This is a genomic window from Phytopseudomonas flavescens (assembly GCF_900100535.1).
Lineage (GTDB): Bacteria > Pseudomonadota > Gammaproteobacteria > Pseudomonadales > Pseudomonadaceae > Aquipseudomonas > Aquipseudomonas flavescens.
In genome coordinates this window covers 1-56169 of the sequence record NZ_FNDG01000022.1, presented here as the reverse complement: position 1 = coordinate 56169, position 56169 = coordinate 1, and the positions used below count along the sequence as shown (strand labels likewise).

General features: G+C 62.4%; 56 protein-coding genes (1 of these 56 only partly in view). 27 read left to right on the top strand and 29 right to left on the bottom strand.

Annotated elements, in window-relative coordinates:
• The 4 genes from BLR94_RS27605 to tsaA form a co-directional block, all read left to right on the top strand.
• Positions 1-124 carry the 3' portion of a small membrane protein YohP gene (locus tag BLR94_RS27605; protein WP_167359798.1) on the top strand. It extends 47 nt beyond the left edge of the window, so the window shows 124 of its 171 coding nt (coding positions 48-171); its start codon lies off the left edge, out of view; it ends in the stop codon at positions 122-124.
• 107 nt (positions 125-231) lie between these two features.
• Positions 232-942 carry an rRNA pseudouridine synthase gene (locus tag BLR94_RS22560; protein WP_084308158.1) on the top strand — a complete coding sequence of 237 codons (711 nt, stop codon included), beginning with the start codon at positions 232-234 and terminating at the stop codon, positions 940-942.
• Between the two features lie 57 nt (positions 943-999).
• A complete protein-coding gene (locus tag BLR94_RS22555; RefSeq protein ID WP_084308157.1) occupies positions 1000-1461 on the top strand; it encodes a YehS family protein in 462 nt (153 codons plus the stop codon).
• A 6-nt stretch (positions 1462-1467) separates the two neighbouring features.
• A complete protein-coding gene (gene tsaA, locus BLR94_RS22550) occupies positions 1468-2160 on the top strand; it encodes a tRNA (N6-threonylcarbamoyladenosine(37)-N6)-methyltransferase TrmO (protein WP_084308156.1) in 693 nt (230 codons plus the stop codon).
• 189 nt (positions 2161-2349) lie between these two features.
• Here the strand turns inward: tsaA and grxD are convergent, their stop codons facing one another.
• Both grxD and BLR94_RS22540 read right to left on the bottom strand, forming a co-directional pair.
• A complete protein-coding gene (gene grxD, locus BLR94_RS22545) occupies positions 2350-2676 on the bottom strand; it encodes a Grx4 family monothiol glutaredoxin (RefSeq protein WP_042555014.1) in 327 nt (108 codons plus the stop codon).
• 112 nt (positions 2677-2788) lie between these two features.
• Positions 2789-4897 (bottom strand): molybdopterin-dependent oxidoreductase, encoded by a 2109-nt coding sequence (locus BLR94_RS22540; protein WP_084308187.1) that lies wholly within the window; start codon positions 4895-4897, stop codon positions 2789-2791.
• Positions 4898-5184: 287 nt separating this feature from the next.
• Here BLR94_RS22540 and argF point away from each other — a divergent pair, with 287 nt between their 5' ends.
• Both argF and BLR94_RS22530 read left to right on the top strand, forming a co-directional pair.
• On the top strand, positions 5185-6105 hold the full coding sequence (argF, locus tag BLR94_RS22535) for an ornithine carbamoyltransferase (protein WP_084308155.1): 921 nt from the start codon (positions 5185-5187) through the stop codon (positions 6103-6105).
• Positions 6102-7178: an ABC transporter ATP-binding protein gene (locus BLR94_RS22530; RefSeq protein ID WP_084308154.1), complete on the top strand. Its 1077-nt coding sequence runs from the start codon at positions 6102-6104 to the stop codon at positions 7176-7178. The genes argF and BLR94_RS22530 overlap by 4 nt, the downstream gene beginning before the upstream one ends.
• Here BLR94_RS22530 and BLR94_RS22525 read toward each other — a convergent pair.
• From BLR94_RS22525 to ybaK, 3 genes are all read right to left on the bottom strand, one after another.
• Positions 7175-7960: a PhzF family phenazine biosynthesis protein gene (locus tag BLR94_RS22525; protein ID WP_084308153.1), complete on the bottom strand. Its 786-nt coding sequence runs from the start codon at positions 7958-7960 to the stop codon at positions 7175-7177. The genes BLR94_RS22530 and BLR94_RS22525 overlap by 4 nt on opposite strands.
• A gap of 107 nt (positions 7961-8067) precedes the next feature.
• Positions 8068-8838 carry a substrate-binding periplasmic protein gene (locus BLR94_RS22520; protein WP_084308152.1) on the bottom strand — a complete coding sequence of 257 codons (771 nt, stop codon included), beginning with the start codon at positions 8836-8838 and terminating at the stop codon, positions 8068-8070.
• Between the two features lie 361 nt (positions 8839-9199).
• Complete coding sequence (ybaK, locus tag BLR94_RS22515; RefSeq protein WP_084308151.1) at positions 9200-9667, bottom strand: Cys-tRNA(Pro) deacylase; 468 nt, start codon at positions 9665-9667, stop codon at positions 9200-9202.
• Positions 9668-10026: 359 nt separating this feature from the next.
• Between ybaK and BLR94_RS22510 the strand changes: the two genes are divergently transcribed.
• The 4 genes from BLR94_RS22510 (at position 10027) to glpD (ending at position 15256) form a co-directional block, all read left to right on the top strand.
• Positions 10027-10872 (top strand): MIP/aquaporin family protein, encoded by an 846-nt coding sequence (locus tag BLR94_RS22510; protein ID WP_084308150.1) that lies wholly within the window; start codon positions 10027-10029, stop codon positions 10870-10872.
• A 76-nt stretch (positions 10873-10948) separates the two neighbouring features.
• Positions 10949-12451, top strand: a complete 1503-nt coding sequence (gene glpK, locus BLR94_RS22505) for a glycerol kinase GlpK (protein ID WP_084308149.1) — start codon at positions 10949-10951, stop codon at positions 12449-12451.
• Between the two features lie 167 nt (positions 12452-12618).
• Entirely contained in the window at positions 12619-13374 is a 756-nt protein-coding gene (locus BLR94_RS22500) for a DeoR/GlpR family transcriptional regulator (RefSeq protein WP_084308148.1), read from the top strand.
• Positions 13375-13654: 280 nt separating this feature from the next.
• Positions 13655-15256: a glycerol-3-phosphate dehydrogenase gene (gene glpD, locus BLR94_RS22495; RefSeq protein ID WP_084308147.1), complete on the top strand. Its 1602-nt coding sequence runs from the start codon at positions 13655-13657 to the stop codon at positions 15254-15256.
• Here glpD and BLR94_RS22490 read toward each other — a convergent pair.
• The gene (locus tag BLR94_RS22490; protein ID WP_084308146.1) at positions 15180-16169 is read right to left on the bottom strand and encodes an alpha/beta fold hydrolase; all 990 of its coding nucleotides are present in this window, start codon (positions 16167-16169) and stop codon (positions 15180-15182) included. The genes glpD and BLR94_RS22490 overlap by 77 nt on opposite strands.
• Positions 16170-16180: 11 nt before the next feature.
• Complete coding sequence (locus tag BLR94_RS27600) at positions 16181-16327, bottom strand: hypothetical protein (RefSeq protein ID WP_167359797.1); 147 nt, start codon at positions 16325-16327, stop codon at positions 16181-16183.
• Positions 16328-16379: 52 nt separating this feature from the next.
• On the opposite strand from BLR94_RS27600, the gene metR reads away from it, so the two are divergent.
• Positions 16380-17297 (top strand): transcriptional regulator MetR, encoded by a 918-nt coding sequence (metR, locus tag BLR94_RS22485; protein ID WP_084308145.1) that lies wholly within the window; start codon positions 16380-16382, stop codon positions 17295-17297.
• Positions 17298-17304: 7 nt separating this feature from the next.
• Here the strand turns inward: metR and BLR94_RS22480 are convergent, their stop codons facing one another.
• The gene (locus tag BLR94_RS22480; protein ID WP_084308144.1) at positions 17305-18627 is read right to left on the bottom strand and encodes an APC family permease; all 1323 of its coding nucleotides are present in this window, start codon (positions 18625-18627) and stop codon (positions 17305-17307) included.
• A 107-nt stretch (positions 18628-18734) separates the two neighbouring features.
• The gene (locus tag BLR94_RS22475; RefSeq protein ID WP_084308143.1) at positions 18735-19553 is read right to left on the bottom strand and encodes a carbon-nitrogen hydrolase family protein; all 819 of its coding nucleotides are present in this window, start codon (positions 19551-19553) and stop codon (positions 18735-18737) included.
• Between the two features lie 163 nt (positions 19554-19716).
• Between BLR94_RS22475 and BLR94_RS22470 the strand changes: the two genes are divergently transcribed.
• The 5 genes from BLR94_RS22470 to cmoB all read left to right on the top strand — a co-directional run bounded on the left by BLR94_RS22470 (position 19717) and on the right by cmoB (position 23233).
• Positions 19717-20502: a helix-turn-helix transcriptional regulator gene (locus BLR94_RS22470; protein WP_084308142.1), complete on the top strand. Its 786-nt coding sequence runs from the start codon at positions 19717-19719 to the stop codon at positions 20500-20502.
• Between the two features lie 66 nt (positions 20503-20568).
• The gene (locus BLR94_RS22465) at positions 20569-20898 is read left to right on the top strand and encodes a DHCW motif cupin fold protein (protein WP_084308141.1); all 330 of its coding nucleotides are present in this window, start codon (positions 20569-20571) and stop codon (positions 20896-20898) included.
• 82 nt (positions 20899-20980) lie between these two features.
• Positions 20981-21370 (top strand): protease inhibitor I42 family protein, encoded by a 390-nt coding sequence (locus BLR94_RS22460; RefSeq protein ID WP_084308140.1) that lies wholly within the window; start codon positions 20981-20983, stop codon positions 21368-21370.
• Positions 21371-21491: 121 nt separating this feature from the next.
• Positions 21492-22268, top strand: a complete 777-nt coding sequence (gene cmoA, locus BLR94_RS22455; protein WP_084308139.1) for a carboxy-S-adenosyl-L-methionine synthase CmoA — start codon at positions 21492-21494, stop codon at positions 22266-22268.
• Positions 22265-23233 (top strand): tRNA 5-methoxyuridine(34)/uridine 5-oxyacetic acid(34) synthase CmoB, encoded by a 969-nt coding sequence (gene cmoB, locus BLR94_RS22450; RefSeq protein WP_084308138.1) that lies wholly within the window; start codon positions 22265-22267, stop codon positions 23231-23233. Before cmoA ends, cmoB begins: the two co-directional genes overlap by 4 nt.
• An 8-nt stretch (positions 23234-23241) precedes the next feature.
• On the opposite strand, the gene BLR94_RS22445 is transcribed toward cmoB, so the two are convergent.
• On the bottom strand, positions 23242-23517 hold the full coding sequence (locus BLR94_RS22445) for a hypothetical protein (RefSeq protein WP_084308137.1): 276 nt from the start codon (positions 23515-23517) through the stop codon (positions 23242-23244).
• Positions 23518-23644: 127 nt separating this feature from the next.
• Here BLR94_RS22445 and BLR94_RS22440 point away from each other — a divergent pair, with 127 nt between their 5' ends.
• Entirely contained in the window at positions 23645-24547 is a 903-nt protein-coding gene (locus BLR94_RS22440) for a LysR substrate-binding domain-containing protein (RefSeq protein WP_084308136.1), read from the top strand.
• Between the two features lie 5 nt (positions 24548-24552).
• Here the strand turns inward: BLR94_RS22440 and pdxJ are convergent, their stop codons facing one another.
• The 11 genes from pdxJ to rpoE all read right to left on the bottom strand — a co-directional run bounded on the left by pdxJ (position 24553) and on the right by rpoE (position 34722).
• Positions 24553-25296: a pyridoxine 5'-phosphate synthase gene (gene pdxJ, locus BLR94_RS22435; RefSeq protein WP_084308135.1), complete on the bottom strand. Its 744-nt coding sequence runs from the start codon at positions 25294-25296 to the stop codon at positions 24553-24555.
• On the bottom strand, positions 25289-25987 hold the full coding sequence (gene recO, locus BLR94_RS22430) for a DNA repair protein RecO (protein ID WP_084308134.1): 699 nt from the start codon (positions 25985-25987) through the stop codon (positions 25289-25291). The genes pdxJ and recO overlap by 8 nt, the downstream gene beginning before the upstream one ends.
• Before the next feature lie 49 nt (positions 25988-26036).
• Positions 26037-26939, bottom strand: a complete 903-nt coding sequence (gene era / locus BLR94_RS22425) for a GTPase Era (RefSeq protein WP_084308133.1) — start codon at positions 26937-26939, stop codon at positions 26037-26039.
• Complete coding sequence (rnc, locus tag BLR94_RS22420) at positions 26932-27621, bottom strand: ribonuclease III (RefSeq protein WP_084308132.1); 690 nt, start codon at positions 27619-27621, stop codon at positions 26932-26934. Before rnc ends, era begins: the two co-directional genes overlap by 8 nt.
• Positions 27618-27995, bottom strand: a complete 378-nt coding sequence (locus BLR94_RS22415; protein ID WP_084308131.1) for a DUF4845 domain-containing protein — start codon at positions 27993-27995, stop codon at positions 27618-27620. Before BLR94_RS22415 ends, rnc begins: the two co-directional genes overlap by 4 nt.
• Positions 27996-28102: 107 nt before the next feature.
• Entirely contained in the window at positions 28103-28957 is an 855-nt protein-coding gene (gene lepB, locus BLR94_RS22410) for a signal peptidase I (RefSeq protein ID WP_084308130.1), read from the bottom strand.
• A gap of 5 nt (positions 28958-28962) precedes the next feature.
• Positions 28963-30762, bottom strand: a complete 1800-nt coding sequence (lepA, locus tag BLR94_RS22405; RefSeq protein ID WP_084308129.1) for a translation elongation factor 4 — start codon at positions 30760-30762, stop codon at positions 28963-28965.
• 236 nt (positions 30763-30998) lie between these two features.
• The gene (locus tag BLR94_RS22400) at positions 30999-32438 is read right to left on the bottom strand and encodes a DegQ family serine endoprotease (protein WP_420895752.1); all 1440 of its coding nucleotides are present in this window, start codon (positions 32436-32438) and stop codon (positions 30999-31001) included.
• Between the two features lie 106 nt (positions 32439-32544).
• Positions 32545-33501, bottom strand: coding sequence for a MucB/RseB C-terminal domain-containing protein (locus tag BLR94_RS22395; RefSeq protein ID WP_084308128.1), 957 nt, complete (start codon positions 33499-33501; stop codon positions 32545-32547).
• An 11-nt stretch (positions 33502-33512) separates the two neighbouring features.
• Complete coding sequence (locus tag BLR94_RS22390; protein ID WP_084308127.1) at positions 33513-34109, bottom strand: sigma-E factor negative regulatory protein; 597 nt, start codon at positions 34107-34109, stop codon at positions 33513-33515.
• A 31-nt stretch (positions 34110-34140) separates the two neighbouring features.
• Complete coding sequence (rpoE, locus tag BLR94_RS22385) at positions 34141-34722, bottom strand: RNA polymerase sigma factor RpoE/AlgU (RefSeq protein WP_013792331.1); 582 nt, start codon at positions 34720-34722, stop codon at positions 34141-34143.
• 472 nt (positions 34723-35194) lie between these two features.
• On the opposite strand from rpoE, the gene nadB reads away from it, so the two are divergent.
• The gene (gene nadB, locus BLR94_RS22380) at positions 35195-36811 is read left to right on the top strand and encodes an L-aspartate oxidase (RefSeq protein WP_084308126.1); all 1617 of its coding nucleotides are present in this window, start codon (positions 35195-35197) and stop codon (positions 36809-36811) included.
• On the opposite strand, the gene BLR94_RS22375 is transcribed toward nadB, so the two are convergent.
• Complete coding sequence (locus BLR94_RS22375; RefSeq protein WP_084308125.1) at positions 36780-37232, bottom strand: protein YgfX; 453 nt, start codon at positions 37230-37232, stop codon at positions 36780-36782. The genes nadB and BLR94_RS22375 overlap by 32 nt on opposite strands.
• Positions 37216-37470, bottom strand: coding sequence for an FAD assembly factor SdhE (locus tag BLR94_RS22370; RefSeq protein ID WP_084308124.1), 255 nt, complete (start codon positions 37468-37470; stop codon positions 37216-37218). Before BLR94_RS22370 ends, BLR94_RS22375 begins: the two co-directional genes overlap by 17 nt.
• 209 nt (positions 37471-37679) lie before the next feature.
• Between BLR94_RS22370 and ygfZ the strand changes: the two genes are divergently transcribed.
• Together ygfZ and BLR94_RS22360 are read left to right on the top strand one after the other, a co-directional pair.
• Complete coding sequence (gene ygfZ, locus BLR94_RS22365) at positions 37680-38621, top strand: CAF17-like 4Fe-4S cluster assembly/insertion protein YgfZ (RefSeq protein ID WP_084308123.1); 942 nt, start codon at positions 37680-37682, stop codon at positions 38619-38621.
• 48 nt (positions 38622-38669) lie between these two features.
• Positions 38670-39506, top strand: coding sequence for an HDOD domain-containing protein (locus BLR94_RS22360; RefSeq protein WP_084308122.1), 837 nt, complete (start codon positions 38670-38672; stop codon positions 39504-39506).
• 44 nt (positions 39507-39550) lie between these two features.
• On the opposite strand, the gene BLR94_RS22355 is transcribed toward BLR94_RS22360, so the two are convergent.
• Both BLR94_RS22355 and BLR94_RS22350 read right to left on the bottom strand, forming a co-directional pair.
• Positions 39551-40939 carry a sensor histidine kinase N-terminal domain-containing protein gene (locus tag BLR94_RS22355; protein ID WP_084308121.1) on the bottom strand — a complete coding sequence of 463 codons (1389 nt, stop codon included), beginning with the start codon at positions 40937-40939 and terminating at the stop codon, positions 39551-39553.
• Positions 40932-41603, bottom strand: coding sequence for a response regulator (locus BLR94_RS22350; RefSeq protein WP_084308120.1), 672 nt, complete (start codon positions 41601-41603; stop codon positions 40932-40934). The genes BLR94_RS22355 and BLR94_RS22350 overlap by 8 nt, the downstream gene beginning before the upstream one ends.
• A 685-nt stretch (positions 41604-42288) precedes the next feature.
• Here BLR94_RS22350 and BLR94_RS22345 point away from each other — a divergent pair.
• The 4 genes from BLR94_RS22345 to BLR94_RS22330 all read left to right on the top strand — a co-directional run bounded on the left by BLR94_RS22345 (position 42289) and on the right by BLR94_RS22330 (position 46614).
• Positions 42289-43272: a Bug family tripartite tricarboxylate transporter substrate binding protein gene (locus tag BLR94_RS22345; protein WP_084308119.1), complete on the top strand. Its 984-nt coding sequence runs from the start codon at positions 42289-42291 to the stop codon at positions 43270-43272.
• Between the two features lie 90 nt (positions 43273-43362).
• On the top strand, positions 43363-43821 hold the full coding sequence (locus BLR94_RS22340) for a tripartite tricarboxylate transporter TctB family protein (protein WP_084308118.1): 459 nt from the start codon (positions 43363-43365) through the stop codon (positions 43819-43821).
• 3 nt (positions 43822-43824) lie between these two features.
• Positions 43825-45339, top strand: coding sequence for a tripartite tricarboxylate transporter permease (locus tag BLR94_RS22335; RefSeq protein ID WP_084308117.1), 1515 nt, complete (start codon positions 43825-43827; stop codon positions 45337-45339).
• Positions 45340-45759: 420 nt separating this feature from the next.
• Positions 45760-46614 (top strand): DUF6279 family lipoprotein, encoded by an 855-nt coding sequence (locus tag BLR94_RS22330; protein ID WP_084308116.1) that lies wholly within the window; start codon positions 45760-45762, stop codon positions 46612-46614.
• On the opposite strand, the gene ung is transcribed toward BLR94_RS22330, so the two are convergent.
• A complete protein-coding gene (gene ung / locus BLR94_RS22325) occupies positions 46615-47313 on the bottom strand; it encodes a uracil-DNA glycosylase (protein WP_084308115.1) in 699 nt (232 codons plus the stop codon). It lies immediately after the preceding gene.
• 186 nt (positions 47314-47499) lie between these two features.
• Between ung and BLR94_RS22320 the strand changes: the two genes are divergently transcribed.
• Both BLR94_RS22320 and BLR94_RS22315 read left to right on the top strand, forming a co-directional pair.
• Positions 47500-48318 carry an enoyl-CoA hydratase gene (locus BLR94_RS22320; protein ID WP_084308114.1) on the top strand — a complete coding sequence of 273 codons (819 nt, stop codon included), beginning with the start codon at positions 47500-47502 and terminating at the stop codon, positions 48316-48318.
• Between the two features lie 30 nt (positions 48319-48348).
• Complete coding sequence (locus tag BLR94_RS22315) at positions 48349-49452, top strand: enoyl-CoA hydratase/isomerase family protein (RefSeq protein WP_084308113.1); 1104 nt, start codon at positions 48349-48351, stop codon at positions 49450-49452.
• A gap of 7 nt (positions 49453-49459) precedes the next feature.
• On the opposite strand, the gene BLR94_RS22310 is transcribed toward BLR94_RS22315, so the two are convergent.
• The 3 genes from BLR94_RS22310 to BLR94_RS22300 are packed head-to-tail and all read right to left on the bottom strand — an operon-like array spanning position 49460 to position 54358.
• Entirely contained in the window at positions 49460-50803 is a 1344-nt protein-coding gene (locus tag BLR94_RS22310; RefSeq protein ID WP_090423759.1) for an HlyD family type I secretion periplasmic adaptor subunit, read from the bottom strand.
• Between the two features lie 19 nt (positions 50804-50822).
• Positions 50823-52979: a type I secretion system permease/ATPase gene (locus tag BLR94_RS22305; RefSeq protein WP_084308111.1), complete on the bottom strand. Its 2157-nt coding sequence runs from the start codon at positions 52977-52979 to the stop codon at positions 50823-50825.
• A gap of 32 nt (positions 52980-53011) precedes the next feature.
• Complete coding sequence (locus BLR94_RS22300) at positions 53012-54358, bottom strand: TolC family outer membrane protein (RefSeq protein WP_084308110.1); 1347 nt, start codon at positions 54356-54358, stop codon at positions 53012-53014.
• A 314-nt stretch (positions 54359-54672) separates the two neighbouring features.
• Between BLR94_RS22300 and BLR94_RS22295 the strand changes: the two genes are divergently transcribed.
• On the top strand, positions 54673-56169 hold a 1497-nt coding region (locus BLR94_RS22295), incomplete at its 3' end, for a retention module-containing protein (protein WP_139207491.1).

Genomic DNA, 56169 nt, shown 5'->3' with positions numbered 1-56169 from the left:
TCCCAATACTGAACGGACAAAAACAGGAGTCGCCCTCATGCTGAAGTTCCTCGGCAGCACCATCGGTATCATCTTCCTCATCGGCCTGCTGGTCGTGATCGGTATTTTCTCGCTGATCTTCTGATCGGCAGACGTCGCAGGCCGGGCACCTTGCCCGGCTTTGTTCATGCCACGCGCATGACACGCCTCACGGCGGTACAATGGGCATCTATTCGCTGACGATGTCCTGCCATGACTGAACCCCTACGCCTTTCCAAACGCCTGATCGAACTCACCGGCTGCTCACGCCGCGAGGCCGAACTGTATATCGAGGGCGGCTGGGTCACGGTCAATGGCGAAGTGGTGGACGAACCTCAGCGCAAGGTAACCGACGAAGCGGTAGCCCTGCTTCCCGATGCAGTCGCTGAACCTCTGGTACCGGTCACCCTGCTGCTGCACATCCCCAGTGGCCGTTTTCCCGATCGTGCAGCCGAAGAAATCGGCCCGGACAACCGCTGGCCGGAAGACCGCTCCGAGCAGCGCACGCTCAAGGGCCATTTCACCGACCTGACGCCCTGCATCGCTCTGCAGGCAGGCGCCGACGGTATGCATGTGCTGACTCAGGACTGGCGTATCGAGCGCAAGCTCAAGGACGACCTGAGCAAGCTGGAGCAGGAATACGTGGTCGAGGTCAGCGGTGAGCTGTCAGACCGCGACCTCAAGCGCCTCAACCATGGCCTGGTGTTCAACGGAACAAAGCTGGCGCCCTGCAAGGTCAGCTGGCAGAACGAGACCCGCCTGCGCTTCGCCCTGAAGAACCCATTGCCGGGTCAGCTGGTGTTCATGTGCAACAGTGTCGGCCTCAAGGTACTGGGCATGAAACGCATCCGCATCGGCGGTGTGCCGATGTCCAAGGTGCAGCCCGGACAATGGCGCTATCTGGGCGCCAAAGAACGTTTCTAACCGCCTATTCTTCCGGCCTCGCCTTCGTGGCGTAGGCCCCTGCCACCAGGAATCTTCATGCTCAATAATGATGTGCTGCGCAGCCTGCGCTACATGCTCGACGTCAGCGATGCACAACTGGCCGAGATCGTTCAACTGGGCGGCAAGACGGTAACCGCTGAAGAAATCGCGGCGGTACTGAAGAAGGACGACGAGCCGGGCTATCAGGATTGCAGCGACGACCTGTTGGCCCATGCCCTCGATGGCCTGGTGTACTTCAAGCGTGGCAAGGATGACAGTCGCCCGGCTCCGCCGCTGGAACTGCCGGTCAGCAACAATCAGGTGCTGAAGAAGCTGCGCGTGGCTTTCGAGCTCAAGGAAGACGACGTGCATGCCATCATGCGCAGCGTCGATTTCCCTGTATCGAAACCGGAAATGAGCGCGCTGTTCCGCAAACAGGGCACCAGTAACTATCGCGCCTGTGGCGATCAGTTCCTGCGCAACTTCCTCAAGGGCCTGACCCAGCGCCTGCGTGACTGACAGCCCATGAGCTATCAGGTTTCGCCCATCGGTCATGTGCGCTCCTGCTTCAAGGAGAAGTTCGCCATACCGCGCCAGCCACAGCTGGCACCCGCTGCACGCGGCGTGCTCGAGCTGTGCGCGCCGTTCGATCAGAGCGATGCAGTGCAGGGTCTGGAGCAGGTCAGCCATGTCTGGCTGCTGTTTCTCTTCCACCAGGCGCTGGAAGACAAGCCCAGGCTCAAGGTGCGCCCGCCACGCCTGGGCGGCAACCGCTCCATCGGTGTGTTCGCGACCCGGGCGACCCACCGTCCCAACGGGATAGGCCAATCGGTGGTGCGCCTGGATCGGGTCGAAAGCGGGCGGTTGTGGTTGTCGGGTATCGACCTGCTCGACGGCACCCCGGTGCTCGACATCAAACCCTACGTGCCCTATGCCGACTGCGTGCCCGATGCCCACAACTCTATCGCTGCGGATGCTCCCGTCCAGATCGAGGTGCAGTGGCAGGACAGCGCATTGGCTCAGGCCCGCGAACACGGCCTGCGCCTGAACGAGCCACTGGTCGAGCTGATCGAGCAGTGCCTTGCCCAGGACCCACGCCCCGCCTACCAGCAACCCCAGCCGGAGCGCCGCTATGGCGTACGCCTGTGGGATGTCGACGTACATTGGCACTATCCGCAGGAAGGCTGCATCCGTGTGCTGGATGTTCAGGCGGAGTAGCGCTCCGGTCTTGCCCGCACGACCTCCCCGGGTATCGCTTCGCTCAACCACGGGCTACAGGGGTGTAGCCTGGCGTTGAGCGAAGCGATACCCAGGAAAATCGACAGGCACTCTCGACAATCGGCACTTTCGCGCAGACGAAAAAAATCCGCAGCCATCGCTGGCTGCGGATTTCGGAGGCTCGGACGATCAGGCGCCGGCTTTCTGCACGGCATCCTTGATCAGGGTCTGCAGCTCACCCTTTTCGTACATCTCACTGATGATGTCGCTGCCACCGACCAGCTCGCCACCGACCCACAATTGGGGGAAGGTCGGCCAGTTGGCGTACTTGGGCAGGTTGGTGCGTATTTCCGGGTTCTGCAGGATGTCGACGTAGGCGAACTTTTCGCCACAGCCCATCAGAGCCTGTGCAGCGCGTGCAGAGAAGCCGCACTGTGGCGCGTTCGGAGCGCCTTTCATGTACAGCAGAACGGTGTTGCTGGCGATCTGCTCTTTGATCGTTTCGATGATTTCCATGGGGGCACCTCAGAACTGGACTATCCGACTCACGGGTCGATACGGTGCACGCATTGTAACCAAAAGCCGAGCGCAATGCTCGGCCATGCTGCATACGCGAACGAGGTAGCTCTCAAGCCGCGACCACCTGCACCGGAACCCCATTGAGCACCGCGTTGCCCGACAGCCGATCAAGCTGACGCTCATCGGTCAGGTCGTTGGCGCTGGCACCCGGCGTGGCACTGGCGATGCTCATCTGCACTCCGGGCCGCCCATGCCCCCAGCCATGTGGCAGGCTGACCACACCGGGCATCATCTCTTCACTGCCGAGCACTTCGACCTCGACCACGCCGACCCGCGAGCTGACGCTGACACGCTGGCCATCGCTGAGCCCGCGCTGCTGCATGTCCTGCAAGCTCATCAACAATTGATGACGCGGCTTGCCCTTCACCAGCCGGTGATAGTTGTGCATCCATGAGTTGTTGCTGCGCACATGCCGGCGGCCGATCAGCAGCAACTGCCCGGGATCGACTGCAGCTTGCGTGGCGAAACGCTGTACATCCCCGAGCAACAGCGCCGGTGCGGCCTGGACACGGCCATCCGCTGTTTTCAGACGTGCCGCCAGGTTCGGGCCAAGCGGGCCGATATCCAGGCCATGGGGGTGTTGCCGCAGGGTCTGCAGCGAAAGCTTGAGTGGCGACCGGTCACCATAGGCGCCGAAACGCAGCCCCAGGTCGATCATCTGCTGCGGTGTCTGCGTGGGCTTCAGCACGGCGCCGGTCTGTGCCGCGAAGGCCTTGGCCAGGCCGACGAAAATCTCCCAGTCATCCAGCGCCCCTTCCGGCTTCGGCAGCACCGCCTCATTGAAGCGGGTGACGTTGCGCACCGCGAACAGATTGAAGGTGGTGTCGTAATGGTCGTGCTCCAGCGGCGCGGTGGATGGCAGGATCAAGTCGGCATGGCGGGTGGTTTCGTTGATGTAAAGATCCACGCTGAGCATGAAATCCAGGCCTTCGAGCCCCTGCTCCAGTTGCCGCCCATTGGGCGTCGACAGCACCGGATTGCCTGCGACGGTAATCAGCGCGCGCACCTGGCCGTCCCCGGCAGTGAGCATTTCCTCGGCCAGAGCACTGACCGGCAACTCGCCGCCATACTCGGGCAAACCGGAAACCCTGCTCTGCCAGCGATCGAAATGCCCGCCGGACGTCGCACCGACCAGATCGACCGCCGGCTCGGTGCACAGCACCCCACCCACCCGATCGAGGTTGCCGGTCACCAGATTGATCACCTGCACCAGCCACTGACACAGCGTGCCGAATGCCTGGGTGGATACGCCCATGCGGCCATAGCACACCGCCCTGTCCGCTGCAGCGAAATCCCGTGCCAACTGGCGTATGGCCGAAGCCGGAATACCACAACGCGCCGCCATCAGCTCGGCGGTGAAGGGCAGCACGGTCTGCTCCACTTCATCGAGGCCGGCGACCTGCAAGTGACTGCCTCGGCACAGCCGCTCCTCGAACAGGGTGCTGAGCATCGCCAGCAGCAAGGCGGCATCCTGCCCGGGGCGAACGAACAGATGCTGGTCGGCGATGGCTGCGGTCTCGCTGCGGCGCGGATCGACCACCACCAAGCGGCCGCCCCGCGCCTGGATCGCCTTTAGGCGCTTCTCCACGTCGGGCACGGTCATGATGCTGCCATTGGAGGCCAGCGGATTGCCGCCGAGGATCAGCATGAAATCGGTGTGGTCGATATCGGGCACGGGGATCAGAAAACCATGGCCGTACATCAGGTGGCTGGTCAGGTGGTGGGGCAACTGATCCACCGAGGTGGCGGAGTAGCGATTGCGGGTCTTGAGCAGGCCGAGAAAATAGTTGCTGTGGGTCATCAAGCCGTAGTTGTGCACACTGGGGTTGCCCTGGTAAACCGCTACCGCGCTCTGCCCATGCCTGGCCTGCACCGCAGCCAGACGCTCTGCCGCCAGGTTGAAGGCTTCGTCCCAGCCGATCGCCTCCCAGCGATCGCCGATACGCCGCATCGGCTGGCGCAGGCGATCGGGATCGTTCTGGATATCCTGCAGGGCCACGGCCTTGGGGCAGATATGGCCGCGGCTGAACGGGTCATCGCGATCCCCCTTGATGGAGCGGACACGGGGCTGGCGGTCGGCATCGTGTTCGACCTCCAGCACCAGGCCACAGATAGCCTCGCAGAGATGGCAGGCACGGTAATGGAGGGTCGTGGTCATGGCCAGCCTCGTCTTCTTGTTCGAACGGCCATCATGGTCGTCCCAGAGACGCCGCGCCAGCAGTCTCATGGTGGTGAATCCCGGGCCATCAGGGCGGTGCATCAGGCGTCGGCGCCAGGACTCTCAGCGTGTCATACCTGGCAATCAGGGCGGATTTGCGCCTGATCGTCATTTGCTTATAAGATCGCGCCTTCCCCGTTTCGTCGCACTGTGCGGCCCCCAGCCGCAGGCTCTTGCGTTTTCCCGTGAAAAGAGCCTGTGGCCTGTTTGTCAAAAGGTAGTTAACGATGAGCGCAAGACACTTTCTCTCGCTGAAGGACTGCACACCCGATGAACTGGTGGGCCTGATCCGACGCGGCATCGAGCTGAAAGGCCTGCGCAACAGCGGCGTGTTGTTCGAACCGCTGAAAAATCGTGTACTGGGCATGATCTTCGAGAAGGCCTCGACGCGTACCCGGCTGTCTTTCGAAGCGGGCATGATCCAGCTCGGTGGCCAGGCCATCTTCCTGTCGCCACGCGATACCCAACTGGGCCGTGGCGAACCGATCAGCGACTCGGCCATCGTCATGTCGCGCATGCTCGACGCGGTGATGATCCGCACCTTCGCCCACAGCACCCTGAGCGAATTCGCCGCCAACTCCCGCGTGCCGGTGATCAATGGCCTGTCTGACGACCTGCACCCGTGCCAATTGCTGGCCGACATGCAGACCTTCCATGAACAGCGCGGCAGTATCGCCGGCAAGATCGCAGCCTGGATCGGGGACGGCAACAACATGTGCAACTCTTATATAGAGGCTGCCATCCAGTTCGACTTCACATTGCATGTCGCCTGCCCGCCAGGCTACGAACCGAACGCCGCGCTGCTGGCCGAAGCGGGCGACCGCGTGAAGATCTTCCGCGACCCGCGCGAGGCGGTAGCCGGCGTTCATCTGATCAGCACCGACGTATGGGCCTCCATGGGCCAGGAAGAGGAAATCGCCGAGCGCCACAGGCTGTTCGCGCCCTACCAGGTGAACCGCGCGCTGCTCGACGCGGCCGACGAGAACGTGCTGTTCCTGCACTGCCTGCCGGCCCACCGCGGCGAGGAAATCAGTGAGGACCTGCTCGACGACCCACGCTCGGCCGCCTGGGACCAGGCAGAAAACCGTCTGCACGCGCAGAAGGCACTGCTCGAGTTCCTCGTCGAACCGGCGTACCACCACGCATGAGCCTGCCCATGCTGTTGAGCCTGCGTAACCTGGGTTGCGGCTACGCTGAGCAGCGCATCGTGCAGCACCTCGACCTGCACCTCAACCCGGGTGATATCGGCTGTCTGCTCGGCCCGTCCGGTTGCGGCAAGACCACCACCCTGCGGGCCATCGCCGGTTTCGAGCCGGTGCAGGAAGGTGAAATCAGCCTGGCTGGCGAGGTGATCTCCCGCCCCGGTTTCACCCTCGCACCGGAAAAGCGCCGCATCGGCATGGTGTTTCAGGACTACGCCCTGTTCCCGCACCTCAGCGTGGCGCAGAACGTTTCCTTCGGCATCCGCAAGCAGGCCGATTGCGAGCGGATCACCCATGAGCTGCTGGAACTGGTGAAGCTCGATCAACTGGGCAAACGCCATCCCCATGAACTGTCCGGTGGGCAGCAACAGCGGGTGGCGCTGGCTCGGGCACTGGCCACCAACCCGCAACTGCTGCTGCTCGACGAGCCGTTCTCCAACCTTGATGGCGAGTTGCGCCGACGCCTCAGCCATGAGGTGCGCGACATTCTCAAGAGCCGTGGCACCAGTGCCATTCTGGTGACCCACGATCAGGAAGAAGCCTTTGCCGTCAGCGACCAGGTCGGCGTTTTCAAGGCGGGTCATCTGGAGCAGTGGGACACGCCGTTCAACCTCTATCACGAACCGCAGACGCCCTTCGTCGCCAGCTTCATCGGGCAGGGCTACTTCATTCGTGGCCAGTTGCAGACGCCGCATGAAGTGCAAACCGAACTGGGCAGCATCCGCGGCAAGCGTGCCTACGACTGGCCTGTCGGCAGTGCCGTGGACGTACTGCTGCGCCCGGACGATATCGTCCACGACGCGCAGAGCCCCCGGAAGGCGCTGGTCGTCGGCAAAAGCTTCCTCGGCGCAGCGACCCTGTACCGCTTGCAACTGCCCACCGGCAGTCAGCTCGAAGCGCTGTTCCCCAGCCATGCCGATCACCAGCCCGGTGAGCAGGTGGGCATCCGAATCGCCGCAGATCATCTGGTGGCGTTCGCTGCAGCAGGTAGCGTGGCGGCGCCTTCTTTGCTGGGCTAACCGTCGAAATGCAGCCGGCCGCTGCTCACCAGATGGGTATGGCCGGCGATCTTCACCCGCTCGCCATCCAGACGGCACCAGAGATAACCACCGCGCTCGCCGCCCTGGTAGGCAGTCAGTTCACGCTTGCCCAGCTCCTGTGCCCAGTAAGGTGTGAGAATGCAATGAGCAGAGCCGGTCACCGGATCCTCGTCGATTCCCACTGCTGGTGCGAAGTTGCGTGACACGAAATCCACAGCCTCCCCCGCCGCGGTGATGATGACGGCATCCCAGGGCAGTCTGCCCAACGCCCGCAGATCCGGGCAGCAAGCGCGCACCGCGGCTTGCGACTCGAGCAGCACCAGCAGTTGCGGGGCGTCCAGCACGGCGAGCGGTGCCTGCCCAAGCATCTCGGCCAAGCCCTCGGGCACGGCAATGGGTGCTGGCCGATGGCAGGGGAAGTCGAGCACCAGACGGTCCTTTTCTCGGCTCACGGCCAACTCGCCACCGCCATAGAGGAACTCGATACGCTCACCCGGCTCGTCATAGCACTCGAACAGCACATGGGCGCTGGCCAGCGTCGCGTGGCCGCACAGGGTCGCCTCGGTGGTCGGCGTGAACCAGCGGATGCGCCAGGCAGCCCCCTCCTTCACCACGAATGCGGTTTCGGCCAGGTTGTGCTCGGCGGCGATCTGCTGCATCAGTGTGTCGTCGAGCCACTGTTGCAGACGATAAACCACCGCCGGATTGCCTGCGAAAGGCGTGTCGCTGAACGCATCGACCTGATGAAACTCCAGGGGCATGGGGGAACTCCGGCAAGCGAATGGAAAGGCTCAGCATGCCTGCAGCCGAGCCATCCACTGCGGTACAGCGTGACGCCAAAACCACGCAACAGTGAACGTGCTCAATGCTACGGACGAACCCCGTAGCGATGCAACAGGGCATCCAGCCGTCCATCCTGACGGTAGCGGCGTACACCCTCATCGAAAATGCCGCGATAACGGGGGCTGGAGGAAAGCACCGGAGAAAAGGCGATATAGATGGGCACATCCGGCATCCGGCAACCCACCTCGACCAGTTCTTCGACGCTCTTGTGCTGATCGAGGTACATCGACATCACCCAGGTATTTTCCAGTGCCGCATCGACCCGGCCCAGTTCCACCTTGCGTATGTTGAGAGCCAGTGCCTGCTCGCCTGCAGCCTGTTGCAGACGCTCCGGGTTCTTCTGGTGACGACGGATGTAATCGTCGAGTTCTTTGCCGTAGCTGTAACCGTTGATCACCCCCAGGCGGATCTGCTCAAGGGACGCCAGGCCGGTATAGCGCCAGCGGCTGTCGGCCCGGGCATAGAAGCAGTTACGGGAAATTCCGGGCGCTGCATCACCGAAAATGAAATCCGGGGCATCACGAATGCCTGCCCCGACCAGCGCGTTGACCCGGCCGCTGCGCACGTCTTGCACGGCGCGCGCCCAGTTGGTGACGCGATACTCCACATTGATGCCGGCCTCGGCAAAGATTGCCTTGGCCAACTCGACGAAGATGCCCGGGCGCTCGCTCCCTTCCGAGCAACTGACCGGGCACCACACGTCCGCCTCCATGACCAGGGTCTCGGCCCTGGCGCAGGCACTCCCCAGCAGCGCTGCCATCAACAGGCTGCCTGCCACCCACTGAACCCTTTTCATCAACCGCCAAGCCTCCTGCTTCCATTTCCAGGGCCACTGCCTTCGTCGCCTACTTGTTGCAGCAAGTCCGGCTGGCCACTCAGGGCGCTCTGCGCCCATGGTCGATATGCCGCCCGGCGATCACCACCTGATCAGCATAGAGTCCTTCTTGCCCACCTGTCGGATCAGTCGCTGCGCACAGGCTGACGGCGATCATACAAGGGCGCGCGATCGGCGCCCAAGCGGGCCCAGGTATCGCATCGCGATCAACGCTCCGAGGCTAGGTGATGCGGCCTCCATGGCCGACTCATTTAGCCTGCTGGACGTCGCGGCTCGCGGCAAAACGGGCTCAGGCGCGGTCGTGCTGAAGCGGCAACAGCCACTAGCGGCCGATGGCGGCGAACTGCGCCTGTGTATGCAGGGCCAGCACCTGTGCGTTCAGCTCCACTTCGAGACCACGGCGCCCGGCACTGACATGGATGGAGGAGAAGTTCAGGGCACTGCTGTCGATGAAAGTACGCAGGCGCTTCTTCTGCCCCAGCGGGCTGATGCCTCCCACCAGGTAGCCGGTGGCCCGCTGCGCCGCCTCGACGGCAGCCATGTCGGCCTTCTTCACCCCAGCGGCCTGGGCCAGCGCCTTCAGGTCCAGCGTTCCGACGACTGGTACCACGGCCACCAGCAACTCGCCCTTATCGCTACAGGCGAGCAGCGTCTTGAACACCTGCGCGGGATCCAGACCGAGCTTCTCCGCGGCCTCCAGACCATAGGACACGGCCTTGGGATCGTGGGCGTAGCTGTGGATTCGATGTTCGGCGCGAACCTTCTTCAACAGATCCAGTGCGGGCGTCATGGTAGCTCCAGGCGATGGTGAAGAGCGGGCGGGATAGGCCGATTCTAACGCCGCCGAGCGACTGAAGGCGCTGTTTCGAGGCAGCGAACCAGGCGTCGATGTGGCCCCATCACGGAACCTATCATGCGCGCTGCTGACCTATTGAACGATGGATACGATTGATATCGAAAAAATCAGCCGACTCCAGCGTTCACTTTTTGACAATACGCATTCTGCATATATATTTTTTTCGAATACGAACATATGGCAGTATCGATCCACGTCATCAGCCATGGCTGCTGTGCAAACGGCGGTGCCCTGAACAGTCCGGCCCACCTGCTGTGCAATACGCCATACAACAACAAAAATCGAGGTCAACCATGACAGCTGCGCAACCACAACCATCCCTGGCGGGCCAATGCATGGCCGAGTTTCTGGGCACCGCACTGCTCATCTTCTTCGGTACCGGGTGCGTCGCTGCCCTCAAGGTTGCCGGTGCGAGCTTCGGGCTCTGGGAGATCAGCATCATCTGGGGGGTCGGTGTCAGCATGGCGATATACCTGACCGCCGGCGTCTCTGGCGCGCACCTGAACCCTGCGGTGAGCATCGCCCTGTGGCTGTTCGCCGGTTTCGAGAAAGGCAAGCTACCGTTCTACATCCTTGCCCAGATCGCTGGTGCATTCTGTGGCGCCCTGCTGGTCTACACCCTGTACAGCGGTCTGTTCTTCGAATTCGAACAGACCAACCAGATGGTTCGCGGCTCCCTGCCCAGCCTGGAACTGGCCTCGGTGTTTTCCACCTATCCCCATCCGCTGTTGTCTACTGGCCAGGCGTTCATGGTCGAAGTGGTGATCACCGCGATCCTGATGGGCGTGATCATGTCCCTCACCGATGACAACAACGGCCTCCCCCGCGGCCCGATGGCACCGCTGCTGATCGGCCTGTTGATCGCCGTGATCGGCAGTGCCATGGGCCCGCTGACCGGATTCGCGATGAACCCGGCTCGCGACTTCGGCCCCAAGCTGATGACCTTCCTGACCGGCTGGGGCGAGATTTCCCTCACCGGCGGCCGTGACATCCCGTATTTCCTGGTACCGATCTTCGCTCCGATTCTCGGCGCCTGCCTCGGCGCAGCGGTTTATCGCGGCATGATCGCTCGGCACCTGCCCAGTGCCACCGAGCCGGAAATAGAACAGCCCGCGAATCGGGACGTCAAAGCTTCCTGAATTCAACGTCGCGTGATTGCGCTCGAACCGATCACGCGACATTTCACTCTCCGTTCATCCGTCCAAGGCAATCGACATGACCGACACCAACAAGAACTACATCATTGCCCTCGATCAGGGTACGACCAGCTCCCGCGCGATCATTTTCGACCGCGATGCCAACGTGGTGTGCATCGCCCAGCGCGAGTTCACTCAGCACTACCCGCAGAGCGGCTGGGTCGAGCACGACCCCATGGAAATCTTCGCCACGCAGAGCGCAGTGATGGTCGAAGCCCTGGCCCAGGCAGGCCTGCATCACGATCAAGTGGCCGCGATCGGTATCACCAACCAGCGTGAAACCACCGTGGTCTGGGACAAGAACAGCGGCCGGCCGATCCACAATGCCGTGGTCTGGCAGTGCCGCCGCAGTACCGAGATCTGCCAGCAGCTCAAGCGTGATGGCCTGGAGCAATACATCCAGGAGACCACCGGCCTGGTCACCGACCCCTACTTCTCCGGCACCAAGCTGAAATGGATCCTCGACCATGTCGAGGGCAGCCGCGAGCGCGCCCGTAACGGCGAGTTGCTGTTCGGCACCATCGACAGCTGGCTGATCTGGAAATTCACTGGCGGCAAGGTCCATATCACCGACTACACCAACGCCGCACGCACCATGCTCTTCAACATCCATACCCTGGAGTGGGACGCGAAGATGCTCGAGGTGCTGGATATCCCGCGGGAAATGCTCCCGCAGGTGAAATCCTCCTCGGAAATCTACGGCCACACCAAGAGCGGCATCGCCATCGCCGGTATCGCGGGCGATCAGCAGGCAGCGCTGTTCGGCCAGATGTGCGTCGAACCCGGGCAGGCCAAGAATACCTACGGCACAGGCTGCTTCCTGCTGATGAACACCGGCGACAAGGCGGTCAAATCCCAGCACGGCATGCTCACCACCATTGCCTGCGGCCCTCGCGGCGAAGTGACGTATGCCCTCGAAGGCGCGATCTTCAACGGCGGCTCCACCATCCAGTGGCTGCGCGACGAGCTGAAGGTCGTCAATGACGCCTACGACACCGAATACTTCGCCAACAAGGTCAAGGACAGCAATGGCGTGTACCTGGTGCCGGCCTTCACCGGCCTGGGCGCACCGTACTGGGATCCCTATGCGCGTGGTGCGCTGTTCGGCCTGACCCGTGGGGTGCGCGTCGACCACATCATTCGCGCCGCCCTGGAGTCCATTGCCTACCAGACGCGCGATGTGCTCGACGCCATGCAGCAGGATTCGGGGGAACGCCTGAAGTCCCTGCGGGTGGACGGCGGCGCGGTGGCCAACAACTTCCTCATGCAGTTCCAGGCCGACATCCTCGGCACTCAGGTAGAACGCCCGGAAATGCGCGAAACCACCGCCCTGGGCGCTGCCTACCTGGCGGGCCTGGCATCCGGTTTCTGGAGCAGCCTGGACGAACTGCGCGGCAAAGCGGTGATCGAGCGCGAGTTCGAGCCACAGCTGGGAGACGCAGAGAAGGAAGCGCTCTATGCGGGCTGGAAGAAAGCCGTCGATCGCACCCGCGACTGGCAACCCCACGAAGAAGCCAAATAAGCGCTGAGCCGGGGTCGCGCCCGGCTGCAACTGGCAGTGAACGGGCCCGTGCGGCATCATGGGGCAAGTACGTGCGGCAGCTGTTTCAGCACGGTCGCGCCGGCCCGGCCCTTCGGGTGGGGCCGCCTAGGTTGCGCTGAAACGGCAACAGACCCTAAGGACACCCCATGAATCTGCCTCCCCGTCAGCAGCAAATCCTCGATCTGATCCGCGAACGCGGCTATGTCAGCATCGAGGAGCTGGCCACACTGTTCGTCGTCACCCCGCAAACCATCCGCCGCGACATCAACCAACTGGCGGACGCCAACCTGCTGCGCCGCTACCACGGCGGCGCCGCCTATGACTCCAGCGTCGAGAACACCGCCTACGCCATGCGCGCCGACCAGATGCGCCATGAGAAGCAACGCATCGGCGAAGCCGTCGCGGCGCAGATTCCCGATCACGCCTCGTTGTTCATCAACATCGGTACCACCACCGAATCCATCGCCCGCGCCCTGCTCAATCACAGTCACCTGAAGATCATCACCAACAACCTCAACGTGGCCGCTATGCTCAGCGCCAAGGATGACTTCGACGTGCTGCTCACTGGCGGCAACGTGCGCCGCGACGGTGGCCTGGTGGGCCAGGCGAGTGTCGACTTCATCAACCAGTTCAAGGTCGACTTCGCCCTGGTGGGCATCAGCGGCATCGACGAAGACGGCAGCCTGCTGGACTTCGACTACCAGGAGGTACGGGTTTCCCAGGCAATCATCGCCAATGCCCGCAAGGTGATCCTCGCCGCCGACTCGAGCAAGTTCGGGCGCAACGCCATGATCCGTCTCGGCCCCATCAGCCTGATCGACTGCCTGGTAACCGATCAGCAGCCAGTGCCGGCGCTCAGCCAACTGCTCGAACAGCACAAGATCCGCCTCGACGTGGTCTGACGGGCGTCGCTATCCCCCTCACCAGGGCCAGGGCCGTCGACAGCGGCCCCACTGCCGGCTCACTTGCTCGCAGCGCTTGGCCAGCCGTTCGCGCGAACGCAGCGCGAGCCTGACCCGGCTGCCTCCGGCCAGATAACTGTTCGGCTATTTTCATTGCATTGCCTGACGATGAGTTTTTTCAATCGAATGGCACTGGATGCCGGACTCTTCATACGCTAGTATTTTCGAAAATGAACATTAATGTTCGAATTCAAATACGAAAGCAACACGAGGCCTGACGATGCCCACACCCAGCTTGTCCACCAGCCCGCTGTCCGAGATTTACGATATCGCCGTCGTTGGCGGCGGCATCAACGGTACCGGCATCGCCTGTGATGCAGCCGGTCGTGGCCTGTCCGTATTCCTCTGCGAGAAAGACGACCTCGCCCGACATACCTCGTCGGCGAGCAGCAAGCTGATCCATGGCGGTTTGCGCTACCTGGAGCACCATGAGTTCCGCCTGGTGCGCGAGGCGCTGGCCGAACGCGAAGTGCTGCTGGCCAAGGCGCCACACATCGTCAGCCCGATGCGCTTCATCCTGCCCCACCGCCCGCACCTGCGCCCTGCCTGGCTGATCCGCGCCGGGCTGTTCCTGTATGACAATCTGGGCAAGCGCAAAGCCCTGCCACGCTCGCGAGGCCTGCGTTTCGGGGCTGGCAGCCCGCTCAAGGCGGAAATCAGCAAGGGCTTCGAATATTCCGATTGCTGGGTGGATGACGCGCGGCTTGTGGTGCTCAACGCCATGGCGGCTCGGGAACACGGTGCCCATGTGCATACCCACACACGCTGCGTCAGCGCACGCCGCAGCAAGGGGCTGTGGCACATCCACCTGGAGCGCGCCGATGGCAGCCTGTTCTCGATTCGCGCCAAGGCGCTGGTCAACGCCGCAGGCCCGTGGGTGGCACGCTTCATCCGTGACGACCTGAAACAGCAGTCGCCCTATGGTATCCGCCTGATCCAGGGCAGCCACATCATCGTGCCGCGGCTGTTCGATGGCGAGCAGGCCTATATCCTGCAGAACGAAGACCGCCGTATCGTGTTCGCCATTCCCTACCTCGACCGCTTCACCCTGATCGGCACCACCGACCGTGAATACACCGGCGATCCTGCCTCGGTCAGCATCAGCGACGAGGAAACCGATTACCTGCTGCAGGTGGTCAACGCCCACTTCCGCAAGTCGATCAGCCGTGACGACATCCTGCACAGCTACGCTGGCGTCCGCCCGCTCTGCGATGACGAGTCGGACGAACCCTCGGCCATCACCCGCGACTACACCCTGTCGTTGTCGGCCCAGGGCGACGAACCACCACTGCTCTCGGTGTTTGGCGGCAAACTGACCACCTACCGCAAGCTGGCGGAGTCGGCACTGGCGCAACTGGCGCCCTTCTTCCCCAATCTGGGCGCCCGCTGGACCGCCGAGGCGCCGCTGCCCGGTGGCGAGCTGATGGAAAGCCGGCAGGGCCTCGTCGACGCGCTCCGCGCACGGCACGGCTGGCTGGATGCGGCACTGGCACGCCGCTGGGCGGCCAGCTATGGCAGCCGCACCTGGCAGTTGCTCACCAACGTCGAGAGCCTGGAGCAACTGGGCGAGGACTTCGGTCACGGCCTGTACGCCCGGGAAGTGGATTACCTGTGCCAGCACGAGTGGGCGACGGACGTGGATGACATCCTCTGGCGGCGCAGCAAGCTTGGCCTGTTCCTGTCCGCCGAGCAACGCAGCGCATTGCAGCGCTACATGACCCCCGAGGCCGCCATGGCGGCGATCGTCACATCTGCACCAGTTGCACATCGTGGCGGTGAGCTTGCAGATGCGGCAGTACGGCCGCCAGCAACGGCGCCTTGAACCGTTCCTGGAAGCGGTGAGCGAGCCCGGGGATCAGCCGCAGCTCGCTACCGCGCACATGCGCCGCCACGTGCACGCCATGCATGACCGGCAGCAGTGGATCGGCGGTACCATGCACCACCAGCGTGGGTACCTGCAGGCGATTGAGCAGATCGACCCGACTGCTCTCGGCCAGAATCGCCAATAGCTGCCGCTCCACCCCGGCCGGATTGAAGGCACGGTCGTAGGCGACTTCGGCCTGCTGCAACAACATCGCACGATCATCCACCACCGCCGGGCTGCCCAGCGCAGCCAGCAGATCGGCCTGCTGTTGCAGTGCAGCCTCGCGGTTGGGCGCATCCCGTCGCGACAACAGCCGCAACAATGCGGGGCTCGGCGCCGGTAACCCCTGGGCGCCGGAGCTGGTCATCAGCAGCGTCAGGCTGCGCACCCGCTGCGGCGCCATATCGGCCACATGCTGAGCGATCATCCCGCCCATGCTGGCGCCGAGCAGGTGAAACTGGCCAATGCCCAATGCGTCCATCAGGCCCAGCGCATCGCCGGCCATGTCACGCAGCCGGTAAGGTGCGCCGATGGAAAGCCCGAGGCGATAGCGCAGCACTTCATAGGCAAGGTTGGCAGTGGGCACCTCGGCGTTCCAGCGACTCAGGCCGACATCACGGTTGTCGAAACGAATGACCCGAAAGCCTTGTTCGCACAACTGCTCGACCACGTCATCCGGCCAGTGGATCAACTGCCCCCCCAGGCCCATCACCAGCAACAGTGCCGGGTCGCTGCTGCGTCCGGTGCTCTGGTACGCCAGGCTCACCTCACCCACGGATACGCGCTCGACGTCCGTACCGACCGTGCATCTTTCCGTCGCCAGGGACGACAGGCTGCAGCATAGGGCAGCCAGAAAAACCATCACGCGCATCATTCTTTCCATCAGCCATGGATCGGGTAGCCGGAAAGTGTCGCAGTGATCGACGACGACGCGCTGCCACACCATGGTGACAATTTGATGAAACCCGCCAGGCGGATGGTCAGTGCCGGACTCGACAGCGAAGCAATGCTGAGAGACACTTTCGTCATGAAAAACGCTCACCTTTACGAGCGTTCAATTGAATATCCCGCAGGCCCATCGATGCTCGAAATCCGTCATTTGAAAACACTCCATGCCCTGCGCGAGACCGATAGCCTGGTCGAGGCCGCCGAACGCCTGCACCTGACCCAGTCGGCACTGTCGCACCAGTTCAAGGAACTCGAGGAGCGCCTGGGCATGCAGCTGTTCGTGCGCAAGAGCAAGCCGGTACGCTTCACCAGCGCCGGCCTGCGCCTGCTGCAACTGTGCGACAACGTGCTGCCCCTGCTGCGCAGCGCCGAACGGGACCTGTCACGCCTTGCCGGCGGTACCGCAGGGCGTCTGCACATGGCGATCGAATGCCACAGTTGCTTCCAGTGGCTGATGCCGACCATCGACCAGTTTCGCGATGCCTGGCCGGAAGTGGAGCTGGACCTGGCCTCGGGGTTCTCCTTCGCGCCACTGCCCGCCCTGGCCCGCGGCGACCTCGATCTGGTGGTGACCTCCGACCCGCTGGAGCTGTCCGGCATCACCTACGTGCCGCTGTTCACCTATGAAGCGATGCTGGCGGTGGCCAACCAGCACGCACTGGCCAACCGGCCTTTCATCCGCCCTGAAGACCTGACCAAGGAAACCCTGATCACCTACCCGGTGGAACGGGATCGACTGGACATCTTCACCCGCTTTCTCGAACCCGCCGACATCGAGCCGGCCCAGGTGCGCACCTCGGAACTGACGGTGATGATGATGCAACTGGTGGCCAGCGGCCGTGGCGTCTGCGGGCTGCCCAACTGGGCATTGCACGAATACAGCTCGCGTGGCTACGTGACCGCCAAGCGCCTGGGCGACAAGGGGTTGTTCGCCACGCTTTACGCGGGCATCCGCACGGACATGCTCGACGCCCCCTTCATGCGTGACTTCCTGCTCACCGCCAAGGACACCTCCTTCGCCAACCTCGAAGGGGTGAGCGTTGCCCGGTAGTGACGGTTCAGGCTGCGTCGAACTGCATTTCCGGCGGCTGGCGACGGAAGCCTGCGGTCAGCCAGGCCAGGTAGGCGACACCCAGTGCCAGCCAGCACAGGCCAAGGGTGATCGCCAGGTGATCGAGGCTCACCATCAGCCACAGCGTGGCGAACATGCCCAGCAGCGGGAACAGCAGGTACTGCAGCAGCTCACGGACGCCGCGCCGGGCGCCGCCGATCCAGTAATGGAAGATGACCGACAGGTTGACCAGCGAGAAGGCCAGGAAAGCGCCGAAGTTGATGAACGAGGTCGAGGTGGTGACGTCCAGCTTCAGCGCCAGCAGAGCCACCACCGCGCACAGCAGGATGCTTCCCAGCGGCGTTCCGAAGCGTTTGCTCAATGTGCCGAACAGGCGCTTGGGCAGTACGCCGTCACGCCCCATGGCGAACAGCAGGCGCGAGGCACTGGCCTGGGCCGACAGGCCTGAGGTGAACTGGCCAACGATCAGGCCGATCAGGAATATCGACACGAACAGATCGCCACCGATATTACGGGCGATTTCATAGGCAGCGGAGTCGGTACTGGTGAACACGGCGCCGGGGTGAGCGAGCTGCACGAAGTAGGAGGTGACGATGAAGATCAGCCCGCCAAACAGGGTGATCAGCAGAATCGCCCTGGGAATGGTCTTCTGCGGGTCGCGGGTTTCTTCGGTCAGCGTGCTGACCGCATCGAAGCCGAGAAACGAATAGCAGGCGATGGCCGCGCCGCCCATCACCAGCGGCAGGCTGAAACTGCCGTCGAAGAACGGCTGCAGGCTCCACAACGGCTTGCTGCCATCCCCCGCCACGTAATGCACGCACAAGGCAACGAAGGCCACCAGCACCAGAAGCTGTACCACCATCAGCAGGCCATTGACCGTCTTGGCCAGTTGCAGGCCCACCACGTTGATCAGCGAAGTCACCACGATGAACCCCAGCACCCAGACGGCCTGCGGCACCTCGGGAAACGCCGAGCCCAGGTAGGCGGCGCCGATCAGCCAGATGGCCATGGGCAGGAACAGATAATCGAGCAGCACCGCCCAACCGGCGAGAAAGCCCAGCTTGGCGTTGATCGACTTGCGCACGTAGGTATAGGCGGAACCGGCCACGGGAAAGGCCGCAGCCATTTTCGCGTAGCTCAGCGCCGTGAACAGCATGGCCAGTGTGGCGGCCACGTAGGCAGCGGGCACCTGCCCGCTGGTCACGTCGGCAAGAATGCCGAAGGTACCGAGCACGATGATCGGGGTCATGTAGGCGATGCCGAACAGCACCACCGAACCCAGTGACAGGGTACGTTTGAGATTGGCCATTACTGCTACTCCGAGATTATGATTTTTATGGCAGAGCCGAAGTCGGCGAACACAGCAGCGCCCACCGGGAACCGGGCCCGGCGGCAATGCGGAGGTTGGCCTCCGTCTTAACGTGGAATCAGCAGTTCTCGGCGCCCGTCCGGGTAGTCGATTCGCTCACCGGGCAGCATCAGGCGCCGCTCATCGAGGTAGCGGTAATCGCTGCAGGCAGCCTGTCGTTGATCGAGGTCGAGCTCGACGATCTGCCGACACTCTTCGCGCCCGGCCTCGCACAGCAACTGGCCGAATGGATCGACCGCACTGCTGCCGCCAGCGAAGACCAGATCGCCATCGCCACTGCCCACGCGGTTGACCATCACCGCGAATGCCTGGTTTTCCATGGCACGCGCCATGATCGCCGTGCGGTGGGTGGGGCCATAGGGGTCCATGTTGCCGTTGGTGACGATGATCAGGTCGGCGCCGAGCTGCGCCAGCGCCCGGGCGCTTTCCGGGAACTCGATGTCGAAGCAGATCAGGATGCCGACCCGGATACCCTGCCAGGGCACCGTCACGTAGCGGTCACCCGGCGTGAAGATGCCGCGGTCGGATGACCACAGGTGGGTCTTGCGGTAGCGCAGGGCGATCCCCGCCGGGGTGATCAGCAGCGTCGTGTTGTAGAACACCCCGGCGTCATTTTCCGCCATGCCGATGGCCACCGAGATGTTGCGCTCGCGAACCGCCTGCTGCACCGCCCTGATGGTCGGGCCGTCGATCGGTTCGGCCAGTTCGGCGATGTTCAGCGCTGTCGGAAAGCCCATCAGATGAGTCTCCGAAAACACCAGCAGATCGGTACCCTCGGCGCTGTCGTCGATGGCCTGCAATGCGCGGCTCAGGTTGTAGGCGGTGTCGCCATCACGACCACGTACCTGTACCAGTTCGATCTTCATCTCGATTTCCTGTTGTTTTGTCCATGACCGGCAAAAAGCGTCAGAATCGGCCTGGCCGTTTTCCCAGCGGCAGGTCGCGACCTGCCGCTGCCGTACCCCGAGTATGGCGGCAAGCATCGACGCCGGTAATCACGCGGGCGGGTTAACCCATCGGGGGTAGAAAATGGGGCTTTCATTGCAGCACATCGCCTGGCACCAGTCGGTCGGTAAACTCATCGAGGGGCTCGATCGTCCCGGTTTCTGGACGGCGCTGGTACGCGTACTGGAACAGTACGTAGCGTTCGACAGCTGGGTGGTGCTGATCTTCAGCGACGCACGGCCCCAGGTGCTTGCCGAGTGCCCTGGGCTGGACGGTGGTCCCGACACGCTGTTCCTGGATTACCTCAAGGGTCTCTACCAGCTCGACCCGTTCTATATCGACAGCCGCGAACGCGCCGTGGGCGGCCTGCTGCACCTGGCTGACGTGGCACCGGAACGCTTCGAGCGGACCGACTACTACCAACGCTATTTCCGCCTCAACGTGGTGGTCGACGAAGTGCAGTTCAACGTCCCGCTGCAGGACGGCAAAACCTTGTGCCTGTCGCTGGGGGCGCGCCACCGCTTCAGCCCCGAGAACCTGGCCCTGCTTGGCCTGGTGCAGCCGTGGGTGGGCGGCCTGATGCGCCAGCGCCTGGCCTTCGATCAGGACTTGCTCGGCACCATCACGCCAGGCCCGGCTCGCCCGCAGCCTCAGGGCAGCGCCGGGCACTGGATGGAAAACACCCTTACCGCGCGCGAGCTGGATGTGGCGAGGCTGATGCTCAGTGGCTGCTCGGGCAAGGAGATCGCACGCAAACTGTCCATCTCGACGGAGACGGTCAAGGTGCACCGCAAGCACATCTACGCCAAGCTGGGGATAAAGTCGCAATCCGAACTGTTCGCCCTGTTTCTCCAGGCCCAGCAGGACTGACAGACCTCGGTCGGCATCATGGCCTCGGCAGCCACGTCATGATTCACCACACGTCAGGAAACCCTCATGAACATCGCCGATATCCCTTTTGGCATTACCGACTGGAGCCAGGTGGACGCCACCGAGCATCCTGGAGAAACCGGCGTGGCCCACTGGCGAACTCGACAGTTCGGCGCATTGCGGGTGCGTATGGTCGACTATTCGCCCGGCTACCTGGCCGACCACTGGTGCAGCAAGGGCCATATCCTGCTGTGCCTCGAGGGCGAACTGCATACTGAGCTGGAGGATGGCCGCCGCTTCGTGATGACCGCGGGCATGAGCTATCAGGTCGCTGATCAGGCCGAAGCGCACCGCAGCTCGACGAGTACAGGCGCGCGGCTGTTCATCGTCGACTGACGACATTCGCTCGCCGGCACGGGTTACAGCCCATGCGGCAGCGGCTATGCTGAAGCACGTTTCCCAGCCAACGGAGCCCCTGATGACCTCCCACAGCCTGTCGCTCGTCGCGGCAATCGCCTTGCTGAGTGCTTGTGCTAGCCAGTCCAGAAGCGTCACCGTGCAGGAACAACAGCAGTGCCCGCTCAACCTGCACGCCGGCCAGCAGGTAATCCTCACCCTGCCGAGCAACCCCACTACCGGTTATCGCTGGGTGGTCCGCGAGAATGCCGCCAGCGTTCTCAAGAGCCTCGGCCCGGAAGTTTACAGCGCGGCTGGAAACTCCGATCTGGTGGGCGGCGAAGGTCACTCCACCTGGCGATTCCAGGCAACGGAAAGCGGAGACGCTCAGCTGCTGCTGACCTACGTGCAGCCCTGGGATGCCGGCGCCGAACCAGCAGAGACCTTCGACTGCCGGGTTAGCGTTCGCTAGGCCCGCTGGCCATTCGTAACCGACTTGCAGGTCGAGAAAAATCAACTGCAAGTCGGCTCTTCCGGCAGAGATCCGACGAACGCAGCCGACAAGGTTTGGCTAATCGCCGGACTTGGCTAAAATGCGCGCCTTTCCAGCGCCGCGCAGACCGACCGTGAACAGACAGCCCGACCGACTTTTCGCCCAGCCACTGGATCAGGTGCCGGACTTCGTGTTCAACGAAGACGTGGCGCGTGTGTTCCCGGACATGATCAAGCGTTCGGTGCCCGGTTACCCGACCATCGTCGAGAATATCGGCGTGCTGGCCGGCCAGTTCGCCCAGCCGCACAGCGTGCTCTACGACCTGGGCAGCTCGCTGGGTGCGGTGACCCAGGCGCTGCGCCGCCACGTTCAGCTGGAAGACTGCCGCGTGGTCGCGGTGGACAACTCCAGCGCCATGGTCGAACGCTGCCGAGAATACCTGCATGCCCAGGATTCGATGTTCCAGGAGCTGCTGCCGGTCGAGGTCATCGAAGCGGACATCCTCGCCATGGACTTCGAGCCGAGCTCATTGGTAGCACTGAACTTTACCTTGCAGTTCATCGAGCCGGCTCAGCGCCTGCCGCTGCTGGCCCGTATCCGCCAGGCTCTACTGCCGGGCGGCGCACTGATCCTGTCGGAAAAGCTGCGCTTCGAGGATGACCAGCAACATGCCCTGCTTACCGACCTGCATGTCGCGTTCAAGCGTGCCAATGGTTACAGCGAACTGGAAATCGCCCAGAAGCGCAGCGCCATCGAAAAGGTCATGTTGCCCGACAGCCTCGAGCAGCACCGCGAGCGGCTACTGGCAGCCGGTTTCAGCAAGGTGCTGCCCTGGTTCCAGTGCCTGAATTTCGCCTCCATGGTGGCCCTGCCATGATGCACCGCATGGATCTCGATACCCTACAGGCGCACCTCGCTGGCACGCCCTTGCAGCAATGGAGCGCCGAACTGCCGGGGCAGATCGATGCCAAACTGGCCATCGGTCACGGTGACCTGCAGCGCTGGTACGCCGCCGTCGAGGCGCTGCCGCCACTGGATGCCACACAGATCGACCTGCTCAGGGATTTCAGGCTCGACGGCCACCCCGATAAGACCACCCAGGCAGCCCTGGACAGCGCCCTGCGTGGCCTGATCCCCTGGCGCAAGGGCCCCTTTCACCTGTTCGGTGTACATGTGGATACCGAGTGGCGTTCCGACTGGAAATGGCAACGGGTATCCCCGCACCTGGACCTGACCGGCAAGTGCGTACTCGACGTCGGCTGCGGCAATGGCTACTACATGTGGCGGATGCTCGGCGATGGCGCCAAGAGCGTGGTCGGTATCGACCCGAACTGGCTGTTTCTTTGCCAGTTCCTGGCCATGAAGAATTACCTGCCGGACATGCCTGCCTGGCACCTGCCCCTGGGCATCGAGGAACTGCCGGCAAAGCTGCTGGGCTTCGACACCGTGTTCTCCATGGGCGTGCTGTACCATCGGCGCTCGCCCATCGATCACCTGCTGGAACTCAAGGAGTGCCTGCTCAAGGGCGGCGAACTGGTGCTGGAGACGCTGGTGGTGGAAGGCGACGCTTATCAGGTGCTGGTTCCCGAAGACCGTTATGCACAGATGCGCAACGTCTGGTTCCTGCCTTCGGTGCCGGCGCTGGAACTGTGGCTGCGCCGCGCCGGCTTCGTCGACGTGCGTTGCGTGGACGTCAGCGTCACCTCCGTCGAGGAACAGCGCAGCACCGACTGGATGCGCTACCAGTCGCTGCCGGAGTTCCTCGACCCGCTGGATCACCGCCGCACCCTCGAAGGCCTGCCGGCCCCGCGCCGTGCCGTACTGGTCGCACGCAAGCCCTGACAGCAGCGTCAGTCAGCCACATCACCTTTGCGGCGCCAGTCTGCCTGCCGCGCAGCGATCATTGCGAGGGGCATCCGCGCACCGGCGCTGACGCGCTCACGGGCGCTTCCCAGGCGCACCTGACCAGCGCTTTCCAGACTCAGCAGGCGGCGCATCTTGCGCCTCCAGCACCAGGCGAAATACCAGTCGCCCAGCCACTGGGTCAGCTCATTGGCGACAAGGCCCGACGACCTTGCCTGGGGGGTGCGCCCGGCATTGGCGGCATGCTGTTCGTTCGACGTCATGACAACTCTCCTCGACAGCCTGAGGTCACCGGTTATCGGTAACCGCTTGCCGACAGATTGAGTGGCGCCTAACGTTAAGACAAACTAGTAATACCTAACAGCTGATTAAGAAAATATTAACGACATCATGAACAGCCCGCTGCTCACCGACTTGCCCGCCGCCCTGCCACTACTGGAAAGCGATGTGCTGAAGACGTTCGTCGGCATCGCCGAAAGCGGCAGCTTTACCCGCACCGCCGCCCAGGTATTCCGTACCACGGCGGCTGTCAGCCAGCAGATCAAGCGCCTGGAAGAATCCCTCGGGCGCACGCTGTTTCTCCGCGAAAGCCGCCGCGTGCGACTCACCGCGGATGGCGAGATCCTGCTCGGCTACGCGCGGCGTCTGCTCAAGCTCAACGAGGAAGCGGTATCGCACTTTCTGGTTCCGAACCTGGCGGGCACCGTGCGTTTCGGCACGCCATTCGATATCGGCGTGGGCGCCCTCCCCGACCTGCTGTCGCAGTTCGCCCTCAGCCATCCCGCGGTTCAGGTCGACGTATCGGTAGGCCGCAGCTGCGAGCTGATCGAGCGCCTGGATGCCGGAGAGCTGGACCTGACCTTGCTCAATACCGGCAATGGCGACGCCGACGACTCCCGAGGGGAGATCATCTGCAGCGAATCGCTGGTCTGGGCAGGCCGTGATGGCGGGCTGGCGGTCAAGCGCAACCCTCTACCGCTGGCCGTGGCCAGCCGCGGCTGCGCCTGGCGACGTGCGGCGATGGACGGCCTGGACAGGCTGGGGCGCAACTACCGCATCGCCTACTCCAGCGAGCAGTGTGCTGGTCAGGAAGCGGCGCTGCTTGCCGATCTGGCCATCGCCGCCTTCCCGGCCAGCCTGGTCAAACCGCCGCTACGCCGCCTCCCTCAACAGGAGCACGGGCTGCCACCATTGGGCGACTATCACATCAAACTGCTGCGCGGCAGCAACCGTGGTGCCGCCGCGGAAGCGCTGGCGGCGCAGGTGGCAGTGGCCTACGGAGCACGCCGCTAGCGCCACTAGCGTGCTGCGGCGCTCTCGATCAGTTGCTTCATTTCCCGCACCGCATCCTTGAAGCCAACGAACAGGGCATGGCTGACCAGGGCGTGGCCGATGTTCAGTTCGTTGATGCCGGGGATCGCCGCCACCGGCTCGACATTGTGGTAGTGCAGGCCATGACCGGCGTTGACGATCAGGCCCAGGGAAACGCCCAGCGCGACGCCTTCACGAATACGCAGCAGCTCCGCAGCGGCCTGCTGCGCATCCTGCGCATCGGCATAACGCCCGGTGTGCAATTCGATGGCCGGCGCGCCGACCCGCTTGCTCGCCTCGATCTGCCGCGGGTCGGCATCGATGAACAGGGAAACTTCGCTGCCAGCGGCAGCCAGACGCTGCACCGCTGCGGCGATTCGGGCCTCCTGGCCAGCTACGTCCAGACCGCCTTCGGTAGTCAGTTCCTGGCGGGTTTCCGGCACCAGGCAGACATGTTCGGGGCGGATCTGTTCGGCAAAATCGAGCATGAAGTCGGTCACCCCCATCTCGAAGTTCATGCGCGTCTGCAAGACCTCCTTGAGCAGGCGCACATCGCGTTCCTGAATGTGCCGACGGTCTTCGCGCAGGTGCACGGTGATCCCATCGGCACCCGCTTCTTCCGCATCCAGCGCCGCCTTGACGGGGTCCGGATAGCGTGTGCCGCGCGCCTGGCGCAGGGTAGCGACGTGGTCGATATTCACGCCCAGCAAAACACGGTTGGCTTCAGTCACGGGTCGGCTCCTTGAGCGTCATGAACAATTCGCGGCTGACCAGAGGTCGACCGCCCAGATGAGGGGCCAGCGCCTGGCGCATCAGCCGTTTGGCAGCCGTCAGCGCACCCGGCGCAGTCCAGTCCGCCTCGGCCATGGCCAGCAGCTCGCTGCCCAGAAAAGCACCTGGCTGCCAATGGCCGATGGGCAGCAGGCCACTGTCGGACTGCAGGCGATACAGGCCGGTGGCGACCACCGGATCGCCCTGCACGTCGCTGTCGAGGGCGAAACCATAGCCGAGCTCGTCCAGCAAGCGCCATTCGAAGGCCCGCAACAGCGGTTCCAGCGCGCGCCCCTGGGCCAGCGCCAGGACGGTCATGGCGTACTGCTCGAAAATGATTGGATGGGGGTCCTCGGCCGGCAGCACGCGGATCAGCAACTCGTTCAGGTACAGACCGCTGAACAACGCGTCGCCGGAGAGCAGGTTGGGAATACCGGCCGCCTCCAGACGGCCGACGTTCTTAAGCTCACCGCGGCCACGGGTTTCCAGTTCGAGAGGGATGAACGGCCTGGACAGGCTGCCGGCCTTGCCCCGCGCACCACGCAACACGGCACGCAAACGCCCCTGGGGCGTGAGAAAGTCGACCAGCGCACTGCTTTCACGGTACGCACGACTGTGCAGGACATAGGCGGGCTGGCTGAGCGCAAGCATGCTGAATCACTCGCTGTCGGTGCCAGCCGCGAGGCGGCGGGATACCGGGTCAGATGTTGTCGTAGCCCAGGGAACGCAAGGCGCGCTCGTCATCGGACCAGCCGCTTTTCACCTTGACCCAGAGGTTGAGCATGACCTTGGTATCGAACATCGACTCCATGTCCTTGCGCGCCTCCTGGCCGATGCGCTTGATGCGCTCGCCCTTCTCGCCAATGATGATTTTCTTCTGCCCGTCACGCTCGACCAAGACCAGCGCATGGATGTGCATGATCCGTCCTTCGCGCTTGAACTCTTCGATTTCCACGGTGATCTGGTACGGCAGCTCGGCGCCCAGTTGACGCATGATCTTCTCGCGCACCAGTTCGGCGGCGAAGAAACGCCCGGAGCGGTCGGTGATCTGGTCTTCCGGGAAAAAGTGCACGCCTTCGGGCAGGCGATCGCCCACCAGCTTTTCCAGGGCCTCCAGGTTATGCCCCTGCTGAGCGGATACCGGCACGATCTCGGCGTTCGGCAACTGCTCGGCCAGCCACTTCAGGTGCGGCATCAGATCGGCCTTGTCGTCCAGGCGGTCGGTCTTGTTGACCGCCAGGATCACCGGCCCCTCCACGTACTGGACACGCTCGAGCACCATCTGGTCTTCGTCGGTCCAGCGGGTACGGTCGACCACGAAGATCACCACGTCGACATCCTTGAGGGCCGACGAAGCATTCTTGTTCATGTAGCGGTTGAGCGCTTTCTCGTTGTTCTTGTGCAGGCCGGGCGTATCGACGTAGATGGCCTGTACCTCGCCCTCGGTCTTGATGCCGAGCATGTTGTGGCGGGTGGTTTGCGGTTTGCGCGAGGTGATCGCAAGCTTCTGGCCGAGGATATGATTGAGCAAGGTCGACTTGCCCACGTTGGGCCGGCCGACGATGGCGACGTAGCCACAGCGCGTTACAGGCGAATCAGTCATTGCCGTTCTCCACACCCAGAGCGATCAGCGCTGCCGTCGCCGCTACCTGTTCGGCAATGCGGCGGCTGGCGCCTTGGCCCAGGGTCTTGTCATTGAGTAGATTGACCTGACACTCGACCACGAATGTCCGGCAATGAGGCTCGCCCTGAATGTCGACCACCTCGTAACGCGGCAGCTCGCAAGCACGTGACTGCAAAAATTCCTGCAGGCGAGTCTTGGGGTCCTTGTTGGTGTCGATCAGGGTCAGGCCATCCAGCTCGTTGATCAGCCAGGCCAGCACGCGCTCGCGGGCGATGTCCATGCCGGCATCCAGGTAGATCGCGCCGATCAGCGCCTCCAGCGCATCGGCGAGTATGGAGTCGCGGCGGAAACCACCGCTTTTCAGCTCGCCCGAACCCAGGCGCAAGTACTCGCCCAGGTCGAACCCCCGGGCCAATATGGCCAGGGTCTCGCCTTTCACCAGGCGCGCACGCAATCTCGACAGTTGTCCTTCACGGGCCTGGGGGAAACGCTCGTAGAGCGCCTCACCGGCAACGAAATTGAGGATCGCATCTCCGAGAAACTCCAGACGCTCGTTGTTGCGACCGGCGAAGCTGCGGTGGGTCAACGCCAGGATCATCAGATCCTGATCCTTGAAGCTGTGCCCGAGCTGGCGCTCGAGGCGGGTCAACGAAACAGTCACGGCATTCGCACACGGAATTCTTTATCGAAATTAACCACCAGATCGAGGTTCTCGATCAGCGATTCGCGTTTTTCATACTTCAGGTGAGCGAGAAACTCGTTATCCACGATAGTCACCTTCAGCACGTCCTGCAGGTTCAGGTCACGGATACTGTTGACCGTCATGCCACGGCTGACGTGGGCATAGAAATCGCCTACGGTTCTGACCCCCTGCACCTTGTCGGTTTCCACCGAGGTGATGATCTTTTCCATCGACATGTAGTCGAGGTAATGCGGAACCACCTTGAACGCCGTACTGGCGAGAAACGCCGTCACGGCGAGCACAACCAGCCAACTCACAATCGACAGACCTTGCTGCGAGCGTGCGAACTTCATGTCTTTCCCCAATATCCAGATAGTTGCCGTCATGCGTATCGAGCACACGAGAAGACTATAGATAGCTAGCGGCGTCGTATTGAACGGCGCCGCAAATTTTCATCCGATCAGTGAATGAGGCCGACCCGGGAGAAGTTCGGCAGGCTCTTGAACTTCGGATCTGGCCAGCTCATCCAGATGGCGAACGCCTTGCCGACGATATTGCGGTCTGGAACCATGCCAAGAACGTCCTTGGGAATGTTCGGATCGTTCCAGTAGCGGCTGTCATTGGAGTTGTCGCGGTTGTCGCCCATCATGAAGTAATGGCCTGCCGGAATGGTCCACTCCTTGCCGGGCTCTGCGCGGTAGCGACTCATTTCCTTGCGGATGCGGTGTTCCACTTCCCCCAGATGCTCGCTGTACAGCGTGGCGCTGCCGAGGCTGCCCGGCTCTTCGCCAATCAGCTGTTCGGCGACGGGGGCGTCATTGACGAACAGACGCTTGTCGCTGCTGTAGCGCACGTGGTCGCCCGGTAACCCGACCACCCGTTTGATGTAGTTGACGTTGGGGTCGCTCGGGTAACGGAACACCATGACGTCGCCCCGCTGCGGGTCGCCCACCTCGATCACCTTGCTGTCCAGCACCGGCAGGCGAATGCCGTAGGCGAACTTGTTGACCAGGATGAAATCGCCGACCTCGAGGGTCGGAATCATCGAGCCGGACGGGATCTGAAACGGCTCGACCAGAAAGGAACGCAGCACCAGCACGATGGCCAGTACCGGAAAGAACGACTTGCCGTATTCGACCAGCAAGGGCTCCTTGTTGAGCTTCTCGACCACTGCCTCGTCGGCCTGCTCGACCTTGCCCTGGTAACTGGCGATCGCCGCACGACGCCGGGGCGCCAGGAACACCAGATCGAACAGGGCCAGGGCTCCGCACACGGCGACGGCGATGACCAGCAACAGCGGGAAATTGAATGACATAGGCCCTAACTATCCAACTTGAGTACAGCAAGGAAGGCTTCTTGTGGAATTTCCACGTTACCGACTTGCTTCATGCGTTTCTTGCCGGCCTTCTGTTTTTCCAACAGTTTTCGCTTACGGCTCACGTCACCGCCGTAGCACTTGGCCAGAACGTTCTTTCTCAGCGCCTTGACAGTGGTACGCGCCACAATCTGACCACCGATGGCGGCCTGAATGGCTACGTCGAACATCTGCCGAGGGATCAGCTCTTTCATCTTCTCGGTCAACTGGCGCCCTTTGTAGTGGGCGTTATCACGGTGCACGATCAGCGCCAGGGCATCGACCTTGTCACCGTTGATCAGTACATCCAGTTTGACCAGGTTGGCCGACTGGTAGCGGTCGAAATGGTAATCCAGCGAAGCATAGCCACGGCTGGTGGACTTCAGGCGGTCGAAGAAGTCGAGTACCACTTCGTTCATCGGCAGGTCGTAGCGAACCTGAACCTGGGTGCCGAGGAACTGCATGTCGCGCTGAACGCCACGCTTCTCGATGCACAGGGTGATGACGTTACCCAGGTGTTCCTGCGGCACCAGGATGGTCGCCGCGACGATCGGCTCACGGAAATCCTCGACCGAAGACACATCCGGCAGCTTGGAGGGGTTATCGACGTAAATCGTTTCACCGCTCTTGAGCACGACCTCGAAAATAACGCTCGGCGCCGTGGTGATCAGGTCCAGGTCGTACTCGCGTTCCAGGCGCTCCTGGATGATCTCCATGTGCAGCATGCCGAGGAAACCGCAGCGGAAACCGAAGCCCAGGGCATCGGAGCTTTCCGGCAGGTACTGCAGGGACGAATCGTTGAGGGTCAGTTTCTGCAAGGCATCGCGGAAGTCCTCGAAGTCGTCGGAACTGACCGGGAACAGACCGGCGTAGACCTGTGGCTGGATGCGCTTGAAGCCTGCCAGCATTTCGACGTCGGGCGTCGAGCTGAGCGTCAGGGTATCGCCGACCGGCGCACCGTGAATGTCCTTGATGCTGGCGATGATGAAGCCCACTTCACCGGCCTTGAGATCGGCAGTGGCGGTGTGCTTGGGATTGAACACCCCCACGCTGTCGACCAGATGCACCTTGCCCGTGGACTTGACCAGGATCTTGTCGCCCTTCTTCACCCGACCGTGACGCACACGCACCAGGGAGACAACGCCCAGGTAGTTGTCGAACCAGGAGTCGATGATCAGCGCCTGCAGCGGCGCCTCGATCTCGCCGGTCGGCGCCGGAATGGTGTGCACCAGGCGTTCGAGCACTTCGTCCACGCCCATGCCGCTCTTGGCGCTGCAGGCTACGGCGTCGGTGGCATCAATGCCGATGATCTTCTCGATTTCGTCCTTGACCCGATCCGGATCGGCTTGCGGCAGGTCCATCTTGTTGAGCACGGGCATGACTTCCAGGCCCTGCTCGATGGCGGTGTAGCAGTTGGCCACCGATTGCGCCTCCACGCCCTGCCCGGCATCGACCACCAGCAACGCACCCTCGCAGGCAGCCAGCGAGCGACTCACCTCATAGGTGAAGTCGACGTGGCCGGGCGTGTCGATGAAGTTCAGCTGATAGGTGACGCCGTCCTGCGCCTTGTAATACAGGGTGACACTGTGGGCCTTGATGGTGATGCCGCGTTCGCGTTCCAGATCCATGGAATCGAGAACCTGAGCCTCCATCTCGCGCGCGGTCAGACCGCCGCACATCTGGATGAACCGGTCAGCCAGTGTCGACTTGCCGTGGTCAATGTGGGCAATGATGGAAAAATTGCGGATATGACTCAGGTCACTCACAGGACAACACTCGAAAAAGGCCGCAGGCGACTGCCCGCCGAAAATAGCCGCGAAGTTTAACCGAGTGCCTGCCTCCACGTCACGTCGGGACGTCCGCATGGGGGCGCTATTTCAACTCGTGAGCACTCGCGAAAACAAAAAATCCATGCCGGCAGATACGGAAAAGGGGTGACTTTCATCACCCCTTTTCCACCAGCAAACAGAGCAGTTGCTCAGCCGGGCTTATTCAGCCAAACCTACTCGGCCAGCTTGAAGGTGATGAAGCTGGCTCGGCCCTGGCGCAGCACGCGCATGGAAACAGAACGATTCTTCGGCAGCGACTGGGCGACTTCGGTGAAGTTCTTCGCCGAACCGATAGCCTGGTTGTTCAGGTGCGTGATCACGTCGCCAGGACGCAGACCGATCAACGCGGCCGGGCCGTCTTGCACTTCACGAATGACCACACCCCCCTTCAGATCCAGGGCTTTTTTCTGCTCATCAGTCAACTCGGCGACACTCACGCCAAGGCGGTTGCTGCTGCGCTCCACACCAGGCGTAGCGCTTTCGGTCGCTTCGTCGCCATCATCGGCTGGCATGGTACCCACGGCCATTTTCAGCGTCTTGCGGGCGCCTTCGCGAACGATTTCCAGATTGGCCTTGGTGCCCGGCTTCAAGGCACCAACCAGGTGGGGGAGATCGGCGGACATGATGATCGGTTTGCCATCGAGACTGAGGATCACATCACCCACCTGCAATCCGCCCTTGGCCGCCGGACCGTCTTCGAGCACTTGGGCGACCAGCGCACCGGCCGGTTTCTCCAGACCGAAAGACTCGGCGAGATCCTTGTTCACTTCCTGGATGACCACCCCCAGCCAGCCGCGACTGACCTTGCCACTGGCCTTCAGCTGGTCGGCCACATCCATCGCCACACTCATCGGAATGGCGAAGGACAGCCCCATGAAGCCACCTGAGCGGGTAAATATCTGCGAGTTGATACCCACCACTTCGCCATCCAGATTGAACAGCGGGCCACCCGAATTGCCGGGATTGATCGCCACGTCGGTCTGAATGAACGGCACATAGCTCTCGTTCGGCAGGCTGCGACCCTTGGCACTGACGATACCGGCGGTCACCGAATGATCGAAGCCGAAGGGAGAACCGATGGCCAGCACCCACTCACCGACCTTGAGACTGTCGGAGTTACCAAGCTTGACCGTAGGCAGATCGCTGGCCTCCACCTTGAGCAGAGCGACGTCGCTGCGCGGGTCGGTACCTATCAGCTTGGCTTCCAGCTCACTGCGGTCGGACAGACGCACGATGATTTCATCGGCATCGGCGACCACATGATTGTTGGTCAGGATGTAGCCATCCTTGGAAATGATGAAGCCCGAGCCCAGTGACTGCGCCTCACGCTGGCGACCGCCGCCGCCTGGCGCACGCGGCTGCTGGGGGATGCTGCGCTCGAAGAACTCGCGAAACATCGGCGGCAGGCCTTCCAGATCCGGAACGGACAAGCCACCATTGCCGGCAACGGCATTCGGCACTTTCTGCCGGGTACTGATATTGACCACTGCAGGCGAAGCGGCTTCGACGAGTGGCGTGAAGTCCGGCAACTGCGCATGCGCAGCAACGGACTGGCCCATCATGAACGCCGCGAACAACGCGGCAGCATAGTTTTTCAGGCTAGGCATCGACATTACAGATTCTTCCCCATCCAGAACAAACGAGCCCCTGCGGGGCCATCGGTAAAACAGAACATGACGATACGGCGGCACCATCGACCTTGATCGTTATCGTCGACCCTTATGGCGTTGCATGCACATCGCTGGCGCGCATCGACATGGCGACGCGCTCCGCCGTTCCAAGCGGAATTTCTCCCACGACCGTAACCATGACATCTCCATCATCTGTTGTCAGGCGTCGCGAAACGGCCACGGTTGGGCCCAGTTGGCTACGTGCATCAGCGACTGTGGCGTCATGCAAAGGTTCGAGGAACACGGAAAAACGCGCCAGCCCGTCATCGTAGATCAGGCAGTCGACATTATCTGTGGAGGCGGGGCTTCGACGCTGGGTGACAGCACTGAGGCTGAAACCAGGCGGTACCCAGTCGGAGCGCCAGAGTTCTGGCCGCTTCTTGTCGGCTTTGACGAGGCGTACAGGTGCGCAATCAGCTGACGGCTGTAGCACTTTGGCGGGTTGCGCTTGCGCGGTATCGAGCTGGGTGAACTGGAAGCGCTCGAGCAACACACCCTTATCGCTGACCAGCAACGACTTCAGGGACAGACCCGTTTCACGATCCAGATACAGCTCCACGCCATATCGGTACTGATCACGCGGCAATAATCCGAGAACCACCGCAGGACGCCCCGCAACACGTGATTCACCAGTCACTCGCATTTCGTACCACTCACCCAGCTGTTCGGTGTTCAGGTCATGGCTCGGCCAGGCCTGATCATCGACCAACTCTGCGGATGAAGAGCCGCTGGCGCACTGCGTCTGGCCATTAACCCGAAGCACTTCCTCAGGGGCACCATCGAGTTGCAATAGCCGCTCGCGCACGCCTCCACCCGGCTCGACCTGACGCCAGATGCTATGGGTTGAGAGAGTGCCGTTGCGTTCGTAAACGAAGGTGCCCTGAAAGCTTTGGCTGCTTTCGGCCTTGTTAAGCCTTTGCAACCAGCTCTGAGCATCGGCAGCCATGGCGGGAGGGATTGCCAAGAAGCTGCCGAGCACCAGAGAAGTAGCGAAAACGAAGCGCATATGCGTGCTTCTTAACGCTCTTCTACACTCGCGGATCGAGCGAACGGCAGTGCGTTCTCGTTGCTGCCGGGAGCGGACTGCTGGGCGTGCTGACGCAAGTATTCAGGCAGACGCTGCTCGTGCCAACCCTCACCTTCTGCAGACACGGTCTCTACGCTCGGCTGTTCGTCCGAGGTCTTGAAACCAGCCAGAATGGCTGGCCCCTGAGCCTGCGGAAGAGCAATGGAAGGCTGAGCTTGCTGTTGCGCCAACTGGGCTCCAGCAACGTCATCCTGATTGTAGAAACGTACGCCAGCCAGCACGGCAACGGTTACGGTAGCTGCAACGGCTACGCGTCCGAGGCTGCGCCATGGGCCACGCACCACTTTTTGCTGTTCCTGCGCCACTGGCGTGGCATCGTTTTCCAGGGCAGCGGAAACGGCTGCGGCGATGTCCAGCCGCGGCACAAGCAGATCCTTGTGCATGACGGCACGAGCGACCTGGTAACGTGACCAGGTGGCGCGCAACTCGGCATCGTTGCTCGCACCGAGCACACGCCGAAGTTCAAGTTCATCCGCTTCGTTATCCATCACCGCGGACAGCGATTCCTGCAGGGCTTCACGACTCATAGCGGTTCCTCTCTTGGCTGTCGCCGCTGTCTCAGGCTTCCTGCAACAGCGGTTGCAGGGACTTGTCGATGGCTTCACGCGCCCGAAAGATTCGCGAACGCACGGTGCCAACTGGACATTGCATGACGCTCGCAATGTCTTCGTAACTCAGACCATCAAATTCACGTAACGTTAGCGCCGTTCGTAAATCTTCTGGCAGTTGCTGGATGCTCCGATGCACGGTCGCTTCGATTTCATCCCTCAACAACGCACGCTCGGGAGATTCGATGTCCTTGAGGGCATGATCGCCGTCGTAGAACTCCGCATCTTCTGCGCTTACATCGTTATCCGGTGGCCGCCGACCGCGAGACACCAGATGATTTTTCGCCGTGTTGATGGCGATGCGGTACAGCCATGTATAGAACGCACTGTCTCCGCGAAAGTTTCCCAGCGCCCGGTAAGCTTTTACAAAAGCTTCCTGCGCCACATCCTGAGCTTCATGGGTGTCGTGCACAAACCGCACGATCAACCCGAGAATCTTGTGCTGGTACTTCAGCACCAACAGATCAAAAGCCCGCTTGTCACCACGCTGAACGCGCTCGACCAGCTGCTGATCCTCTTCCTGGGTTAGCATGAATACTCCTCGTTGAGCTCGTAGGAGATCAGCGTCTGCCAGAGGATCGATCTGCAAAAATAGACTCGAGCCATGCGCAAAAGTTCTCCCCCTCCGAACAAGCTTCCCGCAAAACATTTTTGGTTTTGCACGAAACAACGCAGCAGGCGTATATCCCTACTGCGTAAATAGTCTTAGATCACCTGATCTGCCGAAACGAATCACGCCAAAGCGGCCTTCATCCGTCCGAACCACCAGACATAATCCCTCTCCGGGGCGACTCCGCTATAGAACCTTGACTACTAAAAAAGTTCATCAGGGCCATAGAGGAGCATATGAAGCTCCAGCCAGCATTTTACGTCAACAAGCTGAGCAGGCACATCGCCAGCCATCCAGAATACACCTTCTGCCCAAGGCAACCCAATGGGCCGGCTATTGTGCCGCTGCCCCCCTCTATATACTAGTGGGATGCCCTAAGCGGATGACGCGAATAATGAGCCAACATTTCCAGCACGATGTCCTGGTTATCGGCAGTGGTGCGGCTGGCCTTACCCTGGCGCTGACGCTTCCCGAACAGCTGAGCATCGCGGTGCTGAGCAAGGGCGAGCTGGCCAATGGGTCGACGTACTGGGCCCAAGGTGGCGTGGCAGCGGTACTGGATGACAGCGACACGGTCGACTCCCACGTGGACGACACCCTCAACGCAGGCGGCGGCCTGTGCCGTGAAGACGCCGTGCGCTTCACTGTGGAACACAGTCGCGAGGCCATCGAGTGGTTGATCGACCAGGGAGTGCCTTTCACGCGCGACGAAGAACATGATCGCGAAGATGGCGGCTTCGAGTTCCACCTGACCCGCGAGGGCGGCCACAGCCATCGGCGGATCATCCACGCCGCCGACGCGACCGGCGCAGCGATCTTCAATACCCTGCTCGAACGCACGCGCCAGCGCCCTAATGTCGAGCTGCTGGAACAGCGTGTCGCCGTGGATCTGATCACCGAGCGCAAACTCGGCCGTGAGGGGCAGCGCTGCCTGGGCGCCTATGTGCTGGATCGGCGCAGCGGTGAGGTCGACACCCATCATGCCCGCTTCGTGATTCTCGCCACGGGTGGTGCCGCCAAGGTCTACCTCTATACCAGCAACCCAGACGGCGCCTGCGGTGACGGCATTGCCATGGCCTGGCGCGCCGGTTGCCGGGTCGGCAATCTGGAGTTCAACCAGTTCCACCCGACCTGCCTGTATCATCCCCAGGCCAAGAGCTTTCTGGTCACCGAAGCCCTGCGTGGCGAGGGCGCCCTGCTGCGCCTGCCCAACGGCGAGCGCTTCATGCCACGCTTCGACCCACGCGAGGAACTGGCACCGCGGGATATCGTCGCCCGCGCCATCGACCACGAGATGAAGCGTCTGGGCATCGACTGCGTCTACCTGGACATCAGCCACAAACCCGCGGAGTTCGTCAAAAGCCACTTTCCGACGGTTCATCGGCGTTGCCTGGAATTCGGTATCGACATCACTCGACAGGCGATTCCCGTGGTACCCGCAGCGCACTACACATGCGGCGGTGTGCTCGTCGATCAGGCCGGGCGCAGCGACGTACCCGGCCTCTATGCTATCGGCGAAACCAGCTTCACCGGCCTGCACGGCGCCAATCGCATGGCCAGCAACTCGCTGCTCGAGTGCTTCGTCTACGCGCGTTCGGCGGCCGCCGACATCGTTGCCAATCTGGACCGGGTGCAGATGCCTACCGAACTGCCGTCCTGGGATGCCAGCCAGGTCACCGACTCGGATGAGGACGTGATCATCGCCCACAACTGGGACGAGTTGCGACGTTTCATGTGGGACTACGTGGGTATCGTGCGGACCACCAAACGCCTGCAGCGGGCACACCATCGTGTGCGCCTGCTACTTGACGAGATCGACGAGTTCTACAGCAACTACAAGGTCAGTCGGGATCTGATCGAACTGCGCAATCTCGCCCAGGTGGCCGAACTGATGATCCTTTCTGCCATGGAGCGCAAGGAGTCACGGGGGCTGCATTACACACTGGACTATCCAGACCTGCTGTCCCACGCTAAGGACACTATTCTGCGACCCGCCAACGCTGACGGCTGAACTTCAGATGGACCCGCAGACGCCGATAGGCGTCGTGGGACATGCTATCGGCTGGCAGGCAAAAACTGTGCACGCGCTGCTGGCCTGGCAGGCGGAATCGCACGACGACCAGCCACGGCAGCGCGATGCTGTCCGGCATCAGGGTGACAGGCTGCCAGTCATCTGCATCGCGGCGAACCTGCCAGCCCTCGTCATCATGGCGCAGTCCGCGAAAGATACCGGGACGGTTCTGCAGTACGTGCAGCGGCAGCACCCAGGCCGCATGGGCTGCGAGCAGCACCGCCGCCAAGACGCCTGCCCAGAGCGGGATATCGACCAACAGCAGCGTCAGCACGGCCAGAGCCTGGGCACACAGGTAGACCTCCAGCAGCCGCCGCGACGGCTGCCACTGACACTCGAAGCGCTTACTGGGGCTGGACACGGTCCAGAATCATACGAACGATGTGGCGCAAATCCGCATCCTCGGGTTCGCCGCGCTGCATGAACCAGCCGAACATGTCCTGATCCTCGCACTCGAGCAGCTTGCGGTAACGAGCGCGATCCTCTTCGCTCAGGGTCGCGTAGACCTCGCGCACAAAGGGCACCAGCAACACGTCCAGCTCCAGCATCCCGCGCCGGCTGTGCCAGAAGAGGCGGTTGAGTTCGATGGCGTCGACCATTGGGCTGCTCCTGAAAAAAGGCCGGCAGTATAACAAGAGCTGCACGCCTGCGTGGCAGACCCCTACAGCAGTCAAGCGTAGCCGCTTGGCTCGCCAGCGCCCCGGGACCTGTCGTCGGCCAGCGTCTTTTCCCGTCGATGCCTGTAGCTTGAGGCTCGCCGCTGCTTTTATCATGGCAGCCTCATTCTCTGCCTGCGACTCTCTCGACCATGGCCGATAGCGCTTTCTTCTGCCCACTCACCCACGAGGGCATCCTCGCCGTGCGCGGCCCGGATGCCGGGAAATTCCTGCAGGGCCAGATCACCTGCAACATCAATTACCTGGGCAGCAGCGGTTCGAGCCTGGGCGCGCGCTGCACGCCGAAGGGCCGTATGCTTTCCAGCTTCCGCATCGTCAGCGTGGCCGAAGGCTTCCTGCTGGCCATGGATCGCGAGCTGCTCGAGGCGCAGCTCGCTGATCTGCAGAAATACGTGGTGTTTTCCAAGGCCAAGCTCGGCGACGAGAGCGAGGCCTGGGTTCGTTTTGGCCTCAGCGGAGGCGAAGACGCGCTGCAGGCGCTCGGCCTCGAGCTCAACGCCCAAGTTGATAGCGTCGCCACTACCGAAAGCCTGATGGCCATCCGCCTGAGCGATGGGCGCGCCGAACTGTGGGCGCCGATCGCGCAGGCCGAAAGCCTTCGCCTGCAGCTGAGCGAACGACTGCCCCAGGCTACGCTCAACGACTGGCTGCTGGCGCAGGTTCGTGCCGGTATCGGCCAGGTCACCGGCGCGACCCGCGAGCTGTTCATCCCACAGATGATCAACCTGCAGGCAGTCGGCGGCGTCAGTTTCAAGAAAGGCTGTTACACCGGCCAGGAAATCGTCGCCCGCATGCAATACCTCGGCAAACTCAAACGGCGCCTCTATCGCCTGAGCCTGAGCGCCGAACAGGCACCCCAACCTGGCACCGAGTTGTTCTCTCCCGTACACCGCAGCGCGGTTGGCGAGGTGGTACTGGCCGCGCCCAGCGCCAACGGCGTGGAGCTGCTGGCGGTGCTGCAGGAGGATGCGGCGAAGGATGGCAATATCCACCTGGGCACGCCGGAAGGTCTGCCGCTCGCCCTGCTGGACCTGCCGTACACGCTGGACAGCAACCGCGAGATCCAGCGCTGACGTACACTGCGCTCAGTCCGCCAACACTCTGCCGATAACGAGAATTCGATGAGCAAACTCGCCGAGAAAGTCCAACTGGATCTGACCAGGGCCATCGACAACGATGAGCTGGTTCTACCGACCCTGCCCGAGGTGGCCTTGAAAGTTCGCGAGGCAGCGGAGGATCCGAACGTCGGCATCCCGGAGTTGAGCAAGGTCATCGGCAATGACGCGGCGCTCACCGCCCGCATCATCAAGGTGGTGAACAGCCCGTTGCTGCGCACCAACCGGGAAATCACCGACCTGCAGATGGCGATCGGTCGCCTCGGCATCAACTACACCTGCAACCTGGCCACCGGCCTGGCAATGGAGCAGATGTTCCAGGCCACCACCGACGTGGTGGACCGCAAGATGCGCGAAGTGTGGAACAAGAGCACCGAGATCGCCGGTATCTGTCACGTACTGAGCCGCCATTACACACGCCTGATGCCGGATCAGGCGACCCTGGCCGGGCTGGTTCACCAGATTGGCGTACTGCCGATTCTCACCTACGCGGAAGAACACAGCGAACTGCTGGCTGACTCTATCAGCCTCAACCATGTCATCGAACAGATCCACCCGATCATCGGTGACAAGATCCTGCGCACCTGGGAGTTCCCGGAAATGATCGCCTGTGTGCCCGGCCAGTACCTGAACTTCAGCCGCAACGGCGCCAAGGTCGATTACGTCGACCTCGTCCAAGTAGCCACCCTGCAGAGCCACATCGGTACACCACACCCTTACGCGCAACTCGACTGGGGCCAGATTCCAGCCTTCGCCAAGCTCGGTCTCAAGCCGGACATCGATCTGCATGCCGACGAAGACCTGTCCGCCGCGATGGACGCCGCCATGGCCATGCTGCAGTGACAGCCACACCCGGGACCGGCGCGCATCGCTGAACCAGCCGGGCGCTAGCCCGGCTCGTGGAAGGCCACGCGAACCAGCAGGCCCTGGGGGTTGGCCTGATGCAGGCTGATCGCAGCGCGATGTGCACGACAGATCTCCCCGACGATGGCCAACCCCAGGCCCGCCCCCAGTCCCTGGGCCTGACGCCGGTAGAAACGCTCGAAGACCCGTTCCCGATCCTCCTCGGGAATACCTGGCCCGTCATCCTCGACCTCCAGCACTCCCGGTTCCAGTACCCGCAGTATCACGTTGCCGCCGGCCTCGGTGTAGGCCATGGCATTATCGAGCAGGTTGCAGAGCAGCTCGTTCAATAGCGTCGGCTCACCACGGATCCACACCGGTTGTTCGGCCTCCAGGGCCAGAGCGACTCCCCGCGAATGGGCCAACGGCGCCAATGCCATGCCCAGCTCTCGAGCCAGTTGGCTGAGATCCAGGCGCAGCGCACCACCTTCGGCAATGGCCCGCGCACCGCTTTCGATACGCGCCAATGACAGCAGTTGGTTGGCCAGGTGCGTCAAGCGATCGGCGTTCAATGCGGCATCTTCCAGGGTCGCGTACCAGACCTCCGGCTGCCGATCACGCAGGCCCAGCTCGACCCGGGCCTTGAGTGCTGCCAGTGGCGTGCGCAACTCGTGGGAGGCGTCGGCGATGAACTGAGACTGGCGTTCGAACAGCCCACGCAGGCGGTCGTTGAACTGATTCAATGCGTTGACCAGAGGACGCAGCTCACGGGGCATGTCGCCATCGGGCAAGGGTCGCAGATCGTCGCTGCTGCGCGCCGCCACCGTACGCCGCAAGCTTTCCAGCGGACGCAGGCCAGCGCTCACAGCCAGCCACACCAGCAGCAGCGCACTCATGGACAGCAGCCCCATGCGCCACAAGGTGCCCAACAGCAGGTCACGAGTCATGCGCTCGCGCGCGCCCTGGGTTTCCGCCACGCGAATCTCGGCCACGCCGCTGTAGCCTGGCTCGCTGACCGGCTGCAAAAAGCTCACCACTCGCACGCCCTGACCGCGGTAGGCACCGTCGTAGAACTTGGCCAGGGCCGGATAATCGTTGGTTCGCGGCGTATCCGGTGGTGCGGCTGGCAGATCCTCATAGCCGGATACCAGCTCACCCTTGGGGCCCAGCACCTGGTAGTAGATACGTCCGGCACTGTCATAGGCGAAGGTGTCGAGGGCGATGTAGGGGACATTGGCGCTCAACATCCCCTCCACGGCGTAGAGGCCATCGGAAATCGCTCGGGCAGAGGCCAGCAGGGTTCGGTCGTAGGCCGTGTCAGCAGCGTGCCGGGCACTCCAGTAGGCAGTGAGGCTGCTGACCAGCAGAATCACCGTGAACAGCAGGGCCAGTCGCCGGATCAGCCTTCCACGCAGGCTGCCCGGCCTATCCACCCGTGGCTTCCAGCAGGTAACCGAGGCCACGAAAGGTGACGATGCGTACCGAATCGCCCTCGAGTTTCTTGCGCAGGCGATGGATGTAGATCTCGATGGAGTCGGCGCTCGCGTCTTCGTCCAGGCCGAAGACCTGCGACGCCAACTGTTCCTTGCTCATGACCCGGCCCGGCCGGGCGATCATCGCTTCGAGCACCGCCTGTTCACGAGACGTCAGATTGAGGCTCTCGTCCAGCAGCGTGAACCGCCGGGTATCCAGGTCATAGACCAGATCACCGCAGCGCAGTTGCTGTTCGCCGCCGAGCATGCTGCGCCTCAGCAAGGCTTTGACACGCGCTTCCAGCTCGCTCAGTTCGAAGGGCTTGGCCAGGTAATCGTCGGCCCCCAGATTGAGGCCGTGAACCCGATCCTTGACCTCGCCGCGAGCAGTGAGCATGAGTACCGGCACGGTCTTGCCCCGCGCCCGCAGACGCGCCAGCACGTCGAAGCCGTCCATACGCGGCAGCCCCACGTCGAGGATCGCCAACGCGTATTCCTCGCTGCTCAGCGCCAGGTCAGCAGCCACGCCATCATGCAGAACATCCACGGTCCAACCGGCACTCTTGAGCGCCTGGGTAACGCTTGCCGCCAATTGCGGATGATCCTCGACCAGCAGAATACGCACTGCAACCTCCACACCGAACCATGACTGACCACCACGCGTGGCGAGAGTTTACCGGTCGCGCGGTAACTTGGCAGTTATGGCGTGCGACGGCGGTGCTTATAGGACAACTTTCGGTACTGAAAGGTTGGCGAAAGGTTGCACTCCTAGGATCACCGCAGGACGGCCAGATCCGCCCGTAGAACGATCCACACAGTGGTGTGCGCTCGTGACAACAATAACAATGGAGTACCACGCATGCGCGCTACCCCGTGCCAGGCTGCCCCCTCGCCGAGCCCGCTTGGCCCTGATCGGCCAACCGCCCTGCCCAGTCCGATGGCGCACGCCGCCCGTCTCGAACACAGCTTCGCCAGCCTCAATGGTAGCCGCCTGCTGCCGCGACTGTCCGCCGGTGGCGTGCTTCTATCATTGCGACCTGACGGTCTGAGCGTCAGCGACAGGCGCTGGACAACGCCTTCGATTGTGCATCCAGCGGCCGCTAAGCCAATACGCTCGGCAGCGAGAAGGGGTGCCATGCAGGCACTATCACTCTCGATAATCTGATCTGGCCGGCATGCACTCCACCTTCGCCAGGAGGGGTGGGCGGACGCTATTTCTCATTCGCCCACGATACGCAAGACAATCGAACCGTCGTCGGCTGCACACTGCCGATCTGCTAACTCACAATAAAAATCCAGAGGGATCTTTCATGAAAACCGCGTTCACCCGTATAGCCCTGACGGCAGCCTGCATGGCCTTCGCCAGCCCCTTGCTGGCCGATGAACCGCGCCGCCCCGAGTGCATCGCCCCGGCAGCGCCGGGCGGTGGCTTCGACCTGACCTGCAAACTGGCGCAAAGCGCTCTGGTGCAAAGCAAACTGCTGAAATCGCCGATGCGGGTGACCTACATGCCAGGCGGCGTGGGTGCGGTGGCCTACAACGCAGTGGTCGCCCAGCGTCCTGCCGATGCCGGCACCATCACGGCCTTCTCCAGCGGATCGCTGCTCAACCTGGCCCAGGGCAAGTTCGGCCGTTTCGACGAAAACGCCGTGAAGTGGCTGGCCGGCGTCGGCACCAGCTACGGCGCCCTGGCGGTACGCAAGGACTCCCCGTACAAGACGCTGGATGACCTGGTCAAGGCGCTCAAGGACAACCCGGGCAAGGTGGTCATCGGCTCCGGTGGCACCGTCGGCAGCCAGGACTGGATGCAGACCGCACTGATCGCCCGCGCGGCCGGTATCGACCCGCGAGAGCTGCGCTACGTGGCGATGGAAGGCGGCGGCGAGCTGGCCACCGCTTTGCTCGGCGGCCATATCCAGGTGGCCAGTACCGACATCTCCGACTCCGTTCCGCATATCGAGAGCGGCGACATGCGCATCCTCGCGGTGTTCTCCGAAGAGCGCCTGCCGGGCAGCGCTGTGTCCGGCATCCCGACGGCAAAAGAGCAAGGCTTTGATGTGGTCTGGCCGGTAATCCGTGGTTTCTACCTGGGCCCGAAGGTCAGCGACGAAGCCTACGCCTGGTGGAAGAATTCCTTCGACCAACTGCTGGCTTCCGACGACTTCGCCAAACTGCGCGAAGACCGCGAACTCTACCCGTTCTCCATGACGGGTGAGGAACTCGACGGCTACGTGAAGAAGCAAGTCGCCCAATACAAGGAACTGGCCCAGGAGTTCGGCCTGATACAGCAGTAACGCACACCACCGATTAGCCACGACCTTTGTCATCCTCTGGGCATTGCCCAGGGGGTGCTTTTGCCATTGTCAAAAAACGAGGACTTCCTCATGTCACAACGCATTTTCGGCGTGGTGCTGCTGCTCGCCTGTGTCGGACTGGGCATCGTCGCCTGGGGCTATCATGCGCCCTTCTCCTACGAGCCGGTCGGCCCTCGCGCCTACCCGCTGCTGCTGCTGATCCTCATGGGGCTGGGCGCCATCTATCTGCTGGTCAAGAAGCCGTCCAGCAGCAGGTCGCACAACGACGAGCCCCCTCTCGACAAGCACGTGATCGGCAAGGTGGTCGGCTGCGTGGTGATCCTCACCATCTACGCCGCGCTGTTCGAGCCCCTGGGTTTCGTGCCGGCCAGCCTGATCTTCGGCATCGCCATGGCCCGCTTGTACGAAGGCACCTGGATCGCCAGCGTGATTTCCGGTGTGCTGCTGGCGGTCGGCCTGTACCTGTTGTTCGACAAGATTCTCGACGTTCCCCTGCCTCTCGGCATCCTATCCTCCCTGGAGATCTGATCCGTGGATACCTTTAGCTACCTGGGTCAGGGCTTCGGCGTCGCCCTGAGCCCCTACAACCTGTTCACCGCATTGTGCGGCACCCTGATCGGCACCATCGTCGGCCTGTTGCCGGGTCTCGGACCGATCAACGGGGTGGCGCTGCTGATCCCCATTGCCTTCGCCCTCGGCCTGCCGCCGGAAACCGCGCTGATCCTGCTCGCCGCCGTATACCTGGGCTGCGAATACGGTGGCCGTATTTCTTCGATCCTGCTGAATATCCCGGGTGAAGCCTCGGCGGTGATGACCACCCTCGACGGCTACCCGCTGGCACGCCAGGGCAAGGCGGGCGTAGCCCTGTCTATCTCGGCCTGGAGCTCGTTCGTCGGTGGCCTGATGGCGACCTGTGGCGTGGTGATCTTCGCCCCGCTGCTGGCCAGTTGGGCAGTCGCCTTCGGCCCTGCCGAGTACTTCGTATTGATGGTGTTCGCCATCGTCTGCCTGGCCGGCATGGCCGGCAACAAACCGATGAAGACCGCGATCGCTGCCTGTATCGGCCTGTTCCTGTCCTGTGTCGGCATCGACTCCAACAGCGGCGTCTACCGCTTCACGTTCGGCAGCCTCGGCCTGGCCGACGGTATCCAGTTCGTGGTGCTGGTGCTCGGCCTGTTCTCGGTCAGCGAGATCCTCGTCCTGCTCGAGCGCACTCACCATGGCCAGAAGGCCATCGAAGCCAAGGGCCGCATGCTGTTCAACCTCAAGGAAGGCCTGTCGGTACTGGCCACCAACCTGCGCAGCGGCGCAGTCGGCTTCGGTCTGGGCATCCTGCCGGGCGCCGGTGCGACCCTGGCCAGTGCCGTTGCCTACATGAGCGAAAAACGCCTGGCCACCAAAGACAACAAGTTCGGCGAAGGTGACCTGCGCGGCCTGGCCGCACCAGAAACCGCCAACAGCGCCTCGGCGTGCGGCTCCATGGTGCCGATGCTGACCCTCGGCGTACCCGGCTCCGGCACCACCGCAGTGATGCTCGGCGCCCTGACGCTGTACAACATCACCCCTGGCCCGCTGCTGTTCCGCGACCAGCCGGATATCGTCTGGGGCCTGATCGCCTCGCTGTTCGTCGCCAACATCATGCTGATCGTGATGAACGTGCCGATGATCAAGATCTTCACCAAGATCCTCGCCGTGCCGTACTGGGCCCTGGTGCCGGCCATCGCCATCATCACCTCGATCGGCGTTTACGCGGTGCACGCCACTGCGTTCGATCTGTTCCTGATGATCGGTATCGGCGTCGCCGGCTACATATTGCGCAAGATGGACTTCCCGCTCTCGGCGATTCTGCTCGGTTTCATCCTCGGTGGCCTGATGGAGCAGAACCTGCGTCGTGCGCTGTCGATCTCCAATGGCGAGCTGGGCATTCTGTTCGCCAGCCCGATCACCTGGGGCGTGTGGACACTGATCGTGGCGATGATCGCCCTGCCCTTCTACCGCAGCTGGCGTAAACGCAGTCAGCGTCAGGCCGCAGCTGCCAATGCGTGAGCGGCGAGGCTCGCGACGACCCGAGGCGCTCGTGCAGCGGGTCCCACACAGCACCCGGTTGACCCGATGATGCTGTTCAGCCAGGAAAATGCTGCTTTCCTTGTGAAAGCAGCATCGTTCCGGCGAGGAAGCCTGGCCATAGTCTCGATACCTGCCGCACAGGAGCCCGCCCGGAGCGAGGTGTTGCCGCGAACGAGGGCGAGCATGCCAGTAAATCCATGCCATGGCCGCCATCCGCGGCGCTCAGCGCGTGAGCCCGCGGTGTGCTCGACACACGAGTGGCCCATCCCCTCTACAGGCGTTGCGAACGGCCCCTAAGCTCGATCCCGGCCTTTTTTAGCTAAATATGTCAGACCACCCGCTGTCCACATCACTGACGTACTCTCATTCCCCGGAGTGCTCGTGAGGAGGCGTTCATCCATGTCTGCTTATCTGAAAGGCCTGTCCCTGCTGTTATCGCTCGGCCTGCTGGCGAGCGCCTGCAGCCAGACGAGCCTGGCCTATCGCAATCTCGACTGGGTAATTCCCTGGCGGGTAAACCAGTACCTGGATCTCGATTCGCAACAGAAAGCCTGGTTCAAACCACGCCTGCAGGCGCACCTCCAATGGCATTGCAGCACCGAGCTGCCACGTTACGTGGACTGGCTGCAACGCACCGGGGAGCTGCTGCAGGAGCCAGCCCCCGAGGCTGCGCAACTCGAAGCGCAGATGATCGATGCCGAGCAGGCGTATCACAACATCGTGCAAGAGACCCATTCAACCGCGGTTTCGTTGCTCGCTGGCCTGCGTCCCCGGCAGGTCGAGCGCCTCTATGCGCGTATGGAGAAAGACAACCTCGACGATCATCAGAAGTTTCTCGAGCCCCCCTTGGCCACCCAGATCAGCGAGCGTGCCGAGCGCCTGGAGAAACGCCTCGTCCCCTGGTTCGGGAAACTGAATGACGTGCAGCGCGCAAGGATTGGCCGATGGGCCAGCGAACGCCGCGAGCAGAATCGTCAATGGCTGGAGAATCGCGCACGCTGGCAGAGTGAGTTTCGTGCAGCGCTGGATGCACGCGACCAAGCGGGCTTCGCCGAACGCATGACCCAGGTGCTGGAGAACCGTCGCGGCGCCCACGATGAGCAGGCGAAGCTGGCCTACGAGCAATCACGCCAAGCCTTGGCTGCCTTGCTCAGTGACCTGCTGACCGCCGCCGATGAGCGGCAACGAACGCGTGCAGCCCAACGTTTCGCGTCCATACAGAGCGATCTGGCAAGCCAGATCTGTACCGGTTGATCATTGCTGGACAGGCGGCAATCGCCAGTCGACAGGTGCCAGGCCGTGCTGCTCGAGGAATTTGTTGGTGCGGCTGAAATGGCCGTTGCCGATAAAGCCGCGGTGCGCGGACAGCGGTGACGGATGCGGCGAACGCAACACCAGGTGCTTGCCGGTGTCGATCAGACGCTCCTTGCTCTGCGCATGGGCTCCCCAGAGCAGAAAGACCAGGTGCGGGCGCTGCTCGCTGACCATCGAGATGATCCGGTCAGTGAATGGCTGCCAACCCTTGGCAGCGTGGGAACCGGCATTGCCACGCTCCACGGTCAGCGATGTATTGAGCAACAACACGCCCTGCTCGGCCCAGGACTGCAGATAGCCGTGACTGGGCATGTCGAGGTTGAGATCGCGTTTGAGCTCTTTATAAATGTTCACCAGCGACGGCGGTATCGCCACGCCTGGCTGTACGGAGAAACACAGACCATGGGCCTGCCCCGGCCCGTGGTAAGGATCCTGGCCAATGATCACCACCTTGACTCGATCCAGGGGCGTGGAATCGAGCGCATTGAAAATAAGCGGCCCAGGCGGATAGATCGCTTTGCCGGCAGCCTTTTCCTGACGCAGGAAATCTCCCAGCGCCTGCATGTAGGGCTTGTCGAACTCCTCGTGAAGCGCCTGTTTCCAGCCAGCTTCCAGCTTGACCTTATCTGCGGCGGACATGCCTGCTCCCCGGTGAACCAATGGAAACGGCACGCTAGAGAAGCGCAAGGAGCAAGTCAAGGCAGGCGGCACTCGCCGGCGCCGTATCCGGCATCCCAACGCGATGCATGCGGTAGACGCCCGGTAGCGAAACGGCGGGCAGCCTTTGAGGCTACAGTAAGTACCAGGCATTGCAGAGGACGACCCATGAGTACGGCAATCGAACCCTACAAACCCGGCATATTCGACCTGACCCACAAGCTCACCGTGGAAAAGCATGGCCACACGGCCCTGCTGACCATCAACAACCCGCCTGCCAACACCTGGGATCGCGAATCGCTGATCGGACTCAGGCTGCTGATCGAACACCTGGACCGTGACGACGATATCTACGCGCTGGTGATCACTGGCCAGGGCAACACGTTCTTTTCCGCCGGTGCTGACCTGAAACTATTCGCCGATGGCGACAAGGCACGGGCTCGCGAAATGGCCAGCCGTTTCGGCGAGGCCTTCGAACGACTGCGCGACTTTCGCGGTGTATCGATTGCCGCCATCAACGGATATGCCATGGGCGGCGGGCTGGAGTGCGCCCTGGCCTGCGATGTTCGCATCGCCGAACGCCAGGCGCTTATGGCCCTGCCTGAAGCCAGCGTTGGACTGCTGCCCTGCGCCGGTGGCACCCAGAGCCTGCCCTGGCTGGTGGGCGAAGGCTGGGCCAAGCGAATGATCCTCTGCGGCGAGCGGGTCGACGCACAGACCGCGCTGCGCATCGGCCTGGTCGAACAGGTGGTGGACGAAGGTGAAGCTCGCGGCCATGCCCTGCTGCTGGCGTCCAAGGTAGCCAGCCAGAGCCCGGTGGCAGTACGCGCCATCAAGCCACTTATCCAGGGCGCCCGCGAACGAGCACCCAATGCCTGGTTACCCGCAGAGCGAGAGCGCTTCGTCGACCTGTTCGATGCCTCCGATACCCGCGAGGGGGTCAACGCCTTCCTGGAAAAACGCCCGGCGCAGTGGCGCAACACCTGATGTTTACCTGCAACGGCCCTGGAGCTGGATATGAATGTCACCTTTGAAGAACACGCCAGCCTGCATGGCTACCAGATAGGCATCGCCAGCCTGGATGCTCCCGACAGCCTCAACGCCTTGTCGCTGCCAATGATCGACGCCCTGCAGGATCGCCTGCAGACCTGGGCCGATGACCCACGCATCGCCTGCGTACTGCTGCGCGGCAACGGCGGCAAGGCCTTCTGTGCCGGGGGAGACGTGGTGCAACTGGCCAGGCGCTGCCTGGCCAGTCCTGGCGAAACGCCGGAACTGGCGAAGCGTTTCTTCGCCCATGAGTACCGCCTCGACCATTACCTGCACACGTACCGCAAACCTCTGATCTGCTGGGCCCACGGCCACGTCCTGGGTGGCGGCATGGGACTGCTGCAGGGTGCCGGCATTCGCATCGTCACGCCGAGCAGCCGCCTGGCCATGCCCGAGATCAGCATTGGCCTGTACCCGGACGTAGGTGCCAGCCATTTCCTGTCCCGGTTACCCGGCAAGTTCGGGCTGTTCTTCGGCCTCACCGCCAGCCCGATGAACGCCCGCGACGCCCTCGACCTGAATCTGGCCGACCGCTTCATGCTCGATACCCAACAGGACGCGTTGATCGACGGGTTGATTCAACTGAACTGGCGTGGGCAGGCACACCTGCAGCTGCACAGCCTGCTCAAGGCACTGGAGCAACAGGCACGCGGCGAGCTGCCGGCAGCCCAGTGGCTGCCGCGCCGTGAGCGCATCGATACCCTGCTCGACCAAGCCACCCTGTCGCTTGGCTGGAAGGCACTGGCAGCCCTGGAGCATGATGACGATGCCCTGCTGGCAAAAGCCGCCAAAACCATGTTGGCCGGGTGCCCGCTGACGGGGCATCTGATGTGGGAGCAGATCCAGCGAGGGCGTCACCTGTCTCTGGCCCAGGTATTTCAGATGGAATACGGCATGAGCCTGAAGTGTTGCCTGTACCCGGAATTCGCCGAAGGCGTGCGAGCCAGACTGATCGACAAGGACCACGCACCGCGCTGGCACTGGCCAGACGTGAACGACGTACCGGCGCAGGTGGTCGAGTCGCATTTCGCCATGCGCGACGACGGGCACCCGCTGGCCGACCTCGGCTAGCAGGCCGTCAGCGCTCGCGTAAGGCTTCGGCGCGAGCGCGGATTATTGGTTTGAGCAGGTAGCTGAGTACGCTTTTCTTGCCGGTGATGATATCCACCGAGGTCACCATCCCGGGGATGATCAACAGCGGACGTTCTTCAGTGCCAAGGTGGCTTTTTTCGGTACGCAGCTTGATCAGGTAGAAGCTGTTGCCTTCTTCGTCGGTCACGGTGTCCGCACCGATCTGCTCCAGCTTGGCCTTCAGGCCACCGTAAATGGTGTAGTCATAGGCAGTGAACTTGACCACCGCTTCCTGGCCGGGATGCAGGAAAGCGATATCCTGTGGGCGGATGCGCGCTTCGACCAGCAGGGTGTCGTCGATCGGTACGATCTCGACCATGTCACTGCCCGGCTGGATCACGCCGCCGATGGTATTGACCAGCAGTTGCTTGACGATGCCGCGCACGGGCGACGTGACCAGCGTGCGGTTGACCCTGTCCTCGAGCGCCTTGCCGGTGGATTCGATCTTGCTCAGGTCGGTACGCACTTCGTTCAACTGAGTCAGCGCTTCGCTGCGGAAACGCCCACGGGTTTCATCGATCTTGCGCTCCACCTCCTTGATCGCCGCCTCCGCACGGGGAATCGCCAGGCCGGTAGCCTCCAACTGCCCACGGCTTTCCACCTCCGCACGCTTGAGCCGCAACACTTCCACCGGCGATACCGCACCATCGGCGACCAATGGCTCGGACATGCGAATTTCCTGGCGCAACAGCTCCAGGCTATTGCGAAACTGGCCCTGCTTGGAAACGAATTCGCGTACTTCCTGGCGACGTTGGGTCAACTGCTCCTGCAAACCTGCCACCTCGTCGCGCAACTGTTGTTGGCGACTCATGAACAACTGCCGCTCGCTCTGCGCCAGGCCGGGAGCTTTGGCAGCGATATCGGCGGGGATCGCCAGCTCGCGTCCTTCCACTTCGGCGCTGAGGCGTTCGACACGCATCGCCAACGACAGGCGGTCGGCCTCGGTTTCTCCGACGTTGGAGGCGAAACGCGTGTCATCGAGACGCAGCAGCGGCGTCCCGGCCTCGACCAACTGCCCCTCATGAACGAACAGCTCGGAAACGATACCGCCCTCGAGGTTCTGGATCTTCTGCACCCGCGAGGACGGAATGGCCTTGCCGTCGCCGCGGGTGACTTCGTCGACCTCGGCGAAGTTGGCCCACAACAGGCAGAACAATACGAAGGCGATCACCCCCCAGAGGGTCAGCCGCATGACCCGCGGCGCGTCTTCTATGAGAGCCTTGCGAACCTCGGGCAGCGGTTCGTCGCCGACCTCGTCACGCGGGCCGAAATACGAAGAAGCACCGCGCAAGAAGCGCTGTAGAGAGTCCCTAACTGACACTGATCTGCCCCTTCTTCAACGCCTCCATGACGCTCTCTTTAGGGCCATCGGCAATGATGCGACCACGGTCGACGATGACCAGGCGCTCGACCAGGGAAAGCATCGAAGCGCGGTGCGTTACCAGCAGCAAGGTCTTGTTCTTGCTGATCGCGGCGAGACGTTGCTTGAGGCGCTCCTCGCCAGTGTTGTCCATGGCACTGGTGGGCTCGTCAAGGAGCAGGATCGGCGGATCGAGCAACAGCGCACGAGCCAGCGCGACGTTCTGGCGCTGGCCACCGGAAAGGTTCTGACCGCGCTCGCCCACCTGCAACTCGTAGCCGTTCGGGTGCAACCTCGCGAACTCGTGGACACCGGCGAGTTCGGACGCCTGTAGCACCAGCTCGTCTTCGACGTAACGGGCCCCGGAAACCAGGTTGTCGCGCAAGGTGCCGGCGAATAGCTGGATATCCTGCGGGACGTAGCCGATGTTGTAGCGCACATCGCTGACATCCAGTTGACGCACGTCGATGCCGTCGACCAGCAAACTGCCGGCATCGGCCTGATAGAGCCCCACGATCAGCCTGGCCAGGGAGCTCTTGCCCGAACCGCTACGCCCGATGATGCCGACCTTTTCGCCAGGACGAACCATCAGGTTGATGTTCTGCAGCGCCGCCTGTTGCTGGTCGGGATAGTGGAAATCCAGCTGGCGGAATTCGATCCCACCCTGCAGCGTCTGGCGCTTGAGCGGCCGTTCATCCGCCTGTCGTTCCTGAGGCAGTTCCATCATGTGATCGACAGACTCCAGGGTCACGCGGGCCTGCTGGTAACGGATCAGCAGACCGGAAACCTGCGCCAACGGTCCGAGGGCCCGCGAGCTGAGCATGTAACAGGCTATCAGACCGCCCATACTGAGGTTGCCGGCAATGATCTGGTACACGCCGAGCACGATGATCACCACACCCGCCAATTGCTGCAGCAGCAACGTCGAGTTCATCGCCAGGCTCGACAGCATGCGCGCCTTCAGCTCGAACCGGCCAAGGGTACCGATGGTCTGCTCCCACAGATACTGGCGTTCGCTTTCGGCGTTGTTGACCTTCACCGCATCGAGGCCGGCGAGGCTTTCGATCAGCCCGGACTGGCGCTCGGCGGCCAGCGCCATACTGCGTTCCATGGTCTGCGCCAGAGGCTTTTGCAGCGCCCAGCCGATCATCGCCACCAATGGAAACGCGAGAACGGGAATCCACACCAGATGCCCGCCGAGGTAAGCGATGACGGCGAGAATCAGGATGGTGAACGGCAAGTCGATGACGCTGGCCAGTGTCAACGAAGCGAGAAAATCGCGCAGGTTCTGAAATTCGTGAATGTTCTGCGCGAAGCTGCCCACCCGCGCCGGGCGGTGTTTCATCGCCATGCCGACGATGCGCTCGAACAGGGTGGCCGAGATGATCATGTCGGTTTTCTTGCCGGCCAGATCCAGGCACAGCCCGCGCAGGGTCTTGAGCAGCAGATCGAAGAAGAATACACCGCAGATACCGATGGCCAGCACCCACAAGGTCGCCTCGGCCTGGTTGGGCACGACGCGGTCGTAGACGTTCATCACGAACAGTGGAGTGACCAGGCCGATCAGGTTGATCAGCAGGCTGGCGGCGACCGCATCGATGTATAGCCACCGCGAGCGCTTGAGGGTGTCACGGAACCAGGAGCCGGCCCGGGGAATCAGTTCGCCGCGGGTAAAATCGAATTTGTGCTGGGGCTGGGCGAAGAACACACGTCCGCTGTAATCTCCCGACAGGGTCTCGACACTGACTCTAACCTCTCCGCCTTCCGTCTCGCTGGGCATGATCCGCGCCTGCCCATCAGCCTCCCATCCCAGCAGCAATGCACTGCGCCCGTCGCGCAACAACAGCAGGGCGGGCAGCGCCAGTTCGGGGATTTTCTGCAGACTGCGACGTAGCCAGCGCCCCTGCAGCCCTGCACGCGCTGCGGCACGGGGCAACAGTTCAGCACTCAAGCGTTGTTTGGGGAGTGGCAGACCAGCGGTGAGCATGGCCCTGCTGACGGATTTCTGATGAAGACTGCACAGCGACAGCAGGCTATCCAGCAAGGGATCGTCGTAGCGATCCCGAGGATCGTTACGCGGCTGGGATGGATCCGTTTCGACTGCCACTGCACAATTACCCTTACCTGAAAAACCTGACTCTAGTTCAACTTGGGCAGTTGCACATTAGCCTTGATGACATCCAGCGGTACCGACGCGCCCGGTGCCGCGATACCCTGGCTCTTGAGCAACGTACCGGTGGTTGCCTTGATACGGTAGTGGGTGAACAACTCGGTGAAACGCACTTCCTCGAGGCGACGGGCGGCGGTGAAATACTCGTTTTCGCTGTCCAGCAGATCGAGCAGGGTGCGCTCGCCGAGGCCGAACTGCTTCTGGTAGGAATCGCGCACGCGCGAGCTGTGATCGACGTACTTCTGGGCGATCGGAAATTGCGTACGGGCATTTTGCAAAGCGTTCCAGGCGAGCCCGACTTCCTCGTTGAGAACCCGCAAGGCGTTATTGCGGACATCCATCGCCTGACTGCTCAGGTAGGCCTTGGAACGCACGTTGGCACTGTCGCTGCCCCCGGCGTACAGGTTGTAGCGCATGCGCACCATTGCCTGCCATTCGTTGCTCTGCCCGTCGACCCCATCGATGTTGTTGTTGGCACCAGTCGACAGTTCCGCATCGAAACGCGGGTAGTACGCGGATCTGGCTGTCTGGTACTGGGCCTCGGTAGCCCTCACGTCGGCTTCGGCGGAGCTGATATTGGGGTTGTTGGCCATCAGCTCGTCGCGCGCAGCGGTCAGGCTTTCAGGCAGATGCACGCCCATGCTGTCGGGCATGCTCAAGTCGTTGGCTTCCCGTCCCACGACACTCAGGTAACTGATCTGAGCATCGGCCAGATTGGTCTGCTCGGTGAGCAGATTGTTGCGTGCCTGTGCGAGACGGGCTTCCGCCTGATCCAGGTCGGCCATTCGCCCTACCCCACGCTCGCTGCGCAGCGAAATCTGGTCGTAGATTCGCTCATGACTGCGCAGGTTTTCTTCTGCCAGACGCAACAAATCCTGGCGTTGAAGCACCTCAAGATAGACTTGGGCGACTTCCAGCGCAGTGCGCTCGGAATTGGCCAGCAATGCGTAGGCTCGGGCATTGACGGTCGCCCGCTGGCGAGACACTTCACCTCGAGTGGCAAAGCCGTCGAACAACATCTGCTGCACGGTCAGGCTGGACTCGGAACGGTTGAGCGTTCGGTAACCGCGGTCATTGGTCGTCCGCGTGCTGACGTTGTCAGTGCCTTCACGGCCATATCCGGCCTGCAGTTCGACACGCGGCAGGTAACCGGCCTTAGCAGCCTTCATTTCCTCCTCGACGGCCAGCCGGGCATGAATGCCGGACTGTATTTCAGGATGCACATCGAGCGCATTCTGCATGGCCTCGGTAAGGGTTTGAGCCTGAACAGGGACGGACGCCGCTAGGGCAAGAGGAAGAATGGCAATGAAACGCATGATCTGTGAATTCCCTATAAAAACCGACCTTTCGTCAGTGTATATCCAGTCGTTGCATAACCAGCCGACAGCCTATCAGTGCGGCTTGGCCTACAGTGATGAGAGGCACGCCCAAAAGCCTAAAATATCAAAGTGACATCACGGTATACGATTGTTTATGATCCGACCCGAAGGGTCAATAGTTTGGCGAGAAAGATTCCGCCTTATATTTTCGCCAACTATATGACGATCCGTTTTTCGCATTATCCGCTATAACCGGTATAGACGCATTTCACAGGATTACCGCGCGCGCGGGCGCACAGGGAGCTGTTTTCATGAGTAATTTCGCCGCTGTCGTAAAATCGTTGATTGGCCAGGTATTCGTCATATCGGTTGATGGCTTCAGACGCCAGGTCTTCGAGGGCGACCGCGTCTTCGCAGGCGAACAGGTCACCACGGCGGCAGGTGGCTCAGCAACCCTGGAGCTGTCGGGTGGTGAAGTCGTCAAGGTGGACGCGAGCAGCACCTGGCAAGCGGTTAACTCCGATACGCCGGTCGCCCCCGATAGGCCAGGCCAGGAAGCAGGTAGCGACCTCGAGCAAGCGCTCGCCGCCGGATTCGACCCCACCACCGATCTAGATCCCACCGCGGCAGGCCCAGATTCGGGCGGCGGTGATGGAGGAGCTGGGGGCAGTCACAGCGCCGTCATGCTGGCTGAAACCGCTCAGCGCGCCGATCCTACCATCGGTTTTGAAACCTCTGGGCCGGGCACCGCGAACACCACGCTTACCCGGGATGAAGACCCCGCGGTATTCGCGCGTACGGCTGCAGTGACAGACGATTCGAGCGACACGGTACCGGCCGTCAGTATCAGCATCGATCCGATCAGTGGTAATGACCTGCTCAACGCTGCAGAGCTCAGCGCAGCCACGGTGACCATCACCGGTACCGTGGGCGGCGAAGCAAAAGTGGGCGATTCGATCACCCTGAACCTGGGCGGCAACCTTTACACAGGCTCCGTCGTTGACTTAGGCAACGGCACCCTCGGTTTCAGCGTTTCCGTCGGCAGCGGCGATCTGCGTGATTCCAGCAGCATCACCGCCACGATCAGCAGCGTCGATGCGACTGGCAATACCGGCACCGCCAGCGCGCAGCGGCCTTACACGGTGGACACCACGGCGCCAGTCATCACCATCAATGCACCTGCGGTCACCAGTGACACCACACCGTCCGTATCGGGCACCACCGATGCGCCAGCGGGCAGCACCGTCACGCTGACCATTAGTCAGGGCAACACGGTGATTACCGTGACCACGTCGGTATCGGCAGGGGGTACCTACGCCGCCGATGTACCTCAGGCATTGGTTGAGGGGCCTTATACCGTCGAGGCCCAAGTCAATGACCCGGCCGGCAATACAGGCACAGCCACCGACAGCGGTACCATCGACACCAATGCCCCGGCCATCACCGTCGATGCACCGGCCGTCAGTAACGACACGACACCGACCATTACCGGCACCACCGATGCGCCAGTGGGCAGCACCGTGACCCTGACGGTCACCCAAGGCGCCACCGTCATCACCGTGACCACGCCGGTTCTGGCGGGTGGCACCTTCACCGCAGACGTTTCCCAAGCCTTGGCTGAAGGCCCGTACACCGTCGACGCCCAGGTCACCGATCCCGCTGGCAACACCGGCTCGGCCACCGTCTCCGGGGCCATCGATACCACGCCTCCGGCCATCACCGTCGAGGCGCCGGCCGTCAGTAACGACACCACTCCAACCCTCACCGGTACCACCGATGCGCCGGTGGGCAGTACCGTGACCCTGACC

Coding starts and splice junctions, on each gene's coding strand:
- ung (WP_084308115.1), bottom strand. CDS start 47,313: ATGTCCGCCGCAGATAAGGTCAAGCTGGAAGCTGGCTGGAAACAGGCG.
- BLR94_RS22560 (WP_084308158.1), top strand. CDS start 232: ATGACTGAACCCCTACGCCTTTCCAAACGCCTGATCGAACTCACCGGC.
- BLR94_RS22555 (WP_084308157.1), top strand. CDS start 1,000: ATGCTCAATAATGATGTGCTGCGCAGCCTGCGCTACATGCTCGACGTC.
- glpD (WP_084308147.1), top strand. CDS start 13,655: ATGCCCACACCCAGCTTGTCCACCAGCCCGCTGTCCGAGATTTACGAT.
- BLR94_RS22370 (WP_084308124.1), bottom strand. CDS start 37,470: ATGGTCGACGCCATCGAACTCAACCGCCTCTTCTGGCACAGCCGGCGC.
- nadB (WP_084308126.1), top strand. CDS start 35,195: ATGAGCCAACATTTCCAGCACGATGTCCTGGTTATCGGCAGTGGTGCG.
- BLR94_RS22445 (WP_084308137.1), bottom strand. CDS start 23,517: ATGACGTCGAACGAACAGCATGCCGCCAATGCCGGGCGCACCCCCCAG.
- BLR94_RS22415 (WP_084308131.1), bottom strand. CDS start 27,995: ATGAAGTTCGCACGCTCGCAGCAAGGTCTGTCGATTGTGAGTTGGCTG.
- BLR94_RS22360 (WP_084308122.1), top strand. CDS start 38,670: ATGAGCAAACTCGCCGAGAAAGTCCAACTGGATCTGACCAGGGCCATC.
- era (WP_084308133.1), bottom strand. CDS start 26,939: ATGACTGATTCGCCTGTAACGCGCTGTGGCTACGTCGCCATCGTCGGC.
- BLR94_RS22520 (WP_084308152.1), bottom strand. CDS start 8,838: ATGAAAAGGGTTCAGTGGGTGGCAGGCAGCCTGTTGATGGCAGCGCTG.
- grxD (WP_042555014.1), bottom strand. CDS start 2,676: ATGGAAATCATCGAAACGATCAAAGAGCAGATCGCCAGCAACACCGTT.
- BLR94_RS22480 (WP_084308144.1), bottom strand. CDS start 18,627: ATGGCCAATCTCAAACGTACCCTGTCACTGGGTTCGGTGGTGCTGTTC.
- ygfZ (WP_084308123.1), top strand. CDS start 37,680: ATGGCCGATAGCGCTTTCTTCTGCCCACTCACCCACGAGGGCATCCTC.
- BLR94_RS22320 (WP_084308114.1), top strand. CDS start 47,500: ATGAGTACGGCAATCGAACCCTACAAACCCGGCATATTCGACCTGACC.
- BLR94_RS22540 (WP_084308187.1), bottom strand. CDS start 4,897: ATGACCACGACCCTCCATTACCGTGCCTGCCATCTCTGCGAGGCTATC.
- BLR94_RS22330 (WP_084308116.1), top strand. CDS start 45,760: ATGTCTGCTTATCTGAAAGGCCTGTCCCTGCTGTTATCGCTCGGCCTG.
- BLR94_RS22465 (WP_084308141.1), top strand. CDS start 20,569: ATGAACATCGCCGATATCCCTTTTGGCATTACCGACTGGAGCCAGGTG.
- BLR94_RS22340 (WP_084308118.1), top strand. CDS start 43,363: ATGTCACAACGCATTTTCGGCGTGGTGCTGCTGCTCGCCTGTGTCGGA.
- metR (WP_084308145.1), top strand. CDS start 16,380: ATGCTCGAAATCCGTCATTTGAAAACACTCCATGCCCTGCGCGAGACC.
- BLR94_RS22395 (WP_084308128.1), bottom strand. CDS start 33,501: ATGCGCTTCGTTTTCGCTACTTCTCTGGTGCTCGGCAGCTTCTTGGCA.
- BLR94_RS27600 (WP_167359797.1), bottom strand. CDS start 16,327: ATGACGAAAGTGTCTCTCAGCATTGCTTCGCTGTCGAGTCCGGCACTG.
- BLR94_RS22345 (WP_084308119.1), top strand. CDS start 42,289: ATGAAAACCGCGTTCACCCGTATAGCCCTGACGGCAGCCTGCATGGCC.
- glpK (WP_084308149.1), top strand. CDS start 10,949: ATGACCGACACCAACAAGAACTACATCATTGCCCTCGATCAGGGTACG.
- BLR94_RS22315 (WP_084308113.1), top strand. CDS start 48,349: ATGAATGTCACCTTTGAAGAACACGCCAGCCTGCATGGCTACCAGATA.
- BLR94_RS22530 (WP_084308154.1), top strand. CDS start 6,102: ATGAGCCTGCCCATGCTGTTGAGCCTGCGTAACCTGGGTTGCGGCTAC.
- BLR94_RS22390 (WP_084308127.1), bottom strand. CDS start 34,109: ATGAGTCGTGAAGCCCTGCAGGAATCGCTGTCCGCGGTGATGGATAAC.
- cmoB (WP_084308138.1), top strand. CDS start 22,265: ATGATGCACCGCATGGATCTCGATACCCTACAGGCGCACCTCGCTGGC.
- BLR94_RS22490 (WP_084308146.1), bottom strand. CDS start 16,169: ATGCGCGTGATGGTTTTTCTGGCTGCCCTATGCTGCAGCCTGTCGTCC.
- BLR94_RS22510 (WP_084308150.1), top strand. CDS start 10,027: ATGACAGCTGCGCAACCACAACCATCCCTGGCGGGCCAATGCATGGCC.
- argF (WP_084308155.1), top strand. CDS start 5,185: ATGAGCGCAAGACACTTTCTCTCGCTGAAGGACTGCACACCCGATGAA.
- BLR94_RS22460 (WP_084308140.1), top strand. CDS start 20,981: ATGACCTCCCACAGCCTGTCGCTCGTCGCGGCAATCGCCTTGCTGAGT.
- BLR94_RS22470 (WP_084308142.1), top strand. CDS start 19,717: ATGGGGCTTTCATTGCAGCACATCGCCTGGCACCAGTCGGTCGGTAAA.
- BLR94_RS22525 (WP_084308153.1), bottom strand. CDS start 7,960: ATGCCCCTGGAGTTTCATCAGGTCGATGCGTTCAGCGACACGCCTTTC.
- BLR94_RS22300 (WP_084308110.1), bottom strand. CDS start 54,358: ATGCGTTTCATTGCCATTCTTCCTCTTGCCCTAGCGGCGTCCGTCCCT.
- tsaA (WP_084308156.1), top strand. CDS start 1,468: ATGAGCTATCAGGTTTCGCCCATCGGTCATGTGCGCTCCTGCTTCAAG.
- BLR94_RS22400 (WP_420895752.1), bottom strand. CDS start 32,438: ATGTCGATGCCTAGCCTGAAAAACTATGCTGCCGCGTTGTTCGCGGCG.
- lepB (WP_084308130.1), bottom strand. CDS start 28,957: ATGTCATTCAATTTCCCGCTGTTGCTGGTCATCGCCGTCGCCGTGTGC.
- recO (WP_084308134.1), bottom strand. CDS start 25,987: ATGCTTGCGCTCAGCCAGCCCGCCTATGTCCTGCACAGTCGTGCGTAC.
- cmoA (WP_084308139.1), top strand. CDS start 21,492: ATGCGCGCCTTTCCAGCGCCGCGCAGACCGACCGTGAACAGACAGCCC.
- ybaK (WP_084308151.1), bottom strand. CDS start 9,667: ATGACGCCCGCACTGGATCTGTTGAAGAAGGTTCGCGCCGAACATCGA.
- rpoE (WP_013792331.1), bottom strand. CDS start 34,722: ATGCTAACCCAGGAAGAGGATCAGCAGCTGGTCGAGCGCGTTCAGCGT.
- BLR94_RS22440 (WP_084308136.1), top strand. CDS start 23,645: ATGAACAGCCCGCTGCTCACCGACTTGCCCGCCGCCCTGCCACTACTG.
- BLR94_RS22500 (WP_084308148.1), top strand. CDS start 12,619: ATGAATCTGCCTCCCCGTCAGCAGCAAATCCTCGATCTGATCCGCGAA.
- BLR94_RS22475 (WP_084308143.1), bottom strand. CDS start 19,553: ATGAAGATCGAACTGGTACAGGTACGTGGTCGTGATGGCGACACCGCC.